The 48,515-nt window shown below is 64.3% G+C and carries 40 protein-coding genes and 1 tRNA gene; 21 read left to right on the top strand and 20 right to left on the bottom strand.

The genetic code is table 11. The annotated features are described in order from the left end of the window. Positions 1-76: 76 nt before the first annotated feature. Together ACKLLE_RS25260 and ACKLLE_RS25265 are read right to left on the bottom strand one after the other, a co-directional pair. The gene (locus ACKLLE_RS25260; protein ID WP_420059381.1) at positions 77-880 is read right to left on the bottom strand and encodes an MOSC domain-containing protein; all 804 of its coding nucleotides are present in this window, start codon (positions 878-880) and stop codon (positions 77-79) included. 48 nt (positions 881-928) lie between these two features. Then, on the bottom strand, positions 929-1,864 hold the full coding sequence (locus ACKLLE_RS25265; RefSeq protein ID WP_420059382.1) for a chemotaxis protein CheV: 936 nt from the start codon (positions 1,862-1,864) through the stop codon (positions 929-931). Positions 1,865-2,243: 379 nt separating this feature from the next. Here ACKLLE_RS25265 and ACKLLE_RS25270 point away from each other — a divergent pair, with 379 nt between their 5' ends. From ACKLLE_RS25270 to ACKLLE_RS25280, 3 genes are all read left to right on the top strand, one after another. Further along, complete coding sequence (locus tag ACKLLE_RS25270) at positions 2,244-2,660, top strand: hypothetical protein (RefSeq protein WP_064303197.1); 417 nt, start codon at positions 2,244-2,246, stop codon at positions 2,658-2,660. A gap of 516 nt (positions 2,661-3,176) precedes the next feature. Then, complete coding sequence (locus ACKLLE_RS25275; RefSeq protein ID WP_064303198.1) at positions 3,177-4,067, top strand: sensor histidine kinase; 891 nt, start codon at positions 3,177-3,179, stop codon at positions 4,065-4,067. Next, entirely contained in the window at positions 4,064-4,717 is a 654-nt protein-coding gene (locus tag ACKLLE_RS25280; RefSeq protein ID WP_009404594.1) for a response regulator, read from the top strand. The genes ACKLLE_RS25275 and ACKLLE_RS25280 overlap by 4 nt, the downstream gene beginning before the upstream one ends. Here the strand turns inward: ACKLLE_RS25280 and yegS are convergent. Further along, positions 4,701-5,600, bottom strand: a complete 900-nt coding sequence (gene yegS / locus ACKLLE_RS25285) for a lipid kinase YegS (RefSeq protein WP_420059383.1) — start codon at positions 5,598-5,600, stop codon at positions 4,701-4,703. The two genes, ACKLLE_RS25280 and yegS, sit on opposite strands and share 17 nt — an antisense overlap. A gap of 194 nt (positions 5,601-5,794) precedes the next feature. Between yegS and ACKLLE_RS25290 the strand changes: the two genes are divergently transcribed. After that, positions 5,795-7,045 (top strand): glycosyltransferase family 4 protein, encoded by a 1,251-nt coding sequence (locus ACKLLE_RS25290; RefSeq protein WP_420059384.1) that lies wholly within the window; start codon positions 5,795-5,797, stop codon positions 7,043-7,045. Between the two features lie 16 nt (positions 7,046-7,061). On the opposite strand, the gene ACKLLE_RS25295 is transcribed toward ACKLLE_RS25290, so the two are convergent. Next, complete coding sequence (locus tag ACKLLE_RS25295; RefSeq protein ID WP_420059398.1) at positions 7,062-8,249, bottom strand: molybdopterin molybdotransferase MoeA; 1,188 nt, start codon at positions 8,247-8,249, stop codon at positions 7,062-7,064. A gap of 22 nt (positions 8,250-8,271) precedes the next feature. Next, on the bottom strand, positions 8,272-8,811 hold the full coding sequence (gene moaB, locus ACKLLE_RS25300) for a molybdenum cofactor biosynthesis protein B (protein ID WP_009404586.1): 540 nt from the start codon (positions 8,809-8,811) through the stop codon (positions 8,272-8,274). 193 nt (positions 8,812-9,004) lie between these two features. Here moaB and ACKLLE_RS25305 point away from each other — a divergent pair, with 193 nt between their 5' ends. Together ACKLLE_RS25305 and ACKLLE_RS25310 are read left to right on the top strand one after the other, a co-directional pair. Continuing rightward, positions 9,005-9,226 (top strand): YgdI/YgdR family lipoprotein, encoded by a 222-nt coding sequence (locus tag ACKLLE_RS25305; RefSeq protein ID WP_064303201.1) that lies wholly within the window; start codon positions 9,005-9,007, stop codon positions 9,224-9,226. A gap of 79 nt (positions 9,227-9,305) precedes the next feature. Then, positions 9,306-9,382: transfer RNA gene (locus ACKLLE_RS25310), tRNA-Pro, on the top strand. Positions 9,383-9,550: 168 nt separating this feature from the next. On the opposite strand, the gene ACKLLE_RS25315 is transcribed toward ACKLLE_RS25310, so the two are convergent. Further along, positions 9,551-11,137, bottom strand: a complete 1,587-nt coding sequence (locus tag ACKLLE_RS25315; protein WP_420059385.1) for a malate:quinone oxidoreductase — start codon at positions 11,135-11,137, stop codon at positions 9,551-9,553. A 346-nt stretch (positions 11,138-11,483) separates the two neighbouring features. After that, positions 11,484-13,247, bottom strand: coding sequence for an ABC transporter transmembrane domain-containing protein (locus tag ACKLLE_RS25320; RefSeq protein ID WP_420059386.1), 1,764 nt, complete (start codon positions 13,245-13,247; stop codon positions 11,484-11,486). A 196-nt stretch (positions 13,248-13,443) separates the two neighbouring features. Between ACKLLE_RS25320 and ACKLLE_RS25325 the strand changes: the two genes are divergently transcribed. Then, positions 13,444-13,614, top strand: a complete 171-nt coding sequence (locus tag ACKLLE_RS25325) for a PA1571 family protein (protein WP_009404578.1) — start codon at positions 13,444-13,446, stop codon at positions 13,612-13,614. Positions 13,615-13,720: 106 nt separating this feature from the next. Here the strand turns inward: ACKLLE_RS25325 and pdxB are convergent, their stop codons facing one another. From pdxB to rlmM, 4 genes are all read right to left on the bottom strand, one after another. Further along, positions 13,721-14,860, bottom strand: coding sequence for a 4-phosphoerythronate dehydrogenase PdxB (gene pdxB / locus ACKLLE_RS25330; protein WP_420059387.1), 1,140 nt, complete (start codon positions 14,858-14,860; stop codon positions 13,721-13,723). A gap of 89 nt (positions 14,861-14,949) precedes the next feature. Then, the gene (locus ACKLLE_RS25335; protein WP_420059388.1) at positions 14,950-17,007 is read right to left on the bottom strand and encodes a methyl-accepting chemotaxis protein; all 2,058 of its coding nucleotides are present in this window, start codon (positions 17,005-17,007) and stop codon (positions 14,950-14,952) included. A gap of 212 nt (positions 17,008-17,219) precedes the next feature. Then, a complete protein-coding gene (tusA, locus tag ACKLLE_RS25340) occupies positions 17,220-17,462 on the bottom strand; it encodes a sulfurtransferase TusA (RefSeq protein ID WP_009404574.1) in 243 nt (80 codons plus the stop codon). Positions 17,463-17,486: 24 nt separating this feature from the next. Beyond that, a complete protein-coding gene (gene rlmM, locus ACKLLE_RS25345) occupies positions 17,487-18,551 on the bottom strand; it encodes a 23S rRNA (cytidine(2498)-2'-O)-methyltransferase RlmM (protein WP_064303206.1) in 1,065 nt (354 codons plus the stop codon). Between the two features lie 225 nt (positions 18,552-18,776). On the opposite strand from rlmM, the gene acnA reads away from it, so the two are divergent. After that, positions 18,777-21,464: an aconitate hydratase AcnA gene (gene acnA, locus ACKLLE_RS25350; RefSeq protein ID WP_420059389.1), complete on the top strand. Its 2,688-nt coding sequence runs from the start codon at positions 18,777-18,779 to the stop codon at positions 21,462-21,464. A gap of 382 nt (positions 21,465-21,846) precedes the next feature. Next, the gene (locus ACKLLE_RS25355) at positions 21,847-23,412 is read left to right on the top strand and encodes a methyl-accepting chemotaxis protein (protein WP_064303208.1); all 1,566 of its coding nucleotides are present in this window, start codon (positions 21,847-21,849) and stop codon (positions 23,410-23,412) included. A gap of 108 nt (positions 23,413-23,520) precedes the next feature. On the opposite strand, the gene ACKLLE_RS25360 is transcribed toward ACKLLE_RS25355, so the two are convergent. The 4 genes from ACKLLE_RS25360 to ACKLLE_RS25375 all read right to left on the bottom strand — a co-directional run bounded on the left by ACKLLE_RS25360 (position 23,521) and on the right by ACKLLE_RS25375 (position 25,650). After that, positions 23,521-24,405: a pseudouridine synthase gene (locus tag ACKLLE_RS25360; protein ID WP_420059390.1), complete on the bottom strand. Its 885-nt coding sequence runs from the start codon at positions 24,403-24,405 to the stop codon at positions 23,521-23,523. A 50-nt stretch (positions 24,406-24,455) separates the two neighbouring features. After that, positions 24,456-24,767: a transcriptional regulator gene (locus ACKLLE_RS25365; RefSeq protein WP_279899172.1), complete on the bottom strand. Its 312-nt coding sequence runs from the start codon at positions 24,765-24,767 to the stop codon at positions 24,456-24,458. A gap of 94 nt (positions 24,768-24,861) precedes the next feature. Continuing rightward, positions 24,862-25,293 (bottom strand): D-Ala-D-Ala carboxypeptidase family metallohydrolase, encoded by a 432-nt coding sequence (locus tag ACKLLE_RS25370; protein ID WP_064303211.1) that lies wholly within the window; start codon positions 25,291-25,293, stop codon positions 24,862-24,864. Between the two features lie 120 nt (positions 25,294-25,413). Beyond that, on the bottom strand, positions 25,414-25,650 hold the full coding sequence (locus ACKLLE_RS25375; RefSeq protein ID WP_009404566.1) for a glutaredoxin family protein: 237 nt from the start codon (positions 25,648-25,650) through the stop codon (positions 25,414-25,416). Positions 25,651-25,817: 167 nt separating this feature from the next. Here ACKLLE_RS25375 and ACKLLE_RS25380 point away from each other — a divergent pair, with 167 nt between their 5' ends. After that, positions 25,818-27,776 (top strand): monovalent cation:proton antiporter-2 (CPA2) family protein, encoded by a 1,959-nt coding sequence (locus ACKLLE_RS25380; RefSeq protein WP_420059391.1) that lies wholly within the window; start codon positions 25,818-25,820, stop codon positions 27,774-27,776. Between the two features lie 143 nt (positions 27,777-27,919). On the opposite strand, the gene ACKLLE_RS25385 is transcribed toward ACKLLE_RS25380, so the two are convergent. Further along, positions 27,920-29,128 (bottom strand): ammonium transporter, encoded by a 1,209-nt coding sequence (locus tag ACKLLE_RS25385; protein ID WP_420059392.1) that lies wholly within the window; start codon positions 29,126-29,128, stop codon positions 27,920-27,922. Positions 29,129-29,436: 308 nt separating this feature from the next. Here ACKLLE_RS25385 and ACKLLE_RS25390 point away from each other — a divergent pair, with 308 nt between their 5' ends. The 7 genes from ACKLLE_RS25390 to ACKLLE_RS25420 all read left to right on the top strand — a co-directional run bounded on the left by ACKLLE_RS25390 (position 29,437) and on the right by ACKLLE_RS25420 (position 37,624). Next, complete coding sequence (locus ACKLLE_RS25390) at positions 29,437-29,751, top strand: ElaB/YgaM/YqjD family protein (protein ID WP_009404556.1); 315 nt, start codon at positions 29,437-29,439, stop codon at positions 29,749-29,751. Positions 29,752-29,761: 10 nt separating this feature from the next. Next, entirely contained in the window at positions 29,762-30,130 is a 369-nt protein-coding gene (locus tag ACKLLE_RS25395) for a phage holin family protein (protein ID WP_009404554.1), read from the top strand. Next, positions 30,127-30,471: a hypothetical protein gene (locus ACKLLE_RS25400; RefSeq protein ID WP_009404552.1), complete on the top strand. Its 345-nt coding sequence runs from the start codon at positions 30,127-30,129 to the stop codon at positions 30,469-30,471. Before ACKLLE_RS25395 ends, ACKLLE_RS25400 begins: the two co-directional genes overlap by 4 nt. 79 nt (positions 30,472-30,550) lie before the next feature. Then, positions 30,551-31,714 (top strand): EAL domain-containing protein, encoded by a 1,164-nt coding sequence (locus tag ACKLLE_RS25405; RefSeq protein ID WP_009404550.1) that lies wholly within the window; start codon positions 30,551-30,553, stop codon positions 31,712-31,714. Positions 31,715-31,778: 64 nt separating this feature from the next. Continuing rightward, complete coding sequence (locus tag ACKLLE_RS25410) at positions 31,779-33,110, top strand: deoxyguanosinetriphosphate triphosphohydrolase (RefSeq protein ID WP_009404548.1); 1,332 nt, start codon at positions 31,779-31,781, stop codon at positions 33,108-33,110. Between the two features lie 228 nt (positions 33,111-33,338). Then, positions 33,339-33,965 carry a response regulator transcription factor gene (locus ACKLLE_RS25415; protein ID WP_009404540.1) on the top strand — a complete coding sequence of 209 codons (627 nt, stop codon included), beginning with the start codon at positions 33,339-33,341 and terminating at the stop codon, positions 33,963-33,965. Further along, complete coding sequence (locus ACKLLE_RS25420; RefSeq protein WP_420059393.1) at positions 33,962-37,624, top strand: transporter substrate-binding domain-containing protein; 3,663 nt, start codon at positions 33,962-33,964, stop codon at positions 37,622-37,624. The genes ACKLLE_RS25415 and ACKLLE_RS25420 overlap by 4 nt, the downstream gene beginning before the upstream one ends. A 40-nt stretch (positions 37,625-37,664) precedes the next feature. On the opposite strand, the gene ACKLLE_RS25425 is transcribed toward ACKLLE_RS25420, so the two are convergent. Then, positions 37,665-38,006, bottom strand: a complete 342-nt coding sequence (locus ACKLLE_RS25425) for a YggL family protein (protein ID WP_009404533.1) — start codon at positions 38,004-38,006, stop codon at positions 37,665-37,667. A 216-nt stretch (positions 38,007-38,222) separates the two neighbouring features. On the opposite strand from ACKLLE_RS25425, the gene dacB reads away from it, so the two are divergent. Further along, positions 38,223-39,677, top strand: coding sequence for a D-alanyl-D-alanine carboxypeptidase/D-alanyl-D-alanine endopeptidase (gene dacB, locus ACKLLE_RS25430; protein WP_009404531.1), 1,455 nt, complete (start codon positions 38,223-38,225; stop codon positions 39,675-39,677). 122 nt (positions 39,678-39,799) lie between these two features. Here dacB and ACKLLE_RS25435 read toward each other — a convergent pair whose 3' ends face one another. Both ACKLLE_RS25435 and rlmKL read right to left on the bottom strand, forming a co-directional pair. Beyond that, complete coding sequence (locus tag ACKLLE_RS25435) at positions 39,800-42,178, bottom strand: sensor domain-containing diguanylate cyclase (protein ID WP_420059394.1); 2,379 nt, start codon at positions 42,176-42,178, stop codon at positions 39,800-39,802. A 99-nt stretch (positions 42,179-42,277) separates the two neighbouring features. After that, on the bottom strand, positions 42,278-44,470 hold the full coding sequence (rlmKL, locus tag ACKLLE_RS25440) for a bifunctional 23S rRNA (guanine(2069)-N(7))-methyltransferase RlmK/23S rRNA (guanine(2445)-N(2))-methyltransferase RlmL (RefSeq protein ID WP_420059395.1): 2,193 nt from the start codon (positions 44,468-44,470) through the stop codon (positions 42,278-42,280). Between the two features lie 551 nt (positions 44,471-45,021). On the opposite strand from rlmKL, the gene rmf reads away from it, so the two are divergent. Beyond that, positions 45,022-45,237, top strand: coding sequence for a ribosome modulation factor (gene rmf, locus ACKLLE_RS25445; RefSeq protein ID WP_009404525.1), 216 nt, complete (start codon positions 45,022-45,024; stop codon positions 45,235-45,237). Positions 45,238-45,463: 226 nt separating this feature from the next. Here the strand turns inward: rmf and ACKLLE_RS25450 are convergent, their stop codons facing one another. Continuing rightward, the gene (locus tag ACKLLE_RS25450; RefSeq protein ID WP_420059396.1) at positions 45,464-46,489 is read right to left on the bottom strand and encodes a quinone-dependent dihydroorotate dehydrogenase; all 1,026 of its coding nucleotides are present in this window, start codon (positions 46,487-46,489) and stop codon (positions 45,464-45,466) included. 157 nt (positions 46,490-46,646) lie between these two features. Here ACKLLE_RS25450 and ACKLLE_RS25455 point away from each other — a divergent pair, with 157 nt between their 5' ends. Beyond that, on the top strand, positions 46,647-47,837 hold the full coding sequence (locus tag ACKLLE_RS25455) for a CmpA/NrtA family ABC transporter substrate-binding protein (protein WP_420059397.1): 1,191 nt from the start codon (positions 46,647-46,649) through the stop codon (positions 47,835-47,837). Between the two features lie 14 nt (positions 47,838-47,851). Beyond that, a complete protein-coding gene (locus ACKLLE_RS25460) occupies positions 47,852-48,427 on the top strand; it encodes an ANTAR domain-containing response regulator (RefSeq protein ID WP_009404519.1) in 576 nt (191 codons plus the stop codon). Positions 48,428-48,515: the final 88 nt, after the last annotated feature.

Genomic DNA, 48,515 nt, shown 5'->3' on the forward strand with positions numbered 1-48,515 from the left:
ATTTTTTTGTTAAACCCCCCCCCCCCCGGGGGGCCCCCCCCGCTCCCACAGGGCACGCGGTGCTCCGAAGTTCTGTTTACTCCAGAACCTCTACTTCCATCCCCACCTCCAGCACACTCTCCCCGTCGGCCACCAGGTTCTGCCCGAACATGGCCTCCCCTTCCTTCTGCCGATAGTTCATCAAGGTTGCGAAAGGCTCGCGGTCGGCGCTGCGCTCGCCGGTGGCGGGGTCGATGGTGGTCAGAATGCAGCGCCCGCAGGGCTTGACCACGCGGAATGTCTGCTGGCCGATACGAATCCGTTTCCAGCCGTCCTCGGCGAAAGGCTCGGCGCCTGCGATCACCAGGTTCGGCCGGAACCGCAGCATTTCCATGGGCCGCCCGATCTTGCGGTTGAGATCGTCGAGCGACGCCTGGCCAATCAGCAGCAGCGGAAAACCATCGGCGAACGCCACCCGGTCACTGTTCTCGCCATAGCCCGAGGGCAGATAACGGGTGCGCTGCTCCGGCACGTGCACCAGGCGCACCGCACGCCCCATGAACTCGCTCAGCCACTCGGCGGCCGCCTCCCCGGCATCCGGCACCATCAGGGTGTCACGCCAGATGGTCACGCCGCGCAAGGCTTCATCCGGCGGGGGCACGGCAACATGCAGGGAGGCAAAACCGGGCGCATCCAGCAGCAGGCCGCCGTCGGCGGCATACAACGCCGACAGCTGGCTCATCTGCGGGAAGGCCCGCTGGGTCAGGAAGCGGTTGTTGCCGGCGTCCACCAGCATCCAGCGACGATCGCCTGCCAGGCCAAGCAGGCCCGAGGGCGAGCGCTGCAAGGCTTCGGGCCGCCCCGACTTGAGCGGATAACGATAAAGCGCACTCAGATGCATCGGCCATGCTCCCCTGGAAAAAAAGAGCAGCTTACACCGGGTGCGACATCACGCGGTGGCTTCGTCCAGTTGCAGGCGCTGGCGCACCACTTCCACCAGGCGATCAGGCTGGAATTTGGAGAGGAAATTGTCGCAACCCACTTTCTTCACCATCGATTCGTTGAAACTGCCCGACAGCGAAGTGTGCAGCACCACGTACAACCCGCGCAGGCGCGCATCGCTGCGGATCTCGGTGGTCAGGCGGTAGCCGTCCATTTCCGGCATCTCCGCGTCGGTGAAGATCATCAGCAACTTCTCGCAGACGTCTTCACCGGCATCCGCCCAGCCCTTGAGCATCTTCAACGCCTTCAGGCCATCGCTGGCCACATGCAGCCTGGCCCCTAGCTGCGACAGGGTTTCCCGTAGTTGCGCCAGGGCCACGGTGGAGTCGTCCACCAGGAGGATTTCCCGTCCCCTGGCGCGCTGCAGCAGTGGATCCTCCAGCTTGTCCCGGGACACCTTGGCGTTGTACGGAACGATTTCCGCCAGGACCTTCTCTACATCGATGATCTCGACCAGTTGCTCATCGACCTTGCTGATGGCGGTCAGGTAATGCTGGCGACCGGCGCTGGTCGGCGGCGGCATGATGGCTTCCCAGTTCATGTTGACGATGCGATCGACGCCACCGACCAGGAACGCCTGCACGGAGCGGTTGTACTCGGTGACGATGATGGTACTGTTCGGCCCCGGCTCGAGCGGGCGCATGCCGATCGCCTGGGACAGGTCGATCACCGGCAGGGTCTGGCCGCGCAGGTTGACCACACCGCACACGTAGCTATGGCGCTGTGGCATCAGGGTAAGCTTCGGCAGTTGCAGGACTTCCTGCACCTTGAAGACGTTGATCGCGAACAATTGCCGGCCCGCGAGGCGGAACATCAGGATTTCCAGGCGGTTCTCGCCTACCAGCTGTGTGCGTTGGTCTACCGTGTCGAGAATGCCAGCCATTGAATCCCCCAGGCTTGTCGCAAAAGTAAAAAGCATCGGCTTTATATCGGCCGTATGCGGCTTGGCTTGACCCCTTGCAGAAAAAGCACTCGGGGGCATTGATGTCACTTTAGCATCATGCTTTACTTTGCCCACAGCCTTTCATGCGCTGTCCCGCAACCGGGTCAACCCCGGAAAACCTCATCAGGGAAACCCTTATCAACAATCGGGTTGGACCTGATATTCGTGATATCCGTTAGCCATTAATGTGACGCCATTCTCAATGCATGAATGGAGTCAGGCCTGTGTTCGCTAACAAACTGCTGTGGCCAGCCTCCGTTCCTGACCGTTCGTCCGTCTGCCTTGGGGCCTTGCGTTCGTATTCGGGGGGAGCGGACCGATGCTGAACGACACGCCGGATATGAGCGCCGTCCAGGATTTCCTGGGTGAGGCCCATCTGCTGCTAAGCCGTGGCCAGGAATGCCTGCAGCATTTTCACCAGATCGGCGAGGATGCCGATGCCAGCCATTGCCTGATCCATACCCTGGCTTCCCTTAGGGACAGGGCGCGCAGCGTCGGGCTATTGGAGATTGCCGACTTTTGCGCGGCGCTGGTTGCATTGCTCGAACCCGTCGAATATCGCAACCGCCTGCATGGGCCAGCATTGGGCATCCTTGAAGCCTGCCTGTGCCTGCTGGCCTGGCAAGTCGAACTGATCGACCCGTACAGCGGCACGCTTAACCTGGATGCCGAGGAACAACGGGAACTGCTGGACAGCCTGGAAAACATCCTGCGCACACCCGTGCAGACCGCCTGAACAGCCCCCGTACCGTGCCAACCCCTCTGGCACGGCCCCGGTACAATCAGCGCGTACAATCAAAGTTCAACTAAGCCGTGTCGAAAACATATCCGACATGCATATCGCTGTGATTCGGCATTGCACTAAGCAGCAACTAAGCCGCCTCTTTCCATTAAATTCCATCACTACGGAAACAGCAGATGCACGCTTTCAGGGAAGTTTGGGTTCGCCAACAGTAGTGGCAAAGTGCTAGAATCGCGACCTCGACGGAACGACCGTACCAGCCCGTAAAACCTGACTCATCGGCCCATTAACAGACCCGACGACCAATTGCGTCCAAGGTGTTAACATGCGCCGCCCGAGCCGGTAGCCGACTGTTGGCCATGCTGGAACATGGCGCTTTCAACGCACTGGAAAAGTGCCAGGCCGCCTTGTTGCAACATGATGATAAAAGTTGTTGAAGGTCTTGCTTAAAAGCCTTTCAATCACCCCGGACTGGCTTTGAAAAGTGATCTTTCAATGGCTTCATTTCCCGTGTACTCAAGCCTCAAGACGTTCACCCGCTGTCCGCGCGGCGCGGTCCTGCTGCACCGGGCCGCAGTGCTGGCGAGCCTGGCCTCGCTGGCGGCCGGACTGGCCTGCCACCTGAACGCCGCACCCCTGCCGGTGTTCGTGGTCCTGCTGCAGGCCCTTTGCCTTGTGGCGGTCCTGTGGGCAGGCCATTGGCGCAAGCACAGCCTGATGATGTCTCCCCAGGAACTGGCCGACCGTCTGCTCAAGGTCCAGGAAGGCGAGCGCCAGCGCCTGAGCCGCGAACTGCACGACGACATCGGCCAATCGCTCACCGCGGCCAAGCTCCAGGCCGAGTGGCTGCAACGGCGCATTCCACAACCGCTCGAGCAGCACTGCAGCACGCTGCGCAGCACCCTGGACGACACCCTGGCAAATGTGCGCAACCTTGCCACCAGCCTTGCGCCACGCCAGCTCAACAGTCTGGGGCTGGAAGCCAGCCTGCGCGCGCACTTGACGCGCACCCTGGAAAATACCGACCTGCGCTGGAGCCTGGAATGCAGGAGCCGCCTGGATGGCATTCCGGAGGACATGGCCATGGCCGCCTTCCGTATCACCCAGGAAGCGGTGACCAACGTGTTGCGCCACGCCCGGGCGGATAACCTGATCGTACGGTTCCAGCGCCAGCCCGAAGGGCTGTCGCTGTCGATCAGTGATGATGGCCAGGGTTTCCGGCCCTCGTCCGACCCCGGGAGCGAGGGCCAGTGCGGCATGGCCGGCATGGCCGAACGTGCGCAACTGCTCAACGGCAGCCTCACGGTACATAGCGATCCTGGCAAGGGCACGCGCATAGACGCGCTGTTCCCCTGGCCTCCCCGCACGCGCGAGCGCGCCAACTCAAGTAAGACTTCATGACCTGTAAATTGCTGTTGGTTGACGACCACTCCCTGATCCGCGCCGGCGTGCGCGCCCTGGTCTCCGACATCCCCGGCTATACCGTGGTGGGCGAGGCCTGCGACGGCAGCCAGCTGGTGGAACTGGTGCGCGAGCTCGCGCCGGACATCGTCCTGCTCGACCTGTCGATGCGGGCCATGGGCGGACTGGACGCCTTGAGCCAATTGCATGCCGAAGGCATGCATTGCAAGGTGCTGATCCTGTCCATGCACACCGATCCGCACCTGATCATGCAGGCCCTGGAAAGCGGTGCCCACGGCTACCTGCTCAAGGACACCACGGCCACCGAGCTGGAGCAGGCCCTGGCGGCGCTGCGCAATGACGAGCGCTACCTGAGCCCGGCCATCGCCCATACCGTGATCAACCAGGCCCTGCTGCGCGGGCAGAAACCCGAGCCCATGGACAACCACAATCTCACCGCCCGCCAGCTGGAGATCCTGCGCCTGATCGTGCGCGGCAAGTCCACCCGGGAAATCGCCAATGGCCTGGGCCTGAGCGTGAAAACCGTCGAAACCCACCGCTCGCAGATCATGAAACGCCTGCATATCTACGACGTGGCGGGCCTGGTGCTGTTTGCCGTGCGCGAGCAGATCATCAGCCTCGACGACTGAGCAAAGGCGAGTTCGCCGGCAAATGCAGGCGCAGCGCCTTGGGCAAGACGCGAAAGCGCAGGCTATCGCCTTGCAAGGGCTCACCGTCGAGGTTGATATCCAGCCCCTGCGAGCCCTTGACCTCCACCCACGGCAGGCGCGCACGGACGAACATGCTGTCCAGCCCCAGTCCGCCGGCGAGCAGGTCGCGCAGGGTGCCGACCACTTCCTGGGGCGCCGGCAGGATGCTGATATCGAGCAACCCATCGTCCACCACCGCCTCCGGACACAGCACATGCCCGCCACCGGCCTGGCGACCATTGCCGATGCCCAGTGCCAGCAGGTCGCCCTGCCAATGGAAATCCGGCCCTTGCAGGCTGACCGACGCCGCTCCCAGTTCGGTGAAGCGGGACAGCCCGGTAAACAGATAGGCTGCCGCGCCGAGTACCTTTTTCAAATCTTCCGAGGTCTGCGCGGTGACCTGGCTCCCGAAGCCGCCAGTGCCCATATTGAGGAACACCTCGCCATCGACTTCGCCCAGGTCAACCGGGCGCGCCTCGATCTCCAGAAGCTCCAGCGCCGCCGCAGGCTCCAGCGGAATACCGGCGGCATGGGCAAAGTCATTGGCAGTGCCCAACGGCAGCAAGGCCAGGCAGGCCGAGGCGCCGGCCTTGACCATGGCGTGGCTGACATCGCGCAGGGTGCCATCACCACCGCCGGCGATCAGTTGCGGGTAGCCGGCCTCCAGCGCTTCGTTCACCAGCCGTCCGGCATCACCACCTTCCCAGGTCAGTCGCACGTCCAACTGCCAGCCACGCTCGCGCATGCCCGCAACCGCCGCACGTACGTCTTCGTTCATTGCCTGCTTGCCATGCAGGACCAGCAGTGCCTTGCGCTCGCTCATGGATCGCCCTCCCCGGCGGATTCTCATCTGCTATCTGGACCATCGCGCCACAGGAAAAGTTGAGCTGTCTTACGAGCGGCATGGAAAAATCCTGCGACCGCGACCATGCTTCGACAAATAATTGGCAAAAAAATCAAGCCGCGAAAAGAAGCCATTTTATTGACATTCACCAGCATAGGTCGCGAGGAAGTGCCATGCGCGTACTCTGGACACTGCCCTACCTGCCTTGGCCAATCACCAGCGGCAGCAAGTCCCGGCAATTTCATCTGCTGCGCGGCATGGCGCTGCGGGGTCATCGCATCACCCTGCTGACGCAATCCCGGGTCCCGCTGTGCGACAGAACGCGAGAGGCGCTGGAGCCCTTGCTCGAGCGCCTGATCGTGCTGCCGCGGCGCCCCCTGCGAAGCCCGCTGAACGTGCTGGCAGCCGTGTCCGCCGGCTATCCGATGCGCGCCTGCATCAACGGCCTGGCCCCGCACCTGCGTCATCGGTTCGAGCAACTGCTGCAGGAGCACTGGGACGTGATCCAGATCGAACACAGCTATAGCTTCCAGCCATTCGAACGGGCGCTGCAGTCCAGCGGGCTGCCGTTCGTGGTCAGCGAGCATCAGGTGGAATGGCGCAGGGGCGCCGCCTGCCAGGACCTTTTGCCCCTGTGGCTGCGCCCCTTCAACAGCTTCGACGGCTGGCGCTATCGGCGCTGGGAAACACGAGTGCTGGCACAGGCCAGCAAGGTGATCGCAGTAAGCCCGTGCGACGCCGACGCACTCAGCCGCCTGGGCGGCAAGCCGGTGGAGGTCGTGGTCAATGGCGTGGATTGCGCGCATTACCAGCACATCGATTTCGCGCCGCATAGCCAGCGCCTGTTGTTCGTCGGCAATTTCGAACACTGTGCCAGTCGCCAGGCCATCGAATGGGCACTGGAAGAAATCATGCCGCAGGTCTGGCAAGGCAATCCGGCGGTGCGCCTGGCGATAGTCGGCCATGCGCTGCCGGAGCAGTGGCGGCTGCACTGGAATGATCCACGCATCGAATGGGTCGGGTACCTGCCCGATCTACGCGAACTGCAGCGCCTCTCGGCGGTGTTCTTCGCGCCATTGCGCCAGGGTGGCGGATGCAAGGTGAAGCTGCTGGAGGCCATGGCGGCGGGATTGCCGGTGGTGACGACGCCGTCGGGCGTTTCGGGGCTCGAGGTCAAATGCGGCGAGCATTACCTCGGCGCCGAAGACGCGGGCGACCTGGCGCTGACCCTGACCCGGCTGTTGAACCAGCCACAGCGAATGCGCCAGCTCTCGCAGGCCGGGCGAGCCTTCGTGCGCGAGCGGCATGACTGGAGCGTGGCGGTGATGCAACTGGAGGGCGTGCATCAGCGCCTGCTGAGTCGGCCGGTCGGGGCCGGCGATCTTCCCGATGCCCTGCCAAGCGCAAGTGCTGGGCCTGCCTAGGACCGCTAGAGACCCTTCAACCGAGCAATTCACTCAAGGGAATGAACTGGACGATATCGCCCTGCCGTGGAGTGCTGCCCTCCAGCACCTCCACCAGTCCCTCGGCCCAGGCCGCGCTGCGTAGCACCCCGGAACTCTGGTTACGGTAGATCCTTGCCTGGCCCTGCTCCAGCCGGGCGCGCAGGTACTCGCGGCGATTGCCCGCCTTCGGCCAGTCGAACCCGGCCGGCACGGCGAACTGCAACGGTTGGACATCCTGCACGCCTTGCCGGCGCAGCAGATAGGGACGGGTCAGCAGGCCGAAGGTGACCAGGGTCGAGGCGGGGTTTCCGGGCAGGCCGATCACCGGCACGCCGTTGTACTGACCCACGGTCAGCGGCTTGCCCGGCTTGATCGCCAGTTTCCACAACGCCAGTTCGCCGGCCTCGCGCAGGGCAATGCCGAGATAATCCGCCTCGCCCACCGATACACCGCCGGTGGAAAGAATCAGGTCCACAGCCCCCAGCTCGCCGAGACGCAGGCGGGTCTGCTCGAGGTTATCGGGCAGGATCCCGGCATCCACCACCTCGCAGCCCAGGCGTTGCAGCCAGCTGCACAGCAGGCGACGGTTGCTGTTGTAGATCTGCCCTGGGCCCAGCGGCAGCCCCGGCTCGACCAGTTCGTCACCGGTGGACAGCACCGCCACCCTGACCCGGCGCACCACGCTGAGCGAGGCATGACCGAGGGTCGCCGCCAGCCCCAGTTCGATCGGCCCCAGGCGCGTGCCTGCCGCCAGTACCAGCTCCCCGGCACGGGTTTCCTGGCCTTGCGGGCGGATATTCTGACCGAGGCTCAAGCCCTCGGTGAAACGTACGCGCTGGTCAGCCAGGACCTCGGCGTTCTCCTGCATTTCAACGCAGTCGGCACCTTCCGGCACCGGCGCGCCGGTGAAGATCCGCGCGCAGGTGCCGGGCTGCAACGGCTGTGGTGCATGCCCGGCGAAGATCCGCTGGCTGACCGGCAGCGGCTCGCCGGTCCAGTCGGCGATACGCAGGGCGTATCCGTCCATGGCGCTGTTCGGCCATGGCGGCAGGTCGATGGACGCGTGCAGGTCCGCTGCCAGCACCCGACCTTCGGCATCGGCCAGGGTAACCTCTTCGACATCACGGATCGGCGCCGCCGCAGCCAGTTCCAGCAAGCGCTGGAGAGCCGCTTCCACCGGCATCAGCGGCCGTGCCGCCGGCGCCTCAGCCACGGCTTTCGCAGGGCGCGGCCTGCTTCAGGTGCGGTACGAAATTGCACGGCCGGTGGCGATTGTCCAGTTGCTCGGCGAGGATACCGTCCCAGCCGGTGCGCACCGCATTGGTCGAGCCCGGCAGGCAGCAGACCAGGGTGCCGTTGGCCAGGCCGGCCAAGGCGCGGGACTGAATGGTGGAGGTGCCGATATCGGCCACGGAAATCTGCCGGAACAGCTCGCCGAAACCGTCGACCTGCTTGTCCAGCAGGCAGCTCACGGCTTCCGGGGTACTGTCGCGCCCGGTGAAGCCGGTGCCGCCGGTGATCAGCACCACCTGCACGCTGTCGTCGGCAATCCAGGCAGCGACCCGGGCGCGGATCTTGTACAGGTCGTCCTTGAGCAGCACCCGTTCGGCAAGGTGGTGCCCGGCCTCGGTGAGGCGGTCGACGAAGACCTGGCCGGAGGTATCGGTTTCGAAGGTGCGGGTGTCGCTGACGGTCAGCACGGCGATGTTGAGCGGCACGAAGGGCGCGTCGGCCTTGGCTTTCATGGCATAAGTCCGTAGATCCAGGGAATGGCCGGTGTTATATCACAGGGTAGGGTTGCCCCGCGCGAGCAACCCGGCATGGCATTGCTGCCGGTCAATACGGCGATCAGGCACTGGCCGCAACTTCGTACTGAACTTGCTGTAACTGTTTGCGTCTTAACGAACTATACGGCCCCACTTAACTGGAGATTTACCCATGATCAAACGGACCCTTCCCGCCTTCCTGCTCGCTCTTGGCATTGGCGCCCTGGCCGGTTGCTCGACACCTACCGTGATCACCCTCAACGACGGTCGTGAGATCCAGGCCGTCGATACCCCGAAATACGATGACGATTCGGGCTTCTACGAAATCGAGCAACTGGACGGCAAGCGTACCCGGGTCAACAAGGACCAGATTCGCACCGTGAAAGAGCTGTAAGCGCCTTCGTAAAAAAGCCCCCGTTCCATACGAAACGGGGGCTTGTCGAAGCGAAATTTTTGAGTAGAATTTTCTTCATCGGAGTGTAGCGCAGCCAGGTAGCGCGTCTCGTTCGGGACGAGAAGGCCGCAGGTTCGAATCCTGTCTCTCCGACCAATCGCTCACGAAAAAGCCCGCCTAGTGCGGGCTTTTTCGTGCTTGTCCCCTATTGGGTTGACTGGTCCGGCGCTATCGCTGGCAAGCCAGCTCCCACAGGGTGTGGGAGCTGGCTTGCCAGCGATGAGGCCAGAAGGGGCAAAGAACATCCTTGCCCCTTGAACAGTCTTATTGAACAGCCACCGGCTGCTCTTCCGGCAATACCGGAACGAAGGTCAGGCCCAGGCGCGAGCTGGTCCACTCGCGGGTCTTGTTGGTCAGCTCGAGGTTGTTGTTCAGCTTCTGACCATAGGTCGGCACGATTTCCTTCAGCTTGGCCTGCCACTCGGGGCTCTTGATGCGGTCCTTGAAGGTTTTTTCCAGCACGGTCAGCATGATCGGCGCAGCGGTCGAGGCACCTGGCGAGGCACCCAGCAGCGCGGCGATCGAGCCATCCTCGGAGGCCACCACCTCGGTACCGAACTGCAGGATGCCGCCATGCACCGCATCCTTCTTGATGATCTGCACGCGCTGGCCGGCCTGCAGCAGTTTCCAGTCTTCGTTCTTCGCATTCGGGAAGTATTCGCGCAGCGCGGCCATGCGGTCGTCGAAGCTGAGCATCAACTGACCCATCAGGTAGGTGCTCAGGTCGATGTTGTCGATGCCGGCGTGGGTCATCGGCATGATGTTATGGGTGTTCAGCGCAGCGAACATGTCCAGCAGCGAACCGTTTTTCAGGAACTTGGTGGAGAAGGTCGCGAACGGGCCGAACAGCAGCACTTCCTTGCCATCGATGATACGCGTGTCGAGGTGCGGCACCGACATCGGTGGCGCGCCAACCGACGCCTTGCCATACAGCTTGGCCTTGTGCCGGGAGACGATGTCCTGGTTGTCGGTCATCAGGAACTGGCCGCCCACCGGGAACCCGGCGTAGCCGTCAGCTTCCGGAATGCCGGATTTCTGCAGCAATTTCAGGGCGCCACCACCGGCACCGATGAACACGAACTTCGCCTTGACGCTGGTTTCCACGCCCTTGTTGCCGAGGTCGGCGACCACGACGGTCCAGGTGTTGTCGGCGTTGCGCTTGATGTCGCGGACTTCGTGACGCAGGTTCAGGCTGACCTTGTCGCTCTTGGTCAGCGAGCCCACCAGCTGGCGGGTGATCTCGCCGAAGTTGACGTCGGTACCGATGCTCATGCGGGTTGCGGCGACTTTCTGGTCGGCAGCACGGCCTTCCATGACGATCGGCACCCACTTGGCGATCTGCGCATGGTCCTCGGAGTACTCCATGCCGCGGAACAGCGAGCTGTGCTGCAGGGCGGCGTGGCGCTTGCGCAGGAACTCGACGTTCTTGTCGCCCCAGACGAAGCTCATGTGCGGCACGTTGTTGATGAACGAGCCCGGGTTGTTCAGGACCTTCTGCTCGACCTGGTAGGACCAGAACTGCTTGGAGATCTCGAACTGCTCGTTGATGCCCACGGCCTTGCTGATATCCATGCTGCCGTCGGCGGCTTCGCTGGTGTAGTTCAGCTCGCAGAAGGCGGAGTGGCCGGTACCGGCGTTGTTCCAGGCGTTGGAGCTTTCTTCGGCAACCTGGTCCATGCGCTCGTAGATATTGATCGACCAGTCAGGTTGCAGCTCGTGCAGGTAGGTGCCGAGGCTGGCACTCATGATGCCGCCACCGATCAGCAGCACGTCGACGGTCTTTTCCGGTTCACTGGGCTTGGAGCAACCAATGACGCTCAGGCACAGGAGCGCCAAAAGGACTTTTTTCATAATTCATCCAATTGAAGTGAAGGTGTTGGCTGGACCGCCGCGCCCGGGTGCACGCCCTGGTTTTATCGTTGTGCTCACTCGGTGGTGGCTGGGGTATCTGGAAGCGGGGTGCGGTCTGATGCCGTGGCTGCACTGGCAGCCCATGGTCTTGTAAAGCGGGGACTTGGCCCGCGCCGGCGCCTCACAAAGCACGAAGCGGGCCAACTTACCCGCGACCAACGGCCAATAGGCGAGGCGCATGGTCGCACCCCATATTGGGCGGTTTATCTGGCGGGTTTCCGCCATCATTCGTCGCTCTATAACGGCAGAGTGGCGGATTTCCCCCTGTATCTGGCGTAAGCCCCTTCTACTGCGAACCGAACTGCAACGCTGCCAGCCGGGCATAGAGCGGGTTTTCCGCGATCAATTGCCGATGGCTGCCAATCGCTACCATCTTTCCACCATCGATCACCGCGATGCGGTCGGCGTGCTGCACCGTGGCCAGGCGGTGAGCGATGACCAGTGTGGTACGTCCTGCCATCAGGTTTGGCAGTGCCTGCTGGATCAGGTGTTCGCTCTGCGCATCGAGGGCACTGGTGGCTTCGTCGAGCAGCAGGATGGGCGCGTCCACCAGCAAGGCCCGGGCAATTGCCAGGCGCTGGCGCTGACCGCCGGAGAGGCCGAGGCCGGCGTCGCCCAGGTGCGTCTGGTAGCCGTCGGGCAATTGCAGGATGAACTCATGGGCGTGGGCACTGCGGGCGGCGGCCTCGACCTGGGCGAAGCTGGCATCGGCACGGCCGTAGCGGATGTTGTCCTCGACCGTGCCGAAGAACAGCGCAGGGTTCTGCGCCACCAGGGCGAAATGGCGGCGCAGATCCTGGGGATCAAGCGTGGTCAGGGGCTGGCCGTCGAGGAGAATGCGGCCCTCCTGCGGGTCGTGGAAGCGCAGCAGCAGGTCGAACAGGGTTGACTTGCCCGCCCCCGACGGCCCGACCAGGGCGAGGGTCTGTCCGGGCTCGATGCGCAGATCCAGTCCGTCGATGGCCGGACGATCGGGGCGCGTCGGATAGGCGAAGCGCACGCCTTGCAACTGCAGTTCGCCGCGAACCCGCTCTGGCAGCCTGACCCCGCCGTCAACCGGCGCAAGGATCTCGCTGCGAGCCGCGAGCAGTTCGGCGATCCTCTCGGCCGCACCGGCAGCACGTTGCAGCTCGCCGATCACTTCGCTGACGGTGCCGAAGGCACTGCCGACGATCAGGCTGTAGAAAACGAAGGCCGCCAGGTCGCCACCGGAGATGCGCCCGGCGATCACGTCCATGCCACCGACCCACAGCATCACGCCCACCGCCCCGAGCACCAGGACGATCACCAGGGTAATCAGCCAGGCGCGCTGGACAATGCGCTTGCGCGCCGTGGCGAAGGCCGCCTCGACGGTTTCGCCGAAGCGCTGGCGGTCCTGCGCCTGGTGGTTATAGGCCTGTACCGTCTTGATCTGGCCGAGGGTCTCGGCGACGTAGCTGCCGACATCGGCAATGCGGTCCTGGCTTTGCCGCGACAGGCTGCGTACGCGCCGACCGAACACCAGGATCGGCGCCAGCACCAGCGGCAGGGCCAGGACCACGATACTGGTGAGCTTCGGATTGGTGACGAACAACAGGATGATGCCGCCCAGCACCATCAGCACATTGCGCAGGAACAGCGACAGCGACGAACCGATCACCGATTGCAGCAACGTGGTATCGGCAGTCAGCCGCGACTGGATCTCCGAGCTGCGGTTGTGCTCGAAAAAGCCGGGATGCAGGTCAAGCAGATGATCGAACACCTGCCGACGGATATCGGCCACCACCCGCTCGCCGATCCAGGAGACCAGGTAGAAACGGCTGAAGGTGCCCACCGCCAGGGCCAGCACCAGGGCCATGAACAAGGCGATGGACTGGCCCAGCAAGTCGGGCGAGCGGGTTACGAAGCCCTGGTCCACCAACAGGCGGATGCCCTGCCCCATCGACAAGGTAATGCCGGCGGTGACCACCAGGGCCAGCAGGGCGAGCAGCGCCTGCCGGCGGTACGGACGCACGAAGCGCCAGGCCAGGTGCAGGGCCCGGCGCTGGCGGGAAGAAAGCGGATTGAACATATGGACGGCTGCCGTGGCTGATTACAACGAGTCGGGAAGCACCTTAGACCGTATCGGTCTAAAGTACCGCTGGTTCTCGAAGGAACTTTCTGTTGGACTGTCGGTTCGCATGATGAGACAGCGAAAAGGAGTTGTCACAGCCTGGTCATCACGCGTGATTAATCTGGGCTTAGCCACCCTGAGGAGGAGACAGGAAATGAGCTTGCAGCAAAGCAGCAACACGCAACAACGCCCGGCCCAGCCTGTGCCGGCATTCGGCTCGGTCATCGACGCGCAAGGCCGCGAGATCCCGATCACCGAACAGATGATCCAGCAGGCCTGCCGCGAGCTGGACAACAGCCGGGTCAACCCGGTGAAGAAGGGCTGAGACCCTCGCCTATTCGAAACCCGGCCCTGGTGCCGGGTTTTTTATTGCCCGCCCCCCTGTGGTAGCGGGTTTACCCGCGATGAGGCCCTGAGGGCCGGCAAACCGATCAGCCCTCGACCACACACCCCAGCGCCGCCGCCACCTTCCGAACCTCCAGCCCTTCGGCCCGAACCTTCAATCCCTCGATCTCGCGCCGCACCGGATAGCCCTTGCGCAACAGATCGAACGCCAGCTTCTGCGCCACCGGGTCATTGCCCAGGCTGCGGCGAAAATCCGCGTCGTCCCGGCGCGGGTCATACACCGCGCGGCACAGCGTCGCCAGGGCCCAGGCCGGGTCGGTATCGGCCTGCAGCTCGACCCGGGCCAGCCAGGGAGCGGGCAGCAGGTCGGCAAGCCGCACCTGCTCCGGCTCGCCGCGCCAGGCGCAATACGCCTGGTAGATCTGCGCGGTACCACGCTGCTTGCCATCGAGGCTGTAGCCGGCGATATGCGGGGTGGCGATCACGCAGAGGTCGGCCAGCTCCACATCCACCAACGGTTCCTCCTCCCAGACATCCAGTACCGCCAGCACGTCTTCGCGCTCCAGCAGCAGCTCGCGCAGGGCGCTGTTGTCGATCACCGGGCCACGGGCGGCGTTGATCAGCCAGGCGCCCGGGCGCAGCCGGGCCAGGCGCTGGCGGTCGAACAGATGCCAGGTCGGCTGCTCGCCGGCGCGGGTCAGAGGGGTGTGCAGGCTGATCACATCGCACTCGGCCAGGATCCGCTCTAGCGCCACATAATCCCCGCCCTCGGCCGCCTGCCGTGGCGGATCGCAAACCAGCACCTTCCAGCCCAGGCCGCGCAGCACCTGGACCAGGCGGCCACCGACCTGGCCGGCGCCGACCACGCCATAGGTCCGCCGCGACAGGTCGGCGCCGTCCAGCTCGGCCAGGGTCAGCAGGCTGCCCAGCACGTAATCGACCACCCCGCGGGCGTTGCAGCCCGGCGCACTGGACCAGTGAATGCCGGCCTCGGCGAAATAGCCGAGGTCCAGGTGATCGGTGCCAATGGTGCAGGTGCCGACGAAGCGCACCTGGCTGCCTTCCAGCAAGGCGCGGTCGACCCGGGTTACCGAACGCACCAGCAGCACATCGGCGTCGCGCACGCAGTCACGGTCGATGGCCCGCCCCGGATAACGCCGGATCTCGCCGAAACCGGCAAAGAAGGCATCGAGCAGGGGGATGTTTTCGTCGGCAACGATCAGCATGGGCGGGACTCCTGTGAGGGGCTGCAGTGTAGGGGCTGCACAGGACAATGACCAAGCGCTGTCTGCACCGGCCCCTCAAAGGAGCGTGCTTATCCCAGGTTGAAGCGCGCCGTGTTGTCGTTGAGCGCGCGGCTGCCCTGGCTGAGGGTGTCCGCGGCCTGGTTCACCGCCCGCGCTCCGTCCAGCAAACGTCCGGCGGCCTGGTCGACCTGCTGGATGCTGCCACTGACTTCATCGGCGGTGCCGGTTTGTTCCTCGACCGCCGTGAGGATCTGCGCCAGGGTATCGGTGACGCCCTGCACCGCCCCGGCGATCTGCCCCAGGCGTTCGCCCAGCCCGGTCACCGACTGCGCGTCCTGCACGGCCTGGCCACAGGCCAATTCCATCAGGCTGACCGCCTGGGTCACGGTGGCGCGCAAACTGTCCACCGTGCCGGCGATCTGCGCCGTGGAGGCCTGCGTGCGCTGGGACAGGCTGCGCACCTCATCGGCCACCACTGCGAACCCGCGCCCCTGCTCGCCGGCCCGCGCTGCCTCGATGGCAGCGTTGAGCGCCAGCAGGTTGGTCTGCTCGGCAATGCCGCGAATGGCATCCACCACCGACTGGATCTGCTGCCCCTGCTCGCTGACCCGCCCCAGCGCCTCGGCGGTATCGGTCAGGCGGCGATTGAGCTGCTGGATGCTCTCGGTGGTGCGCTGGCTGTCCCGGCTGCTGTCTTCGGCGATGCGCCGGGTCTGCCGGGCGCTGTCGGAGGCATGCTCGCAGCTTCTGGCGACTTCCTGGGAAGTGGCCGCCAGTTGCGTGGCAGCCGCAGCGATCTGACTGATCTGCTGTTGCTGGCGCTCGACATCCTGCAAGGTGCCGTTGGCCTGGACGTTCAGGGTCTGCACTGCCGAGCCCAGTTGCCGGGTTTCGTGGTTGACCCCGAGCAGGCTGGCACGCAATTGCACCACGGCAACGTTCAGCGCCTGGCTGATCGCCGCCAGCTCGTCGCGCCCCTGCACCGAGACTTCGACGCACAGGTTGCCGTCGCGCAAGGACTCGGCCAGGGTGGTGATACCACTGGCGCTACGGCGGATAGAAGCCTGCAGGCAGGCGAACAGGTACAACGCCAGCAGCAGCAACAGGCCGATGGTCGCACCCACCGGAATGAACTCGCGATTGGCCTTGGCGTGGTAGTAGTCCAGGCGCTCATGCAGCGACTGCAATGACTGCCCGCGCAGGCCGGACATGTCGTCGAGCAAGCGGCCGATGCTGGCTTCGAAGTCAGCCGGCTTGAGTTTGATCGCGCCTCCGAACACGCCGTCATCCAGCACCGCCAGTTCGGCATCGAGCGCCTTGATGCCCGCCTCGTAGCGCGTGCTCCAGCCCTGCAGCTCGGGCGGCAGCCGGGTTTGCAGGGCAGCAGCGGTCTTGGCCATCTGCTCGCGGGCATCGCCGATACGGCTGCGCAAATCGCGCATCTGCAGGCGGCTTTGCAGGCTGAACTGGCCGGAAACCACCGAGGTCTGGCCGATGCTCGCCATGCGTCCGATGCGCTCGATCAGTTCGGGTGCCTGCTGGGTCGAGAGCTGCATCAACAGGTAGGTTTCCAGCCAGGGATCGAGGATCAGCCCGCTGTCCATGGCGATCTGTTCGCGCAGGGCTTGCAGATGGCCGATGCTCGCGGTGAAGCGCTCGTAGCCGTCCGGCCACCAGCCGATCCCGCGCAGGGACTGGCTGTCCAGGCCGGATACCGAGCCTTGCAGGGTGTCGTAGCGGGCCAGGGCGTCGGCGCCGGCCTTCTCGTCGACCAGAGCGACCTTGAGGTTCTTCAGCGACTGATCGATACGCGGCAGCGCAGCGTCGATCTCGCCCATCAACTGGCGCGCCTCGGCGGTCGGCTCGCGCAGGATATCCACGGCTTTCCAGCGCGCGACCCGATAGCGCTGGGCCGACAGCTCGCGTTCCAGCTCGTCGAGCACCCGCAACTGGCGCACCCCGGACTGCTCGCCGGCGATGACCGCGAGCCGGGCGCGGTAATCCATGCCGATCAGCCCCAGGCTGAACAGCAGCGGCAACATGAACAGCAGAAACAGCAGCTGGAACTTGCGCGCGAAACCGAAACGCCCCAACAGACGCGCACCCGGTGATAACAGACGATTCATGACTCACTCCTGCGCATAGGGGTACCCTTGGGCGCAAACGTTTCTGCAGGCACCCAGGGTGATAGCGTTTCGCTAGCAACCTGTATGCCGGATACAGAGAATTCAGGAGAGAGACCGCCCGGCAAAGGATGCAGCCAAAAGGCTTGCACCCATTCCATGCACACTGCCGGTGCGGGCGTCACCGGAGGAAACAGGGGTGTAACAGCTATGGCTCAGTCGAGCTTCTTGCGAATCCAGTAAAGGTAGGTGCCGCCCTCTTCTTCCTGCTGCACCAGCTCGTGCCCGAGGAACACGCAGAACTTGGGAATGTCGCGGCGGGTGGAAGGGTCGGTGGCGATGACCTTGAGCAGGCCGCCGGCGCCCAGGTCGCGCACGTATTGATGCAGCATCATCACCGGCTCGGGACAGTTCAGGCCGGTGGCGTCGAGCACGGCGTCAGGGGTGAAATCGGTCATGTGGAGCACTCCGTAAGCGAAAAGTCAGCGAGGCTTGATGTCGAGGCGGCGCAGGTGGCAGGTCACTTCCTCGCGGTCGTGATAAAGCTGCTTGCAACCGATGGAGACCTTGACCTTGCGTGCCTTGAAGCCCTCCTCGATGCGCTCCAGCAGGCGCCGCACCTCGGCATAACGTTGCTTCATCGGCAGCTTGAGGTTGACCACCGCCTCGCGGCAATGCCCGTCGCCCAGCCATTCTTCGATCATCGACGCGGTACGTGCCGGCTTCTCGACGATATCGCACACCATCCAGTCGACCATTTGCTTCGGCTTCCAGGTAAAGCCATCGACCATCAGGTGTTGCACCAGGCCGGTATCCATCAGGCTCTCAGCCATGGGGCCGTTATCGATGGCGGTCACCAGCATGCCGCGCCTGACCAACTGGTAGGTCCAGCCGCCCGGAGCGGCGCCGAGGTCAACGCCGGTCATGTCATCGCCAAGGCGCTGCTCCCACTGCTCGCGAGGGATGAAATGGTGCCACGCCTCTTCCAGCTTCAGGGTCGAACGGCTCGGCGCCTCGCGGGGGAACTTCAGCCGCGGGATACCCATGGGCCACATGGCCGAGTTATCCGCATCGGCCAGGCCCAGGAAGACCCGCCGGCCACTGACGAAGGTCAGCAGCAGGCGCGGACCCGGGCCGTTCTCCACCAGGCGCCCGGCCTTGACCAGGGCCTTGCGCAGCGGCACCTCGAACTTGCGGCAGAAGGTGGACAGCTCCTTGCCGTCATTGCTGTCCATGACCTCCAGCCACAGGCTGCCGGCCACCGGATAGTCGGCCAGGTACTCCAGCAGCACGCTGATGCGATCGCTTTCCGGCAATTCGACGAAGCTGCCCCGGGCCCATTGGCGCGGGAAGATCAACTGCTTGAAACGCAGCGCGCCCATGATCTGCGCAGCGCCTTCGGCGTCGTTGCAGATGAACTCGGCGCAGGCGGTCTGCGGCTTGGCCTTGGCATAACCGGCAACGCCGAGCAACGCAGCGTGCTCGCTGATTTCGGAACACACCTCGCTCTCGAAACCGGGCCGGCAATGCAGGAACAGGGTATTCATCACTCACTCCGGACGGGGACGGCTGCGCCCCGGTGGAAAATCGGCGAATGATAAAGGACTTTCGGAACTGGCGACACGCCCCGCCGGTCCAGTACTTGGTCAGGCGCGCCAAACAGGGCTACCCTGACCGCTTAGCCAGGTCCGTGCCGTGCGGACCCAGAAAGAGGCGGTGCAGCGGCAACAGCAAGGAAGGCAGCCGCTCACCGGCACAGAAGGAGTTGGTCAATGTCCTCGCTCGACAGCCTGAAAACCCTCAAGACCCTGGCCGTAAGCGGCCGCGAATACCACTACTACAGCCTGCCCGAGGCGGCGAAGGCCCTCGGCGACCTGGGCCGGCTGCCGATGTCGCTCAAGGTGCTGCTGGAAAACCTGCTGCGCTGGGAAGACGGCGAAACCGTCACCGGCGCCGACCTCAGGGCCCTGGCCGACTGGCTCAAGGAGCGCAGCTCCGACCGCGAGATCCAGTACCGTCCGGCCCGGGTCCTGATGCAGGACTTCACCGGCGTGCCGGCGGTGGTCGACCTGGCCGCCATGCGCGCCGCCATGGCCCGGGCCGGCGGCGATCCACAGCGGATCAACCCGCTGTCGCCGGTGGACCTGGTGATCGACCACTCGGTGATGGTCGACCGCTACGCCAGCCCCGCCGCCTTCGGCGAAAACGTCGATATCGAAATGCAGCGCAACGGCGAACGCTATGCCTTCCTGCGCTGGGGGCAGAATGCCTTCGACAACTTCCGCGTGGTGCCGCCGGGCACCGGTATCTGCCACCAGGTCAACCTGGAATACCTCGGTCGTACCGTCTGGACCCGCGAGGAAGACGGGCGCACCTACGCCTTCCCTGACACCCTGGTCGGTACCGACTCGCATACCACCATGATCAACGGCCTCGGCGTACTCGGCTGGGGCGTCGGCGGCATCGAGGCCGAGGCCGCCATGCTCGGCCAGCCGGTATCGATGCTGATCCCCGAGGTGATCGGCTTCAAGCTCACCGGCAAGCTGCGCGAAGGCATCACCGCCACCGACCTGGTGCTGACGGTGACGCAGATGCTGCGCAAGAAGGGCGTGGTCGGCAAGTTCGTCGAATTCTATGGCGATGGCCTGGCCACCCTGCCCCTGGCCGACCGCGCCACCTTGGCCAACATGGCCCCGGAATACGGCGCCACCTGCGGCTTCTTCCCGGTGGACGACGTCACCCTCGATTACCTGCGCCTCTCGGGCCGACCGACGGAAACCGTCGAACTGGTCGAAGCCTATTGCAAGGCCCAGGGCCTGTGGCGCGAGCCGGGCCAGGAGCCGCTGTTCAGCGATAGCCTGGCGCTGGACATGGGTGAGGTCCAGGCCAGCCTGGCCGGGCCGAAACGCCCGCAGGACCGCGTCGCCCTGCCCGGCGTGGGCAAGGCCTTCGATGACTTCCTCGGGCTCAACGTGCGCAAGGCCAATGCCGAGGGCAGCGGCGAGATCCGCCTCGGCCTGGACGGCGAGGAACACAACTTGAAGGACGGCGCCGTGGTGATCGCCGCCATTACCTCCTGCACCAACACCTCCAACCCCAGCGTGATGATGGCCGCCGGCCTGCTGGCGAAGAAGGCCGTGGAAAAAGGCCTGCAGCGCAAACCCTGGGTGAAAAGCTCCCTCGCCCCAGGCTCGAAGGTGGTTACCGACTATTACCAGGCAGCGGGCCTGACGCCCTTTCTCGACCAATTGGGTTTCGACCTGGTCGGCTACGGCTGCACTACCTGCATCGGCAACTCCGGTCCGCTGGCCGACCCGATCGAAGCCGCCATCACCAGGGCCGACCTGGTGGTGGCCTCGGTGCTGTCCGGCAACCGCAACTTCGAGGGACGGGTGCACCCGTTGGTCAAGACCAACTGGCTGGCGTCGCCGCCGCTGGTGGTGGCCTACGCCCTGGCCGGCACGGTGCGCATTGACCTGAGCAACGACCCGTTGGGCCACGACGCCAATGGCCAGCCGGTGTACCTGCGGGATATCTGGCCGAGCCAGCAGGAAATTGCCGCGGCGGTGGCCCAGGTGGACACGCGGATGTTCCACAAGGAATACGCCGAGGTATTCGCCGGGGATGAACAGTGGCAAGCCATCGAGGTGCCGCAGGCGGCGACCTATGTCTGGCAGGACGACTCCACCTACATCCAGCATCCGCCGTTCTTCGACGGCATTTCCGGCCCGCCGCCGAAGATCGCGGACGTGCACGGCGCGCGGATCCTCGCCCTGCTCGGTGATTCGGTGACCACCGACCATATCTCCCCCGCCGGCAACATCAAGGCCGACAGTCCGGCCGGGCGCTACCTGCGCGACAAGGGCGTGGAACCGAAGGACTTCAACTCCTACGGTTCGCGGCGTGGCAACCACGAAGTGATGATGCGCGGCACCTTCGCCAACATCCGCATCCGCAACGAAATGCTCGGTGGCGAGGAAGGCGGCAACACCCTGCACGTGCCCACTGGCGAGAAACTGGCGATCTACGATGCGGCCATGCGTTATCGCGACGAAGGCACGCCGCTGGTGGTGATCGCCGGGCAGGAATACGGCACCGGATCGAGTCGCGACTGGGCGGCCAAGGGTACCAATCTGCTGGGCATCAAGGCGGTGCTGGCGGAAAGCTTCGAGCGCATCCACCGCTCGAACCTGGTGGGCATGGGCGTGCTGCCCCTGCAGTTCAGCGCCGGGCAGGATCGCAAGCAACTAGGGCTGACCGGGCGGGAGAAGATCGACATCCTCGGGCTGGATGGGGTGAAGATCGAGCCGCACATGAGCCTGAACCTGCGGATCACCCGGGAGGACGGCAGCGTCGAGGAAATCGCCGTGCTGTGCCGGATCGATACCTTGAATGAGGTGGAATACTTCAAGGCCGGGGGGATTCTGCATTATGTGTTGCGGCAGATGATCGGGCGGTAATTCACGCTCTTTCGTCATCACATCTCTAGCGTCCTTTCGACGCATACCCTGTGGGAGCGGGTTTACCCGCGATTGCGGTAGTGAAGTCGCCATAGCAATCGCGGCGGTTCGGCGTTCCGATGAACCCGCTCCCACAGGGTCCCTGCAAATCAGAAAATTGCGTAGGTGGTGTTCCGACCCGACCATCATGAACCATCGGTCACCACCTGACTTATGTTGCGAAAATGTGAAAGAATGCGCGCAAATTTCATGAACGTGAAGACTTCGCTTAACCCAGGCGCACCTGGTTTTCATTGAGCGAGATCAACGTAAGTCAAATATTCATTCAATAATTTCGTAGGGCCGCCGATAACCCACGAAAGCCTTGCGGATTGAACAGCTTATGCGCAACAACCAACCGATTACCCAGAGAGAACGGACTTTCCCTGCCCAACAGCGGTTGATTTCGACTACCGATGCCAAGGGTGTCATTACCTATTGCAACGATGCGTTCATCGAAATCAGCGGTTTTTCCCGCGAGGAACTGATGCGCGCACCGCATAACCTGGTGCGCCACCCGGATGTGCCGTCGGCGGTGTTCGCCCACATGTGGACAACCCTCAAGCAGGGCCTGCCATGGATGGGTATCGTCAAGAACCGCTGCAAGTCCGGTGATCATTACTGGGTCAACGCCTACGTCACGCCGATCTTCGAGAACAACCAGGTGGTGGGCTACGAGTCGGTGCGGGTCAAGCCGACCGCCGAGCAGGTTCGCCGCGCCGAAGCCCTGTACAAGCGCATCAACGACGGCAAGTCGGCCATCCCGCGGCGCGACAAGTGGCTGCCGGTGCTGCAGGACTGGCTGCCGTTCATCATGATCAGCCAGATCGGTTTCCTGATCGGCATATGGCTCGGCCACTCCTGGGGCTTCGCCCTCGCCGCCGCGCTCTCCGTACCCCTGGGCCTGCTCGGCCTGGGCTGGCAGCAGCGCGGCCTCAAGCGCCTGCTGCGCCTGGCCGAACAGACCACCTCCGACCCGCTGATCGCGCAGATGTACACCGACAGCCGCGGCGTCCAGGCGCGCCTGGAAATGGCCATGCTCAGCCAGGATGCACGCCTGAAGACCTGCCTGACCCGCCTGCAGGACACCGCCGAGCACCTCAATGAGCAGGCTCGTCAGTCCGACGCACTGGCCCACAACAGTTCCTCGGGCCTGGAACGCCAGCGCGTGGAAACCGAGCAGGTCGCCGCTGCCGTCAACCAGATGGCCGCCACCACCCAGGAAGTGGCCAACCATGTGCAACGCGCCGCCGATGCGACCCAGGCCGCCAACCGCCTGACCGATCGCGGGCGCAACATCGCCGGGGAAACCCGCGACGCGATCCAGCGCCTGTCCACCGCCGTCGGCGAAACCGGGCAGACCGTCACCCAGCTCGCTCGCGACAGCGACGAGATCGGTGGCGTAGTCGATGTGATCAAGGGCATTGCCGACCAGACCAACCTGCTGGCCCTCAACGCCGCCATCGAAGCGGCCCGGGCCGGAGAAATGGGCCGTGGCTTCGCCGTAGTGGCCGACGAGGTCCGTCAGTTGGCCCAGCGCACCAGCGAATCCACCGGGCAGATCCATAGCCTGATCGCCAAGCTGCAGCAAACCGCCTCGAATGCGGTGCAGACCATGGAAGCCGGGCATCGCCAGGCCGAAGAAGGCGTGCAACGGGTGATGGAAGCCGACGAAGCGCTGGTGGGCATCAGCGAAGCGGTGGCCAACATCACCGACATGGCAACCCAGATTGCCGCAGCGACCGAGCAGCAGACCTCGGTGGCCGAGGAAATCAGCCGCAACATCAGTACCATCGCGGCGCTGGCCGACCAGACCTCGGAGCAGGCTCAGCACTCGGCGCAGCTCAGTGAGGAACTGACCCATACGGCGACCACGCAGTACTCGCTGGTGGAGCGGTTCAACCGCTGATCGTTGCTGGAAATGCGAAAGGCCCGGAAGTGCTTAGCTTCCGGGCCTTTTTGTTGGGCTTTCGGGCCTCATCGCTGGCAAGCCAGCGATGAGGCCCTCAAGGCCACCTCACCAATCAAGCTTCAAGCGACTCTCGAAATACCGTTCCTGCCCCGTCAAAGGATCCTCGAACCTCAGGCTGCGCGCCAACAGTTTCAACGGCTTTGCATAATCATCCTCGCCCTGAACCACCTCGGGATAGAACGGATCGTTGCAGATCGGCGCCCCCAACGCCGCCATATGCACGCGCAACTGGTGGGTCTTGCCGGTCACCGGCGACAGACCGTAGCGCCACAGGCCACCCTGCTTCTCCAATACCTCGGCATGGGTCTCGCTGTTGCTCGCCCCCGGCACTTCCTGCATGCGGAAAAACGGTTCGCCGTTGGCCATGCGACTCTTGTGCACCAATGGAAAATCCAAGCCGGGCAAGGCCGGTGCAATGGCCTGGTACTGTTTGTCGATGCGTCGGGTCGGGAACAGCTGCTGATACGCCGAGCGGCTTTGCGGATTGGCGGAAAACAGCACCAGCCCGGCGGTATGCCGGTCGATACGGTGCAGCGGCACCAGGTGAGGGTTGTCGAGACGGCGGATCAGGCGGCGCAGCAAGGTCTGCTCGACATACTCGCCGGTCGGAGTTACCGGCAGGAAATGCGGCTTGTCGGCGACCACCAGATGCTCATCCACATGCAGGATCTCCTCCAGCACCGGAATGGGCTTTTCGTTGGGCACTTCGCGGAAGTAATGGATACGCAGCCCCACCCGGTAGGGATGATCGACCGCGATCGGCTGGCCCTGGGCATCCAGCACCCGGCCGCGTACGAAACGATCGAGCCAGACCTCGCGCCCGATCGCCTTGAAGTGCTCGCAGAGACAGTCCAGCACGGTGGACCAGTTGCCCGGCGGCAGGCAGACCGTACTGGCCTGCTGGCTGGCCGGATCGAAAACAACGCTCATGGGAAGCCTCGCAAGCTGGGGGCCGGGCATTATCCGGCATGCCTGCAGCTTCAGCCAGCCTCGACCGACGCCGTGTCACAGGCTGCCTTCAACCAGCGCAACACATCGACTGCCTCCCAGCGGCCGGCGTCGTACAAGGCATAGGCCTGGCCGTCGAAGCCCACCACATCCAGCGGTCGGTGAAAGCCGGCGCGCTGGAACAGGGCTTCGATCTCGGCGAAGCAGGTGTTGAAGTGAACCTTGCCGAACGGCGTACGGTCGTCGGTGACCAGGCCTTCCAGGCGCAGTTCCGCCACGGCGCCGCGCACCTGGTCGACGGACATGGCATTGACGCTGGCTTTGAGTTGTTCGACGTTGACCATCATGTTTCTCCGGGCATGAAGCTGCCCGCCCCGCATACTGTATTTATGTACAGCATAGGAGGCGAGCGGGTTGAACGTCAATCGACGTAACGAATCATTGCAAGCCCGGCAGGTAGCCGGTGCCCTTGCGAATGGTCAGCACCTGGCGGCGGTGCTTGTGTTCGGCCAGGCCCAGATGGACCCAGCCGTCGAATTCCAGGATCAACTGGTCGAAGTCCAGGTTGCTGTCCATGATGCGCCGGGCCAGCTCGCGGGGCGAAAGGCTGACGGCCATGATGTCGGCTGCCAGCCCGCGGATATGGGCGCTGGACCCCGAACCGCCGATCTGCCGGTTCAAGGCTTCGCTGCGATAGCCGCTGGTGACCAGGACCGGCTGGCCGATCAAGCTGCGTACCGACTCGAGGGTCTGGCACAGCCGGACCAGATTGGCGATGACCTGGCTGTCGGGATTGTTGTCGAGCCCCGTCCGGTTGGCGACCTGCGAGGCCGTCATTTCGGCGAGGGTGAAATGGGGGGTGAGGAACATGCATGCCACTCCTTGGCTGAAAAAATCCGCAGCGGCCACCACGGCCGGTGCCAGCGGATTCTCCAACCGCCGCGATGACGATTGCATGCGTCCTTGTGCATCAAAATGTGAAACGGTGACCTACCCGAGGAAAGCCACCACCTGGTCGACGTCGAACGGCCAGTCCAGTTCCGCACCGGTGTCGCAGCGACGCAACACCGGGATGCGCAGGCCGTAACGCTCGAACAGCAACTGATCGTCGGCGATATCCACCAGTTCCACCAGCAGGCCGTGCTCCACCAGCGGCATGAGCAGCGCTTCGGCCACTTCGCACAGGTGACAACCCAGTGTGCCGAACAATTGGCATTCAGGAAGCATTGAAAATTACCGATACAAAATGAACGGAAGGTTCATTCTAGGGGGCACCCCCGGGTCCGTCGAGGCAGGCATGCGCGCAACGCGACGACCTGACCGGGGTCAAGGGGCCTGGCTTGGGTTTGCCGTACGCTGGACGTTTTTTGCCGTTTTTACAGGGAGTATGTGGTGTGTTCGCAAATCTGCTGATCATCCTGGCGTCATCGCTGGTCGTCATCGCGGTGTTCAGGCGCCTGCAGTTGCCGCCGGTACTCGGCTATCTGTGCGTCGGACTGTTCGTCGGCCCTACGGCGCTGGACTGGGTCAACGAAAGCGAGGAACTGCCGGACCTGGCGGAAATGGGCGTGGTCTTCCTGCTGTTTTCCCTCGGCCTGGAATTCTCCCTGTCGAAAATGCTGGCCTTGCGCAAGGTGGTGTTCGGCCTGGGCAGCCTGCAGGTAGTGTTCTGCGGCCTGGCCCTGGCCGGCGCCCTGTCGCTGCTGGGCATGCCGAGCACGGCAGCGTTGCTGCTCGGTGGCGGCCTGGCCTTGTCGTCCACGGCCATCGTGTCCAAGGAGTTGACCAGCCTGGGCGAGATCTTCAGCACTCACGGGCAGAACGCCATTGGCGTGCTGCTGTTCCAGGATGTGGTGGCGGTATTGCTGCTGACCCTGGTCCCGGTGTTCGCCGGTGAATCCAGTCAGGCCTGGTACTGGGCCCTGCCGCTGACCCTGGGCAAGACCGTGATCCTGTTCGTCGGCCTGCTGCTGGCCAGCCGCTGGCTGCTGCCGAGGCTGTTCCATGAAGTCGCCAGTTCCCATTCGGCCGAACTGTTCGTGCTGCTGGCCCTGGTGATCGTATTGCTCACCGCCTGGCTGACCCACCTGCTCGGCCTGTCGCCGGCCCTGGGCGCCTTCCTCGCCGGCATGCTGCTGGGCGAAAGCAATTACCGCCATCAGATCGAGGCGGACATCCGCCCGTTCCGCGACATCCTGCTGGGCCTGTTCTTCGTCAGCATCGGCATGCTTATCGACCTGCACCTGTTCGCCAGCCATGGCCTGGAAATCCTTGCCCTGACCCTCGGCCTGCTATCGCTCAAGGGCCTGGTGGTGGCGGCGCTGGTGCGGGTGCGCGGCAGCGATGCGGAAACCGCCTGGCGCAGCGGCCTGGCATTGGCCCAGGGCGGCGAGTTTTGCTTTGCCCTGATGGCGCAGATGCAGCAAAGCAACCTGCTCCCCGCCGAACTGGGCCAATTGCTGCTGGCGGCGACCTTCTGCTCGATGCTGGTCACGCCCCTGCTCCTGCGCGCCGCACCGGCCGTGGCCCTGCGCCTGCACCGCAAACCCAACGAAGAAGTCCACCTGGAAGAAATCGAAGCGCAGAGTGCCGATATCAAGGGGCACGTGATCATCTGTGGCTATGGTCGGGTCGGCCAGTCCATAGGCCGTTTCCTGCGCCGCGAACAGTTGCCCTTCATCGCCCTGGACGATGATCCGGTGCGGGTGCAGGAGGCGGCGGCCGGCGAGAGCTGCGTGCACTATGGCGATTCGCGGCGTGGCGAGTTGCTCGAAGCCATCGGCCTGGAGCGTTCCCGGCTGCTGGTGGTGGCCGTGGACAATACCGACGTGGCCATGCAGGTACTCAAGGCCGCACGCCAGCGCAACGCGCAGATTCCCATCCTGGTGCGTACCCGCGACGACAGCCTGCGCGATGAACTGCGCGCCGCCGGGGCCAGCGCCGTGGTCCCCGAGGTGCTGGAGTCCAGCGTGATGCTGGCGTCCCATGCCCTGGTGATGCTCGGCGTTCCCGAGGACCGGGTGCGCAAGACCGTCGAGGAAGTGCGCCAGAGCCGCTACCGCCTGTTGCAAGGTTTCTACCAGGGCGCGCAGACCGACCTGGTGGACAGCGAAGGCCAGCCCAAGGTGCTGATGCATGCAGTGCAATTGCCTTCCAGCGCCTATGCCTGCGGGCGGCGCCTGGATGACCTGGCGCTGGAGCAACTGGGCGTGGAAGTGCAGGCGGTGCAGCGTAACGGCACCGAACTGGCCCTGAACACCGGGACGTTCCTGCATGCCGGGGATTCGATACTGGTGTGTGGGCCGCTGAGTGCGATCAAGACCAGCGAGGCGCGCCTGCTGGCTGGCCGCTGAGGTTTTGTGATGTCTTCAAGGCAGAATCGCCGGCAACGCCGGCTCCCACAAGGTATCTGGCCAGCCGCAGAATCGGTGGCCGGCACGGATACTGTGGGAGCCGGCGTTGCCGGCGATGCGCCGCGCAGAGCGGCGCCCATACCTCAGTCCTGGCTGGTGGCACCGATCTTGTGGATCGACAGGTCGGCGCCGTAGTACTCCTGCTCCTGGCTCAGGCGCAGGCCATGCACGCGCTTGATCAGACCGTAGACGATGAAACCACCGGCAAGCGCCACCAACACGCCGGCGGCGCTGCCGATCAACTGGCTGACGAAGCTCACCCCGCCCAGCCCGCCGAACACCTGCTGCCCGAAGATCCCGCAGGCAATCCCGCCCCATACCCCGCACAGGCCATGCAACGGCCAGACACCGAGCACGTCGTCGATCTTCCAGCGGTTCTGGGTCGCGGTGAAGCACCAGACGAACAAGGCACCCGCCACCGCCCCGGTGACCAGCGCTCCCACCGGATGCATCAGGTCGGAACCGGCGCAGATCGCCACCAGGCCGGCCAGCGGTCCGTTATGCAGGAAGCCAGGGTCATTGCGCCCCACCAGCAGCGCGGCGACGGTGCCGCCGACCATCGCCATCAACGAGTTGACCGCCACCAGGCCGCTGACCGCCGTCAGGGTCTGGGCGCTCATCACGTTGAAGCCGAACCAGCCGACGATCAGGATCCACGAACCCAATGCCAGGAACGGAATGTTCGACGGCGCGAAGGCGACCAGGCGCCCTTCGCGATAGCGGCCGTTGCGCGGGCCCAGCAACAGCACCGCCGCCAGCGCCAACCAACCGCCCATGGCGTGCACCACCACGGAGCCGGCGAAGTCATGGAACGGCGCGCCAAAGGCCGCGGTCAACCAGGCCTGCACCCCAAGGTTGCCGTTCCAGACGATGCCCTCGAAGAACGGATAGACGAACGCTACGATCAGCAAGGTTGCGCACAATTGCGGGGCAAAGCGTGCCCGCTCGGCGATACCTCCAGAGATGATCGCCGGGATGGCCGCCGCAAAGGTGAGCAGGAAGAAGAACTTCACCAGGCCATAGCCATGCTCGGCACCGAGGGTCGCTGCCGGATGCAGGAAATGCGTGCCATAGGACAGCCAGTAGCCGATGAAGAAGTACGCCAGGGTCGAGACGGCGAAGTCGCTGAGAATCTTCGACAGTGCGTTGACCTGGTTCTTGTGGCGTACGGTGCCGACTTCAAGAAAGGCGAAACCGGCATGCATGGCCAGCACCATGACTGCGCCGAGAAGGATGAACAGGGTATTGGAGCCCTGGACCAGGGAGTCCACTGCGCTTTGCAAATTTTCCATGAAGACGGCAGGCCTGCAAAAAGAAAAAAGCACCAAAGCAGTTCGAGAGACATCCATGACGCACCAGACTGGATCAGTCGGACGCCCATCCGTGGGTGAAAAAACCCGAGCGAGGTGATTTTTCCGGGGTTGGCTTGAATTGGGTTATGGTTGAACAGCAGGCCAGACGGCTCGACGCCCGGAAAAGGCGCAAGCCGCAGGCCAAACGCACCACTGCGTAGCAATTGCTGTACCAGCGACGTCTGACTGAACCTTCAGCAACGCCCTGCACTCGAAATTCCGATTGCCAACCTTTCATGGAGAACCGTATGGCCAGCAAACAGGCACAAACCGCCCAGGAAATCCTCATGTCGGATTTCCAGACCCTGGTGCGCGACACCGAGAAACTCCTTGAACATACCGCCACCCTCGCCGGGGACCAGGCCGACGAGCTGCGCGCGCAGATCCACGACAGCCTGCTGCGTGCCCGGGAAACCCTGCAGCAGACCAACCAGGATCTGCGCGAGCGCGGCCAGGCGGCGCTGACCAGCACCGAGGACTACGTGCAGAACAATCCATGGCAATCCATCGGCATCGCTGCCGGAGTGGGCTTCCTGATCGGTCTGCTGGCCAGTCGGCGCTGAGGGCCTGGCCATGGAAAACCAATCCCCCGGCTCGTCGTCGCGGCGCCTCGGCGCGGCGATCCTCGGGCTGCTGCACGGTCATGTCGAGCTGTTCGGCATCGAACTGCAGGAACAGAAGGCCCGCACCCTCAACCTCCTGCTCTTCGCAGGCCTGGCCCTGGTCTTCGCCCTGCTCCTGCTGACCGCGCTGTCGGCGCTGCTGCTGGTGCTGCTGTGGGACAGCTATCGCCTGGCCGGGATCATCGGCCTGTGCGTGTTCTACGGCATCGCCGCGCTGTTCTGCGCCGTACGCCTGAAAACCGCGGTACATGACGAGCTGTCGCCGTTCCGCGGCACCCTCGAAGAACTTGCCAAGGACCGGGAGCGCCTGTTGCCATGAGCCTGCCTGAACTGCCCAAGACCTCCGATCGCCGGGAACTGCGCAAGGCAATGGTGCGCCTGCGCATGGAGATGCATCGCCAGGAAATCCGCAACGAAGCCGGTAATGCCCTGCAACCCCTGACCCGCCTGCGCAGCATGGGTGACAGCCTGCACAGCGGCCTGCAGGGCGGCCTTGGCATCAAGCATGCGCCGCTGTGGGGCATCGGTGCCGTGGTCTTGCTGGGGTTCATCACCGGCAAGGGCGCGCGCAGCGGCAACCTGTCGCGCATGACCAGGCTGGCCAGTGGCCTGCTGCCCTTGATTCGCCTGTTCATGCAGCAGCCGCCGAATCGTCGTTAACGGAACTGGCGGCATTCTTGCAGAACGTTGACCGGGCGGTCCGCCGCCCTTCCGCGTCCAAGAACAACAAGGAGTCGCCGTGTCCGACGAGCAACCGCTCGCCTGTTTCCAGCCGTTCATCGACACCGCCACAGGGCGTATCGCTGGCGTCGAAGCCTTGGGGCGCCTGCGCCGCAGCGACGGCCAGTTGCGCTCGGTAGGGCCGCTGTTCAACGATCCGCACATGCCCTCCGCCGACTTGTTGAAACTCGACCGGACCCTGCGGGAACAGGCGTTCAGACAATTCCACCAGGCCCCGGGAGACTGGTTTCTCAGCCTCAACATCTCGCCACGCTGGGTCAGCGAACTGCAACCTGGCGAGCCGCTGCCAAGCCTCGTCCAGTTGCAGCAGCAAGGCATCGATCCGCGCCGGGTCGTGTTCGAGATCACCGAGACCGGCGGTGACCGCGAACGCCTGGCGATGGTCGTGCAGCGCTACCGGGAGGCCGGTGCGCGGGTCGCCATCGACGATTTCGGTGCCGGCTATTCGCAACTGGACCGCGTGCTCTCGCTGCAACCGGATATCCTCAAGCTCGACATGCGCCTGTTCCAGGCGGCGGCCCGGGGCGGCCCCAGCAGCGAAGTGGTCAAGGCCCTGGCGCAGATGGCCGAGAAAACCGGCTGCGTGATCATCGCCGAAGGGGTAGAGACCGAGGCCGAGCTGAACTTCGCCCTGGAATGCGGTGCGCGCTACCTGCAAGGTTTTCTCTTCGCGGGCGCCGAACCTGGCTTCTTCCCCGCGCAGACCTTCGCCGGGCGCTTCGCCCAGCTACGCGAGCAATACGTGCATGGCAAGCTGGCAGAGCGCGCGCGGCTGATGCAACGGCGCCAGCAGCTGGTGGAACTGATGCCGCAATTGCAGCAGTGGGTCCTGGCCAATGCCGCCCTGGAAAAGCTGCCCGACCTCAAGGCCTACCCCTGGCTGCTGCGCTTCTTCCTTTGCGACCGCCACGGCACCCAGTTGACGCCGAACCTGGAATGGCGCCAGGACAGCTGGCACATCGACTCCAGCTACCTGGGGCACAACTGGTCGTGGCGGCCGTATTTCTACCACTTGCTGGCAGAGGGTTGGGACGAGCGCCGGCTGATCCTGTCCAACACCTATCGCGATGCCACGACCAACCAGTACTGCCTGACCGCCGGGCAGTTCTTCGACAGCGGACGCCGCCTGTTACTGATCGACGTGGACGCCGCCGGACTTTGAGCTTGCGGCGCGGCCCTGGAACACGGGAAGCTAGGCCCCTGCCCCTTGTTATGGAGACCCGGCCTTGGACTGGCACACCCTGCTTACCCGCGAACGCCTCGGCAAAACCCTGCACAGCTCCGAGGAACTGGGCCGCAGCCCGTTCCACAAGGATCACGACCGCATCATCTTCTCGGGTGCCTTCCGCCGCCTCGGGCGCAAGACCCAGGTCCACCCGGTCACCAGCAACGACCATATCCACACCCGCCTGACCCACTCGCTGGAAGTCAGTTGCGTGGGCCGCTCGCTGGGCATGCGCGTTGGCGAAACCTTGCGCGAGGTCCTGCCCGACTGGTGCGAGCCCAGCGACCTGGGCATGGTGGTGCAATCGGCCTGCCTGGCGCATGACATCGGCAACCCGCCCTTCGGCCACTCGGGTGAGGACGCCATCCGCCACTGGTTCCAGCAGGCTGCCGGGCGCGGCTGGCTCGATGCGATGAGCCCCACCGAGCGCGCCGACTTCCTCAACTTCGAAGGCAATGCCCAGGGTTTCCGGGTGCTGACCCAACTGGAATATCACCAGTTCGACGGCGGCACCCGGCTGACCTACGCCACCCTTGGCACCTACCTGAAATATCCCTGGACCGCACGCCACGCCGACGCCCTTGGCTACAAGAAGCACAAGTTCGGCTGCTACCAGAGCGAGCTGCCGCTGCTCGAACAGATCGCCCGCAAGCTCGGCCTGCCACAACTGGAAGACCAGCGCTGGGCCCGCCATCCACTGGTGTACCTGATGGAAGCGGCGGATGACATCTGCTACGCCCTGATCGATCTGGAAGACGGCCTGGAGATGGAACTGCTGGATTACCAGGAAGTGGAAGCACTGCTGCTTGGCCTGGTCGGCGACGACCTTCCGCAAACCTACCGCCAGCTCGGCCCGCAGGACTCGCGGCGGCGCAAGCTGGCGATCCTTCGCGGCAAGGCCATCGAACACCTGACCAATGCCGCCGCGCGGGCCTTCGTCGAACAGCAGGACGCCTTGCTGGCCGGTACCCTGCAGGGCGACCTGGTGGAACATATGGATGGCCCGGCCAAGCGCTGCGTGCTCCAGGCCAAGGACATCGCGCGCAAGAAAATCTTCCAGGACAAACGCAAGACGCTCCATGAAATCGGCGCCTACACCACCCTGGAGATTCTCCTCAACGCCTTCTGTGGCGCGGCCCTGGAGCAGCATGGCGGGCGCACGCCGTCGTTCAAGCACCGACGCATCCTTGATCTGCTCGGTAACAACGCGCCGGACCCGAACGGCTCCCTGCATGCAGCGTTCCTGCGCATGATCGACTTCATTGCCGGAATGACCGACAGCTACGCGACCGAGATGGCGCGGGAAATGACCGGGCGTTCAAGCCCGATCTAAATGACAACGGGGTCCTCTGCGAAGGACCCCGTTGTATAACGGCAATATGGCTCTTTGCCTCTATTTTCCGACATGAAAATGGAAACTTCCCAAACAACTTTGTAGCCATTAAGAGAATACAAAGTAGGAAAATTCCTATATTAAAGCCGACCCTCACTCATTTTATGTGCAGGCTTCTCATCTGGGCTATGGTGCCGCTTCAATAAGCATTCCTTTGGAAGATTGAGCATGCACTCTGTTTTTATTGTCGATGACCATCCTGTCATTCGCCTGGCCCTGCGAATGCTGCTGGAGAACGAAGGCTACCGGATCGCCGGCGAGTCCGATAACGGGGTCGACGCCATGCAGATGGTCCGCGAAAGCCCGCCCGACCTGGTCATCCTCGATATCGGCATTCCCCGCCTGGACGGCCTGGAAGTGCTGTCGCGCTTCAATACCATGTCGCTGTCGCTGAAGATCCTGGTGCTCACCGCACAATCGCCGGCACTGTTCGCCATCCGCTGCATGCTCTCCGGCGCCTGCGGCTATGTGTGCAAACAGGAAGACCTGAGCGAACTGCTAAGTGCCATTCGCGCGGTACTTTCCGGCTATAACTATTTTCCCAGCCAGGCCATCAGCCCGTTGCGCCAGCAGATTGAAACCCCCGAGGAAATAGAACGCTTCAAATCGGTCAATGACCGCGAGTTGATGGTCCTGCAACTTTTCGCCCAGGGCCGAAGCAACAAGGAAATCGCCGAAGGCATGTTCCTGAGCAACAAGACGGTGAGTACCTACAAGAAACGCCTGATGCAAAAACTCAAGGCGCGCTCGCTGGTGGAACTTATCGAAATGGCCAAACGCAACGAACTGGTATGAATGCACGCATGCTTGGCAAGGCGCTCCTGCTCGGCCTGCTGCTCGGGCTCTGCCTCGAACGCGCGCAGGCGACTACACCGCCGGACGACACGCTCAAACTCTTCAGCCGCAGCGCCCAGGTGCCCTTGCGGATCGCCCTGACGCCTGCCCAGCAGGCCTGGCTGCATAACCGGCACGAGCTGGTACTGGGCGTCTCGGCGCCGGACTACCCGCCGTTCGACATGACCGCCAGCGGCCGCGACTATGAAGGGGTCACCGCCGACTACGCCGGCCTGCTCGGCGCAACCCTCGGGCTGCCGGTGAGGATCAAGCGCTTCGCCAGCCGCGACCTGGCACTCCAGGCCCTGCTCGCAGGCCGGATCGACCTGCTCGGCAGCGCCAACAGCTACGATCTCGCCGTGCCGGGCGTCGCCCTGTCCCAGCCCTACGCCGAAGACCAGCCGGTTCTGGTGACCCGGGAAAACGAGACCCGGCCGCTGGACACCGGCCTGAAGAACCTGCGCCTGAGCATGATCGAGCATTACCTGCCGCTGGCCGACGTGCGCGCCACCTACCCCTACGCCAGCATCCGCACCTACAGCTCGTACCATAACGCGCTCAATGCAGTCGCCTTCGACCAGGCCGACGTGTTCCTCGGCGACACCCTGTCGACCCACTACCTGCTCAACCAGAGTCACCTGCGCAACCTCAAGATGGCCAATTTCGCCAAGCACGAAGCCACCGGCTTCGGCTTTGCCGTGCAACAGGGCAACCAGGTGCTGCTGACCTTGATCAACAAGATCCTCGAAGCCGTGACCAGCACCACCCGCGCCAGTATCTTCCAGCGCTGGAGCGCCGGCAGCAGCATCCTGCTCACCGACCGCAAGCTGCAATTGTCACCCAGCGAAGAACAGTGGCTGGCGAAGAATCCGGTGGTACGGGTCACGGTGGACGAGCATGCCGCGCCCCTGACCTTCTTCGACCGCTCCGGCAACCTGCGGGGGATCGCCGCCGATCTGCTGGAACTCATCCGCCTGCGCACCGGCCTGCATTTCGAAATCACGCGCAGCAATGGCATCAGCGACATGATCGACCAGGTGCAGCATGGCCACGCCGAATTGATCGCAGCCATTTCCAGCAGCCCGGAACGGGAAGCGGCGCTGCATATCAGCCGTCCGTACCTGGAGAACTCCTATGTCCTGGTGACCCGCGATGGCAAGGACGCCCCCGGCTCCCTGGAGGAACTGCAAGGCCGGCGCCTGGCCGTGAGCCGCGGCAACCTGCTCAACGAAGGCATCCGCCAACGCTACCCGGACATCCAGCTGGTCTCCACCGAAGACACCGCCGCGGCCGCCAGCATGCTGCGCAATCGCCAGGTGGATGGCATGGTCATGGCCCTGATCAACGCCAACTTCAACCTCACCACCCAGCGCCATCTGGTGATACGCGCCACCGTCAGCGACATACCGGCGACCTTCTCCCTGGCCACTTCACGCAACAACCCCGAGCTGGCATCGATCCTCGACAAGGCCCTGACCAGCATCGTTCCCGAGGAAATGGGCATCATCAATGGCCGTTGGCGTGGCTACAGCGGCGGCTCCTACTCGTACTGGCAAAGCCATCAGCAGAGCATTCTCAAGATCATTCTCGGCACCGTGGTCCTGTTGCTGCTGTCACTGGCCTGGAATGCCTGGATGCGCCGCCAGATCAAGCAGCGCGAGGCCGCCGAGCGAGCGCTCAACGACCAGCTCGAATTCATGCGGGCCATGGTCAACGGCACCCCCCATCCCATCTATGTGCGCGATCGCCACGGCCTGCTGCAGACCTGCAACGACAGTTACCTGCAGGCCCTCGGCGTGGAACTGGACGCCGTGCTCGGCAAGTCGATCCACGACGCGCCCCTGGGCGTCACCGAGGACGCGCGCAAGATCCAGGCCGATTACCTGCGGGTGATGAACGAGGGCAGGCCGCTGATCGTCGATCGTCCGCTGATGCTCAAGGACACCGAGCAGACCATCTACCATTGGGTCCTGCCCTACCGTGACTCCTTGGGCGAGGTGAAGGGCATCATCGGCGGCTGGCTGGACATCAGCGAACGCCGCCAGCTGATCCACGACCTGCGCCTGGCCAAGGAACAGGCCGACGCGGCCAACCGTGCGAAAAGCGTGTTCCTGGCAACCATGAGCCATGAAATCCGCACGCCGATGAACGCCCTGATCGGCATGCTGGAACTGGCCCTCAAGCGCACCGGCGATCCGCAAAGGGAGCATGCCGCGATCGAGGTCGCCTACCGCTCCGCCCGCGACCTGCTGGCGCTCATCGGCGATATCCTCGATATCGCCCGCATCGAATCGGGTCATCTCAATCTCAGCCCGGAGCGGGCCAACCCGGCGCACCTGGTGCAGTCAGTGGGCGAAGTATTCGACGGCATGGCGCGGGAAAAAGGCCTGGAGCTGAAGCTGACCATCTCGCGCAGCGCCAACCGCGACGTATTGCTCGATCCGCTGCGCGTCAGGCAGATCCTCTCCAACCTGGTCAGCAACGCCATCAAGTTCACCACCTGGGGCCAGGTCAGGATCGACCTGGCCCTGTCCAGCCTGCCCGAGGGCGGCGACAACGGGCGGCACGACCTGCAACTGGACCTGTCGGTGTGCGATACCGGCGTCGGTATCTCGGCGGAAGACCAGCAGCGCCTGTTCCAGCCCTTCGTCCAGGTCGAGCCGGACAGCGCTCAGGCACGCAGCGGTACTGGCCTGGGCCTGGTGATCAGCCGCAGCCTGTGCGAAATGATGGGCGGCAGGCTGAGCCTGTTCAGCAAACCCGGCGAGGGCACCGAGATCCGTGTCACCCTGCCCCTGCGCAGCCTGCCGGAAAGCGCCGAAGCGCAACCCGGCGAAGCAGCGCCGCCCATGCCCAGCGCCAGCCTCAGGGTCATGGTGGTGGACGACCATCCTGCCAATCTGCAACTGGTGGCCCAGCAACTGGAATTCCTCGGCGTGCACTACCGCTGCCTGGACAACGGCGAAGAGGCCCTGGCGCTCTGGCGCGAAGCTCGCTTCGATGTGTTGATCGTCGATTGCAACATGCCCGGCATGAACGGCTATGAGTTCACCCGGGCCGTACGCGAGGAAGAAAAACGTCGGCAACGCCCCGCCTGCATCATCCTCGGCTACACCGCCAACGCCCAGCCGGAAGTCCGCGAACACTGCCTGCAGGCCGGCATGGACGATTGCCTGCTCAAGCCCATCGGCTTGCACACCCTGGGTCAACGCCTGGCCGGCGTAACCTTGCACAAGGCGCCGGCCTTGATCGACCTGACCGGCCTGCAACCGATCATCGGCGATTGTCCGCAGGAACTGCGGCGCCTGCTGGAGACCCTGCTGCGCAGCAGCCCCGATGACCAGCAGCGGCTTATCGCCACCGACACCCACGGCGACCCGCAACAACTGAAAAGCGTCGCGCACCAGATTCTCGGGGTGGCGCGCATCGTCCAGGCCGAGGAACTGATCCTGGCCTGTGAAAAACTCGAGGAAGTCTGTGCGCGCTATGCCCCCGAGCCGGTGCTCAGGCGCCGCAAGCGGCAGGTGCTGCGGCAGATGCGCAGGGTCGACCAGACACTGCGCCAGACCCTGGGGAATCTGCCGGGGCCAGCGAACGCTGGCGGGGAAGACAAGAGCTGAAAAGCAGCGCGGCAGCCCATGGGCCGCCGCGCTACGTTCATCAGGCCTTGTTGATCGGCTTTTCCGGGTACCAGGCGTCGACCAGCGGGCCGACCTCGATGCTGGTCAGTTCGCTGCGGCCCTTCAGCCAGGCTTCGACGGCAGCGCGCTGCTCTTCGCTGACCGAGCCACGCTTGGCCAGGCAGACCAGGCCGAAATCGTCACCGCCAACATAGTCCAGGCCGTTGGCATCCATGGCTTCGGCCAGGAATGCATCGAGGAAGGCGTCGATGGCTTCATCGCTCAGGTCTTCCTTGAAGCCCAGGTTCAGCTCGAAACCCAGTTCCTGGAATTCGTCTACACAGAGCTTTTTGCGCAGACGGCGGGAACGGTTGGTAGCCATGAAACAATCCTCTTGAGTAATAACGCCGCGCACTTTACCAGTTTCGCCTTCCTTATGCCCGGGAAAACCCGACAAAACCGTAGCAGGCATGCGTATCGCAACGCACACCGGCACAGGCTTGGGGCATAATGCGCGCTATCATTTTTGCCAGTCGGGGCCATCATCTTGTAAAGCCCCGTTTCAATTCACCCTTCTGCGTGCAGGGTTCCAGTGCTTATGACCCCATCCCTTCGTTCGCTGTTGTTCGCCGGCCTGCTTCTGCCCTTCGCCTTGCCGGCATCCGCCGCACCCGCCAATTCCAGCCTGCCGCCCAAGGTGCAGCAGGCGCTCAAGGCCAACAAGCTCGACGATTCCGCCCTGTCCCTGGTGATGATCCCGCTCAACGGCCCGGGCACCCCGACCATTTTCAATGCCGACGTCTCGGTCAACCCGGCCTCGACCATGAAGCTGGTCACTACCTACGCCGCCCTGGAAATGCTCGGCCCTACCTACCAATGGAAAACCGAGTTCTATGCCGACGGGCCGCTGAGCAACGGCGTGCTCAACGGCAACCTGTACCTCAAGGGCGGCGGCGACCCCAAGCTGAACATGGAAAAGCTCTGGTTGCTGATGCGCGACCTGCGGGCCAACGGCGTGCAGACCATCACCGGCGACCTGGTCCTCGACCGCAGCCATTTCATCCAGCCGCAACTGCCGCAGTTCAACGATGATGGTGGCGACGAGAACAAGCCGTTCCTGGTCAAGCCCGACTCGCTGCTGGTCAACCTCAAGGCGCTACGCTTCGTTGCCCGCAATGACGGTGGCCGGGTCCTGGTTTCGGTGGAGCCGCCGATCGCCAGCATCCGCATCGACAACCAGGTCAAGGCCGTGGCCGGCAAGCAATGCACGGGCGATGTGCGCTACAACCCGGTGCAACAGGCCGACGGCGTCAGCGTGACCGTAACCGGCCAGCTCGCCGAAGGTTGCAACTCGCAGACCTACCTGTCGCTGCTCGACCACCCGACCTACGCCGCCGGCGCGGTGCGGGCGATCTGGAGCGAGCTGGGCGGTACCATCCAGGGCCGCAACCGGGTCGAGGAAGTGCCAAAGAACGCGCGCCTGCTGGCCCGTGCCTTCTCGCCGGACCTGGTGGAGATCATCCGCGACATCAACAAGTACAGTAACAACACCATGGCCCAGCAACTGTTCCTCAGCCTTGGCGCGCGCTACCGCACCGATGCCGACGGTGACGACGCCCGCGCCGCCCAGCGGGTGGTGCGGCAATGGATGGCGAAGAAAGGCATCATCGCCTCGCACCTGGTGATGGAGAACGGCTCCGGGCTGTCCCGTGCCGAGCGGGTCAGTGCACGGGAAATGGCGACCATGCTGCAGGCCGCCTGGAAGAGCCCGTACGCCGCCGAGTTCATCAGCTCGCTGCCGTTGACCGGCATGGACGGCACCATGCGCAAGCGTCTGAAGCGCACGGCGATGGCCGGGGAAGCGCATATCAAGACCGGCACCCTGAACACCGTACGGGCGATCGCCGGGTTCAGCCGTGACAGCAACGGCACCACCTGGGCGGTCACGGCGATCCTCAACGACCCACGCCCCTGGGGGGCTTCGGCGGTGCTGGACCAGGTATTGCTGGAGCTGTACAAGCAGCCGAAGGCGGCACTGGCAAGCCAGCCCTGAGGTTTTTCGCTGTTGCTGATGGCCTCATCGCCGGCAACGCCGGCTCCCACAAGTATCGAATACACCGCCAAACCTGTGGGAGCCGGCGTTGCCGGCGATGAGGCCGGTATGAGCAATAAAGATCAGGGCTGCTCGGCCTCGACCCGGTCCCGCCCGCCCTGCTTGGCCGCATAGACACCCGAATCAGCCCGCAGCAGCAAGGCATCAGCCCCTTCCCCCGGTCGCCAGCCGGCCACACCGAAGCTCGCAGTCACCCGCCCTACTCCCTCCACCGGCACGCTGCGCACGCCCTGCCACAACTCCAGCGCCAGCGAGTGCGCCTGGCTGGCATTGCTGCCCGGGCACAACACCATGAACTCCTCCCCGCCCAACCGACAGAACACATCGGTACGCCGCAGCCGGTTGCTGATGCGCTGGCACAGGCTCTGCAATACCAGGTCGCCCACCGCATGGCCGAAGTGGTCGTTGATCTGCTTGAAGTGGTCGATATCCAGCATGATCACCGCCAGGTCCTGGCCACCGCGCTGCGCACGCTCCAGTTCGGCCTTGAGTCGCTCCTGGAAATAGCGGCGGTTGTGGATGCCGGTCAGCGAGTCGGTGACAGACAGCGCGCGCAGTTCCTCTTCGACCCGTTTCAGATCGGAGATGTCGGTGAGATAGCCGTGCCACAGGGTCCCGCCATTGGCCAGCCGCTCCGGCGTCGCTTCGCCGCGCACCCAGCGCACGCCGGCCTTGGGCAGGTTGACCCGGTATTCCTCGCGCCAGGGCGTGAGTTGCGCGGCGGAGTCGCGGATCGAGCTGCGCACCCGCACCAGGTCATCGGGATGGATCCGCTCGAACACCGTGGTTGCGTCCTGCCTGAGCAACTCGGGCTCGACCTCGTAGATGTCCCGCAGGCCCTCGCTGGAATAGCTGAAGCAGGAACGGCCATCGGGATCGAGACGGAACTGATAGATGCCGCCTGGCACCTGGGCCGTGAGTTTCTCCAGCAGGCGATCGCGCGCTTCCAGCGCCTCGTGCACGCGCTTGCGCTCGGTGATGTCGATGCAGATCGCCAGGTGCCCGACCCATAGGCCGTATTCATCCAGCACTGCGGTCACCAGCATGTTCGCTGGCAGCAGGCTGCCGTCCTTGCGCCGCAGCGTCCATTCGCCCGGCTCCTGGTCCGCCGGAGACACGTCGTCGTCCAGCAGGGCCTGGCTGCCGCTGATCTCCCGGCCGAAACGCAGGCTCATGGAGCGCGCGCGCTCCTGGACTTCCTCGGGCAGCAGCAGGCTTTCCAGGGTCAGCTTGCCCAGCGCCTCGGCGGCGCTGTAGCCCAGCATGCGCTCGGCACCGGCATTGAAGGTGCTGATCACCCCGTGCAGGTCGGTGGCGATGATCGCGACCTGGGTGGCAGCATCGAGGACGCTGCGCAGCTGGTTGTGGGTATCGCGCAGGCTTTGTTCGCTGATGCGCAGCTCGGCGGTGCGCTGCTCCACCAGGGTCAGGGCGCGCTGCCGCTGGCTGAACAGGCTGAACAGCAAGGCGCTGAGCAACAGGCTCAGCAGGCCGCCGACGAAGGCCACGCCCATGGCCGAGGAGCGATTGTCCTGAAGAAATTCCTGACTGGGAGACATATCCAATTGATAGGTACGGTCGGCCAGATGCAGGACCTTGCGCACCTGCAACGATGATTCAGCAGCCTGGTTGCCCGATTCGAACAGCGATTCCGGCCCGGACGGCGACGACAGATCGAGAATCCGCACCACCAGGTTGTCCTCGGCGGCACTGGGCAGGCCGTCGGCCATCAACTGGCGCATGCTCAGCACCGCCATTACATAGCCCTTGGGTTCCCCGCCGCTGGCACCGGCGGCAAACACCGGCGCAACCATCAGCATGCCGCGGGTATAGGCCGGCGCCACGCCGATCAGGTCGAGTGGCGCGGAGGCGGCCATGGAACCGGGGGTGCTGGCGCGTTGCACGGTGTCGCGACGCAGCGGCTGGGACAGCAGGTCGAAGCCCAGCGGCGGAGGCAACTGGCTGAGGGTCTGGCTGAACAGCACCGGATAGTACAGGGGCCGCGCCGGCGACGGTTGCAGCACCCCGCCCTCACCGACTTCACGGATGCTGAAGTCCTGGCCGAACAGCCTGCGCCCCTGGCGCTCGAAACCCGCGCGTTGCTCCGCGCTGACCCGTGGCGCCCAGGAGTACGCCTGGGAGCGGTGCAGCAAAGGGCCGACATAGCCGTCGAATTCGTCGCGGGTGATTTCCTGGGCGTAGACGAAGAACCGGCGCAGGCTGTCCAGGCGTTGCACCTGGTCTTCCATGCGCTCTTCGATGCGGCTATAGCGCTCGTTGGCGAGCAACTCGAAACGCTGCGTCAGTTGCTGCTGGGAAAGCTTGCTGGCGGCGAGCGCGAGCAAGGCGGTCAGCAGGCCGCCAACCACCAGGGCGACGAAGGCCACCAGCCAGGCGGACACTTCTTCGCTGATAAAACCGAGCATTTTCGGCTTCGACATGGGCAAGCACTCAGGACGCCAGCCGGTAACGGCTCTCAGGGCTCTCTTCAATAATAGCCAGTCGCCACACTCGCGAGAGCCCCTCGGTCGTCATTCGGATCACCGGGCCTGGATGCGCCAGGCCCGATGGATCTTGCTGTTGCGTGCAAAATCCGGGTCCAGGGTGGTGGCGCTGATTTCCTCGACGGCGTAACGCGCCTGCAGGTGCTCGTCGAGCTGGAACTTGCGGAAGTTGTTGGAGAAGTACAGCACGCCCCCCGGCGCCAGGCGGGCCATGGCCAGGTCGAGCAGCTGCACGTGGTCGCGCTGCACGTCGAACACCCCTTCCATGCGCTTGGAGTTGGAGAAGGTCGGCGGGTCGATGAAGATCAGGTCGTACTGCTCGCGGTTGCCCTGCAGCCAGGCCATCACATCGCCCTGCTCCAGGCGGTTCTTGTCCGAGTAGCCATTGAGCGACAGGTTGCGCCGCGCCCAGTCCAGGTAGGTTTTCGACAGGTCGACGCTGGTGGTGCTGCGCGCGCCGCCCTTGGCTGCGTGCACGCTGGCCGTGGCGGTGTAGCAGAACAGGTTGAGGAAGCGCTTGCCGGCGGCCTCGCGCTGGATGCGCATGCGCATCGGGCGGTGGTCGAGGAACAGGCCGGTGTCCAGGTAGTCGGTCAGGTTGACCAGCAGCTTGACCCCGCCTTCGCTGACTTCGAGGAATTGTCCCTGGCTGTTCTGCCGCTCGTACTGGCGGGTGCCGCTCTGCCGCTCGCGGCGCTTGACCACCACCTTGCTCTGATCCACGCCCAGCGCCTGCGGGATGGCCGCCAGCGCATCGAACAACCGGGCCTGGGCCTTTTCCGGATCGACCGAACGCGGTGCGGCGTATTCCTGCACATGCACCCAGCCCTGGTAGAGATCGACAGCCAGGGCGTACTCGGGCATGTCGGCGTCATACAGGCGGTAGCAGGTGATGTGCTCGCGCTTGGCCCACTTGCCCAGTTGCTTGAGGTTCTTTTGCAGCCGGTTGGCGAACATCTGCCCGCCCTCGCTCAGGCGCGCCGGCTCGGCGGCAGCGGCCTGGGCCGGGCGCTCCTGGTCCTGGTTGCGCTCGGCGCTGCGGCGCTCGCCGGTTACGAACTGGTCCGGTTGCACCTTGATCAGCAGCAGCTTGCACGGCAAGGCGCCGTTCCAGAACGCATATTGCTTATGGCTGCGAATGCCCATGCGCTTGCCCAGGTCCGGGGCACCGGTGAACACCGCCGCTTCCCAGCCGAGACAGGCCTGGCGCAGGCGCTCGCCAAGGTTCTGGTAGAGGTAGAGCAGGCTGGCTTCGTCGCCAAGGCGCTCGCCGTAGGGCGGGTTGCTGATCACCAGGCCTTTCTGGTTCTGGTCCGGGCGCGGCTCGAAGGTACCGACTTCGCCCTGGTAGATCTTGACCCAATCGCTCAGCCCGGCGCGCTCGACGTTATTGCGCCCCGGCTGGATCAAGCGCGGATCGGCTTCGTAACCGCGGATCCACAGCGGCGGACGGGCCAGCCCGGCTTCGGCACGGGCGCGGGCTTCGTCATGGACCTTGCGCCACAGCGCCGGCACGTGGCCGAGCCAGGAGGTGAAGCCCCAGCGCTCGCGCTTGAGGTTGGGCGCGATATCGGCGGCGATCATCGCTGCTTCGACGAGGAAGGTCCCGACACCGCACATCGGGTCGGCCAGGGCTCCGCCCTCGGCGGCGATGCGCGGCCAGCCGGCGCGGATCAGCACGGCGGCAGCGAGGTTTTCCTTGAGCGGCGCGGCGCCCTGCTGCAGGCGGTAGCCGCGCTGGTGCAGGCTGTGGCCGGACAGGTCGAGGGACAGGATGGCCTCGCCACGCTCCAGGCGCAGGTGCACGCGCAGGTCCGGGTTGAGCTTGTCGATCGACGGCCGCTCGCCCTGGGCGTTGCGCAGCTTGTCGACGATGGCGTCCTTGACCTTGAGGGCACCGAAGTGGGTGTTGTCGATGCCCGAACCGTGGCCGCTGAACTCCACGGCCAGGGTGCCGGCGGCGTCCAGGTGCTCCTGCCAGTCAACATCATGGACGCCGTCGTACAGGTCGTCGGCGTTCTTCATATCGAAGCGCTTGAGCACCAGCAGCACGCGGTTGGCCAGGCGCGACCAGAGGCACAACCGGTAGGCGGTTTCCATATCGGCCGAGCCGCGCAGGGCCGAAGTGTGCTCGCGCACATCCTCCAGGCCGAGGCCGCGGGCCTCATCGGCAAGCAGGCCTTCCAGGCCTTTGGGACAGGTGAGGTAGAGTTCGAAACGGTCCGACATGGGTCAAGTCCAGCCTTGTAGTGAAGAAGCGAACGCATCGCTCTCCAGAGTTTGATCGGGTGCCTTCCGCAAGCACCCGAGTGGCACTGGCTTTGTACGATAAGTACAAACCCGATATGCCGGGCCACCCGCGATGCCTTTTCGCGGACAGCAAAAAGGCTTTGATCGCCAGGCAGAACGAAAAATTCTGTTGCTGAAGGATGCGAATGCGACCCTTCGTCGTTTAGTCGGTCAGCGCCGGAAAACCTTCGCGGCGATGGCCTTTTGCTGCAAAGGCCGGGTAACTCCTGATGATAGTTGGCTTTACCCGAGATCTGCCTCTGACGCAATTTTTTACTTATCCCCTCACCCATGGAAAGGTTACGTGCTTATGACAATTCGTTCGTTCACACGCTTCGCCCCATTGGTTAGAACTCAACTCAGGTCGTGACCGCAACGGTACGACACTTCTGCTCGCCACGCCGGCAGCGAGCGCACACCGGCAGAAAGAATCTGCCCGACCTCAACGAGGTCGACGGGACATTACAGTCAACAAATGAGGGCAGTACCCTATGAGAAGACTTAAGCGTGATCCGTTGGAAAGAGCATTTTCACGTGGCTACCAATACGGAGTCACCGGCAAATCCCGGGAGCTTTGCCCCTTCACCCTACCGTCGGTGCGCCAGGCATGGATCAATGGCTGGCGCGAGGGACGGGGCGACAACTGGGATGGAATGACCGGCACCGCAGGTATCCATAGACTCAACGAAGTTCACGCCGTTGGCTGATCGAGGAGCGTAACCGTTTCAACCGTTTTACATGCGCGCCCTATCCGGGCGGCGGGCTAAGGCCCAGGGGCCCCTTTCGGGGCCCTTTTTATTGGCTTCGAAGTGCCTGCGCGACGATCATGCTGCGTTGAAGACAGGCTCGGAATGCTCATTGACAACCAGTCAACTCCGCTTCCGAGCCTGTCTTCGCCTTGCCTGATCGCCGCGCAGACCCTTCTCTTACAAATTATCTTCCGGGCATCGCGGCGATGGCATCTACCGACTCACGGATCAACGCCGGGCCCTTATAGATGAAGCCGGAGTAGATCTGCACCAGGCTCGCACCGGCTGCGATCTTCTCGGCCGCATGGCGACCTTCGGTGATACCGCCCGCCGCGATGATCGGCATGCGCCCGGCCAGCTCGCCCGCCAGGACCTTCACCGTGTGGGTGCTCTTCTCGCGCACCGGGGCACCGGACAGGCCGCCCGCTTCGTCGCCATGCTCCAGCCCTTCGACACCTTCGCGGCCGAGGGTGGTGTTGGTGGCAATCACCGCATCCATTCCCGACTCCAGCAGGGCCGAGGCGACCAGCGCGGTTTCCTCGTCGGTCATGTCCGGCGCGATCTTGATCGCCACCGGGACGCGCTTGCCGTGGTTCAGGGCCAGTTCTTCACGGCGCACGGCCAGGGCGTCCAGCAGTTGCTTGAGCGAGTCGCCGAACTGCAGGCTGCGCAGGCCCGGGGTGTTGGGCGAGCTGACGTTGACGGTGATGTAGCTGGCATGGTTGTAGACCTTGTCCAGGCAGATCAGGTAGTCGTCCACGGCGCGCTCGACCGGGGTGTCGAAATTCTTGCCGATATTGATGCCCAGCACGCCCTGGTAGCGAGCGGCGCGCACGCGCTCGATCAGGTTGTCCACGCCGAGGTTGTTGAAGCCCATGCGGTTGATGATCGCCTCGGCCTGCGGCAGGCGGAAGATCCGCGGCTTCGGGTTGCCCGGCTGCGGGCGCGGGGTCACGGTGCCGATCTCGACGAAGCCGAAACCGAGCTGGGCGAAACCGTCGATGGCCGCGCCGTTCTTGTCCAGGCCAGCGGCCAGGCCCACCGGATTGGGGAAGTCCAGGCCCATGACCTTCACCGGCAGGCGCGCCGGCGCCTTGGTCAACAGTCCGTTGAGGCCCAGGCGGCCGCCGGCACCGATCAGGTCGAGCGACAGGTCGTGGGAAGTTTCCGGGGACAGTTTGAACAACAGCTGGCGGGCCAGGGTATACATGGGCGGGCTTGGCTCAGGATTTGGAGAGGTGGCGATTATAGCCATGGCGGCGGTTGCATGACAGCGCCTTGGCATATGGGTTGCTTGAGCGCCTGCATGGGGCCGGCGCCGTGCGCGCATCGGCCAAGCGCTTTACCTGCCGGGCGACTGCACTGCGATGACCGATTTTTCTCCCTCCCCCCTGGCATGGCTGCATGGCAGCGATGCACCGGAAAAAACCAGCCTGAACATCGGCTTCATGGCCCTGAGCGACTGCGCGCCGCTGGTGGTGGCCGCCACCCAAGGCTTTGCCCAGCCCCACGGCCTGACCCTCAACCTCAAGCGCCAGACCTCCTGGGCCGGGCTGCGCGACGGGCTGCTCAGCGGCGAACTGGATGCCGCCCATTGCCTGTATGGCCTGACCTACGCGGTACACCTGGGCATCGGCGGCGTTGCCCCGACGTCCATGGCGGTGCTGATGGGCCTGAACCACAACGGACAGGCGATCAACCTGTCGCCGGACTTGCAGGCGATTGGCGTGACCAGCCCTGAGGCACTGGAACGTCACGTGCACCAAAGTCGGACAAAACTGACGTTCGCGCAGACTTTTCCCACAGGCACTCACGCCATGTGGCTGTACTACTGGCTCGCCAGCCAGGGCATTCACCCTTTGCAGGACGTCAACAGCGTGGTGGTGCCACCGGCGCAGATGGTTGCGCACCTGCGTGCCGGACGCATCGACGGCTTCTGCGTTGGCGAGCCCTGGTCGGCCAATGCGGTGAACCAGCGCATGGGCTTTACCCTGGCCACCAGCCAGTCGATCTGGCCGGACCACCCGGAAAAGGTCCTGGCGAGCACCGCCGGCTTCGCCCGGCAATACCCCAACAGCGCTCGGGCGCTGGTCGCCTCGGTACTCGCCGCCAGCCGCTTTATCGAACAAAGCCCGGAAAACCTGCGGGCCACCGCACGCCTGCTCAGCGCTGAAAACTATCTTGATGCGCCGCTGGCGGACATCGAACCGCGCATGCTGGGCGACTACAGCGACGGCCTCGGCAATCACTGGCACGATGCCCACGGCCTGCGCCTGCACGACGATGGCCGGGCCAACCTGCCATGGCTTTCGGACGGCATGTGGTTCATGACGCAGTTCCGCCGCTGGGGCCTGCTGCGCGACGACCCCGACTACCTCGCGGTCGCCCGCGAGGTGCAGCAACTGGGCCTGTACCGCGATGCGGCGACCAGCCTGGGCATCGACTGTCCCGTGGCGTCGATGCGCAGCAGCCAATTGATCGATGGCAGCGTCTGGGATGGCAGCGACCCGCGCGGCTACGCCCATGGCTTCCGCCTGCATGCCCTGTCCGGCCAGTAACGGGAGTTGCCCTGATGCTGCGAATCCTGTTGATCGACGACACCGAAAAAAAGGTCGGCCGCCTGCGCACGGCGTTGGTCGAGGCCGGCTTCGAGGTGATCGAGGCGTCCGGCCTGACCATCGACCTGCCGGCGCGCGTCGAAGCGGTGCGTCCGGACGTGATCCTGATCGATACCGAGTCACCGGGCCGCGACGTGATGGACCAGGTGGTGCTGGTCAGCCGCGACCTGCCGCGGCCGATCGTGATGTTCACCGACGAGCACGATCCGGCGGTGATGCGCCAGGCGATCCAGGCCGGGGTCAGCGCCTATATCGTCGAAGGCATCCATGCCCGGCGCCTGCAACCGATCCTCGACGTGGCCATGGCCCGCTTCGAAAGCGACCAGGCGCTCAAGGCCCAGCTCCAGGCGCGCGACCAGCAACTGGCGGAGCGCAAGCGCATCGAACTGGCCAAGGGCCTGCTGATGAAGATGAAGGACTGCGACGAAGAACAGGCCTACACCCTGATGCGCCGGCAGGCCATGAGCAAGCAGCAGAAGCTGGTGCAGGTGGCGGAGCAGATCATCGCGATGCATGACTTGTTGGGTTGAGGTGTCCTTCAGCCTGTGCTGTCGCGCAGAGAACCGTTCCAAAGCACGACGCGTACCCTGTGGGAGCGGGGGGGGGGGGGGGGGGGGG

Source organism: Pseudomonas bharatica (assembly GCF_048586865.1).
GTDB classification, from domain to species: Bacteria; Pseudomonadota; Gammaproteobacteria; order Pseudomonadales; family Pseudomonadaceae; genus Aquipseudomonas; species Aquipseudomonas bharatica.

Bases quoted from the DNA above. Each gene is read 5' to 3' on its own strand.
- ACKLLE_RS25395 (WP_009404554.1), top strand. From the start codon at position 29,762: ATGGAAAACCAATCCCCCGGCTCGTCGTCGCGGCGCCTCGGCGCGGCG.
- ACKLLE_RS25270 (WP_064303197.1), top strand. From the start codon at position 2,244: ATGCTGAACGACACGCCGGATATGAGCGCCGTCCAGGATTTCCTGGGT.
- ACKLLE_RS25365 (WP_279899172.1), bottom strand. From the start codon at position 24,767: ATGGTCAACGTCGAACAACTCAAAGCCAGCGTCAATGCCATGTCCGTC.
- acnA (WP_420059389.1), top strand. From the start codon at position 18,777: ATGTCCTCGCTCGACAGCCTGAAAACCCTCAAGACCCTGGCCGTAAGC.
- ACKLLE_RS25390 (WP_009404556.1), top strand. From the start codon at position 29,437: ATGGCCAGCAAACAGGCACAAACCGCCCAGGAAATCCTCATGTCGGAT.
- ACKLLE_RS25400 (WP_009404552.1), top strand. From the start codon at position 30,127: ATGAGCCTGCCTGAACTGCCCAAGACCTCCGATCGCCGGGAACTGCGC.
- ACKLLE_RS25370 (WP_064303211.1), bottom strand. From the start codon at position 25,293: ATGTTCCTCACCCCCCATTTCACCCTCGCCGAAATGACGGCCTCGCAG.
- ACKLLE_RS25320 (WP_420059386.1), bottom strand. From the start codon at position 13,247: ATGTTCAATCCGCTTTCTTCCCGCCAGCGCCGGGCCCTGCACCTGGCC.
- ACKLLE_RS25325 (WP_009404578.1), top strand. From the start codon at position 13,444: ATGAGCTTGCAGCAAAGCAGCAACACGCAACAACGCCCGGCCCAGCCT.
- rlmM (WP_064303206.1), bottom strand. From the start codon at position 18,551: ATGAATACCCTGTTCCTGCATTGCCGGCCCGGTTTCGAGAGCGAGGTG.
- rmf (WP_009404525.1), top strand. From the start codon at position 45,022: ATGAGAAGACTTAAGCGTGATCCGTTGGAAAGAGCATTTTCACGTGGC.
- ACKLLE_RS25280 (WP_009404594.1), top strand. From the start codon at position 4,064: ATGACCTGTAAATTGCTGTTGGTTGACGACCACTCCCTGATCCGCGCC.
- yegS (WP_420059383.1), bottom strand. From the start codon at position 5,600: ATGAGCGAGCGCAAGGCACTGCTGGTCCTGCATGGCAAGCAGGCAATG.
- ACKLLE_RS25435 (WP_420059394.1), bottom strand. From the start codon at position 42,178: ATGTCGAAGCCGAAAATGCTCGGTTTTATCAGCGAAGAAGTGTCCGCC.
- ACKLLE_RS25355 (WP_064303208.1), top strand. From the start codon at position 21,847: ATGCGCAACAACCAACCGATTACCCAGAGAGAACGGACTTTCCCTGCC.
- ACKLLE_RS25315 (WP_420059385.1), bottom strand. From the start codon at position 11,137: ATGAAAAAAGTCCTTTTGGCGCTCCTGTGCCTGAGCGTCATTGGTTGC.
- ACKLLE_RS25265 (WP_420059382.1), bottom strand. From the start codon at position 1,864: ATGGCTGGCATTCTCGACACGGTAGACCAACGCACACAGCTGGTAGGC.
- ACKLLE_RS25420 (WP_420059393.1), top strand. From the start codon at position 33,962: ATGAATGCACGCATGCTTGGCAAGGCGCTCCTGCTCGGCCTGCTGCTC.
- rlmKL (WP_420059395.1), bottom strand. From the start codon at position 44,470: ATGTCGGACCGTTTCGAACTCTACCTCACCTGTCCCAAAGGCCTGGAA.
- pdxB (WP_420059387.1), bottom strand. From the start codon at position 14,860: ATGCTGATCGTTGCCGACGAAAACATCCCCCTGCTCGATGCCTTCTTT.
- ACKLLE_RS25385 (WP_420059392.1), bottom strand. From the start codon at position 29,128: ATGGAAAATTTGCAAAGCGCAGTGGACTCCCTGGTCCAGGGCTCCAAT.
- tusA (WP_009404574.1), bottom strand. From the start codon at position 17,462: ATGACCGATTTCACCCCTGACGCCGTGCTCGACGCCACCGGCCTGAAC.
- ACKLLE_RS25360 (WP_420059390.1), bottom strand. From the start codon at position 24,405: ATGAGCGTTGTTTTCGATCCGGCCAGCCAGCAGGCCAGTACGGTCTGC.
- moaB (WP_009404586.1), bottom strand. From the start codon at position 8,811: ATGAAAGCCAAGGCCGACGCGCCCTTCGTGCCGCTCAACATCGCCGTG.
- ACKLLE_RS25450 (WP_420059396.1), bottom strand. From the start codon at position 46,489: ATGTATACCCTGGCCCGCCAGCTGTTGTTCAAACTGTCCCCGGAAACT.
- ACKLLE_RS25290 (WP_420059384.1), top strand. From the start codon at position 5,795: ATGCGCGTACTCTGGACACTGCCCTACCTGCCTTGGCCAATCACCAGC.
- ACKLLE_RS25415 (WP_009404540.1), top strand. From the start codon at position 33,339: ATGCACTCTGTTTTTATTGTCGATGACCATCCTGTCATTCGCCTGGCC.
- ACKLLE_RS25375 (WP_009404566.1), bottom strand. From the start codon at position 25,650: ATGCTTCCTGAATGCCAATTGTTCGGCACACTGGGTTGTCACCTGTGC.
- ACKLLE_RS25460 (WP_009404519.1), top strand. From the start codon at position 47,852: ATGCTGCGAATCCTGTTGATCGACGACACCGAAAAAAAGGTCGGCCGC.
- ACKLLE_RS25295 (WP_420059398.1), bottom strand. From the start codon at position 8,249: ATGCCGGTGGAAGCGGCTCTCCAGCGCTTGCTGGAACTGGCTGCGGCG.
- ACKLLE_RS25260 (WP_420059381.1), bottom strand. From the start codon at position 880: ATGCATCTGAGTGCGCTTTATCGTTATCCGCTCAAGTCGGGGCGGCCC.
- ACKLLE_RS25335 (WP_420059388.1), bottom strand. From the start codon at position 17,007: ATGAATCGTCTGTTATCACCGGGTGCGCGTCTGTTGGGGCGTTTCGGT.
- dacB (WP_009404531.1), top strand. From the start codon at position 38,223: ATGACCCCATCCCTTCGTTCGCTGTTGTTCGCCGGCCTGCTTCTGCCC.
- ACKLLE_RS25455 (WP_420059397.1), top strand. From the start codon at position 46,647: ATGACCGATTTTTCTCCCTCCCCCCTGGCATGGCTGCATGGCAGCGAT.
- ACKLLE_RS25425 (WP_009404533.1), bottom strand. From the start codon at position 38,006: ATGGCTACCAACCGTTCCCGCCGTCTGCGCAAAAAGCTCTGTGTAGAC.
- ACKLLE_RS25305 (WP_064303201.1), top strand. From the start codon at position 9,005: ATGATCAAACGGACCCTTCCCGCCTTCCTGCTCGCTCTTGGCATTGGC.